Raw genomic sequence first — 56,252 nt, 5'->3', positions numbered from 1 at the left:
GGGTGTAGACCAAAAGTTCATAAAAGCGGCGGATACGATAGTAGAGATACCGATTTGGGGTAAAAAAGAATCGTTTAACGTCGCGAGCGCAGCCGCGATAGCTATTTACGCGCTCTCGGCTCAATAGAGTAGATCAAGAACCGAGTTTTTTGAGTGCCGCGCGAACTCTTTCGCTGGTTTCGGTTATGTCTTTCGGAACTTCGCGCAAGATCTCGCGGGCAGCCTGAGTTGAATATCCGAGGGTTGTCAGCGCCTCTATCGCTTCTGCTTCTTCTTTGTGCGAGCCGTTTGGAGTTGCCTCCGCTTCTCCTATCTTGCCCTTGAGTTCAAGTACTATTTTTTGTGCGTTCTTTTTTCCTATTCCGGAAACTTTTGTTAAGTACGCAGGATCGTTTTCGTGGATCGCCTGTCTGAGCTCATTTAGGGAAGCGATATTCAAAATACCCATAGCTGATTTGGGGCCAATGCCGGAAATATTTAAAAGAAGTTCAAAAAAGTCTAACTCTTCGCTATCGGCAAATCCGTATAGATCCAAAGAATTTTCTCTTACCGCCAAGTGAGTCCACAAACTCACGCTTTCTTTCTCGGCTATTGAGCTGAACGTATGGGAGGAAATAAAAACTCTGTATCCTATTCCTCCGGATTCCACCACAACCTCCTTATCGTTTACAGAGATCACACCTCCTCTAATGCTTCTTATCATACCCATATCATACAGCATCATAATATGCTTGCCAGCGCTTGCGTTCTCTTAAAAAAATTTGTAGTATTACCCGCGTATGCCAATCACCAGAGGAGCAAAAAAAGCAATACGCGTTTCGGAAAGAAAGCGTGTTTTCAACGAGCGCCGGAAGCGTGCTATGAAAAACGCGGAAAAAGAAATGCGTAAACTAATTGAAGCGGGCAAGGCAAAGGAGGCTGAAGCCAAGCTTGCCGATACATATAAAGCTATTGATAAAGCGGCGAAGCGAGGTGTTATAAAAGACAACACCGCCGCGCGCAAGAAAAGCCGCATTGTGAGATCTATTCAAAAGACCAAAGCGTAAATAAAACTTCAAATATTTAGACAAAAAACTCCACAGGAATCTGTGGAGTTTTTAGGTATACTGAAGCAAGTATAGCTTTACTCTTTAAATAAAAAAATAAATGCGACACATAACAAATGTAATACTTATAATTCTTTTAGGGTCGCTATCTGCTTTTCTTAGCGCCTTTCCGTCTTTTTGGAATCAGTATATAAGAGAGGATTGATTCGCCGGTTTTCTCCGAACACGCTTCACAGTTTTTTTCTAGCCGCGCCCCCGTTAGAGACTGCAATTGCAGTATCTTGGTCAATGTCTCTCCCGGGGCTAGTATTTGGTATCGCATTAGTTCTATTTATTTTTTTATGCTTCCGCATGCAAAGGCAGGACCTTGCTAAAGATACTCAGTGTGTTACTGGTAGCTCTACAGCTTGGTTACTTCATAGCCGCAATCTGGGTCGTTGCCGTATTGAGCTTTGCAATAGTTCACATTTCCGGCTTCGTTCTTTCTGGCCGGCTGTGGTGGGTGCTGTGCCTTAATATCTATATCTCTACAAAAGCTTATTCCTTATACACGCAAGTACGGTAACAAAACTTATCTTTTTTGGCGGACTACTAGGATTTGCTGGGTCTAGCTCCTATTTGGCCTGTCATCTGAAAGCTGAATATACTGTACTAGGCACAATGCCAGATTTATCCACATTCGTTTTTATCGCATTTTTACCTCTTTCTTATTTGGCAAATTGGCATGCTTCTCCTGATATATTTTTATGCAAACCAAAAAAGCTCCCTCCTTACCAGCAATGAAATTAAAGCAAGAAAAATAAAAAGTACATCGTGACTATGTCCCTCTCTAAAAATAGATTTAAATTGATGCAACACATACGTGCAATACATTGTTCATTGTGCTCGGGGGAAGTATTTCTGCATTCCTGAGCGCGTTTCCTACGTATTGGAATGTATATAAGAGAAGAGAGCCAAGGAAGATTTTTTGATATCGTATCGCGTCACATTTCCGTTCCAGTGCTTGAGCCTCTCGTGCAGTCACTTGGCTTTCCTGGTCTTGTGCTTGTTGGCGTATTCCTGGTGCTAGTGCGTATGTATGCACCTCTCAATATGACGTTCTTCAAGGCGGTGTTGGCAGTTGTGGTATCTACCACAGCTTATATGATCGCGTGGAGCATCGTGCTGATTTTGTCTTTGTCTCTCCTGCCATTTCTGATAACTTCTGTGGCCGGTTCGGTTGGTGCTTTCTTGCTTCTTCTTGCAATCAAACCCTTTATTCCATTGACGTCGCGTGCGGTAACCCACCTCACGTTCTTTGGGGGAGCGCTAGGTTTGTTGGGCAGCATAGCGTATGGGAGCCATGTGGATATGGCGATTTCGGCCCATTGCCGTCATTTGATGGCGGAGTTTCTCTCTTTTTAATATGGCAAATTGGTATGCTTCTCCTGATATATTTATATCGACAGTATCAGATTGGCAAAAACAAAGTGAACAGGTAATACGCCGTATTGTCTGTTCAGACGGGCTTAGTTTTCATGAGCATAAAGAAAAAACTCCACAGGACTCCGTGGGGTTTCTAGGTATACTTTAAGCATGAAAAATTATTTGTATACCAAGCTATTGTTTATCTACCTTCTTATCGCTCTTCCTGCACCGGCTAGTGCCACGATTTTGACACCTTGTTTGCCAGAGTGGCTTAGGTGGTTACCTGGCGATGAATATCCTCCTCGTTTTGTGTATGTCATTGGATGAAGATCGTGGGTTAGATCTTTTTGCATACCTAATTCCCAGCCTTGCTCCTGGTTGTCGCTGTGTACGTAGTCACTAGGCTCGCTCGAGGAAAGACAGCCAGGTCTGTGAGCGTACTAGAGAAAATTCTTGTAATAACTGGAGCCACTACACTGATAGTGTCTACTTTGTTTATTTTAGGAATGGTGTTGCTTTCCGGGCGGCGATTGATAGCGTTATAAAACAGATCTTCGATTGGATAACGCACAGCTTCAGCACACTTCGCTGCGCTTCGTGTCCTCTCGGTAGGAATCTCTCCTTACAGGAGCTGTATAGATTTCGCATCGTACTCGCTTGTCGCTTCGTGCGATATGCTCAATCTTTTCGATTCCTAGCGAAAGCAAAACTGTTTGCTTTCTCCGAGAGTCCACTCCACTCTGTTGCGTGTCCTCTCGGTAGGAATCGGTCACAAATAATTTTCCTGACGGAAAATTTTCGCGACCCCGCCTCGCGGTGCTCGCCTTTCCTTCGCTTCGCTTCGGAAAACTCGCACATCGCTGCGGCTTTCGATTCCTAACGCGAACGCCGAACAGTTTTGCGTCCTCCGAGAGTCCACTTCACTCAGTTACGTCTCCTACTCGGTAGGAATCGAACCTACATTACGGGTTCCGCAAACCCGCGTCCTATCCGTTGAACGACGAGAGGTAATACATCAGCTACTGTAGCAAAATCGCCTTAAAATTTCCAGTTACGAGAGGTGCTAGAAGCCAACTTTATCCATTATCTTCTGATGAAAAGGTACTTCTAAATTTCCTTCTTCTAAAAATTGATTTAGAAAATCACTAAGCTCGTCTAAGTCCACTTCAGGAGATATCGGAAAAGAATAGAGTGGGGAAAATACCTTTTTTGATTGTAGTAAAAGATAGGTCAACCCTTCGCCTTCCGCGATAGAGAAATGAGACAAGTTCGAGAAGGGGAGTAGAATGTCTCCGGCTTTAACACCTTTTCTGGATACGTTGAATGTGACTATCTTTGGTTTTCGCGCGGCGTAAATTGAGATGGTAAAGGCGGAAATAATGATAAGAAGGCCGAAAAGGATGTTGTTAAAAAGTATGGCGACCGCGCCTCCCGCGAGTGCTATGGTCCAGAGCACAAAATACCAATCACTGTTTTTTTCGCGAGAGTTGGTTTCCGGAGCTTGCCACTCAAAAACACGGTTTTTTCTCGCCGCGGCTCCCTGAGGGTTCTCAGGGTTTTGCTTTTTGGCTTTACTTTCTTCTGCTTCTTCTCTAGGTGCTTCTTCCATTGAGAACATTGTACCACGGGAAATATGTATAAAATAAAAGCGCGTGGATCATATCCGCGCGCTTTTATTACTGGCCCTAGATGACCTCTTACTCTGTGCTCGTATCTGTTTCTGCGCCGCCTCCTTCTGTAAGTTTGCCTCAGATCCTTCGTCTGTTGTAGTTTCTTCGCCTTCTGTCTCGCTACTCTCGTTTCTCTTGCGCTGTCAGTTTCTTCTGCGCTTTCCTCTACTGTAACAGTGAATGGTGCCGCTACAGGACTGCCGTCAACTGTAGTTGGAGCATCTACGTCCGTACCGCCACCTAGACTGAACTCGAATTCTCCCGCTACGCCGGTATCGCTGTGCAATACCGCTACCAACATTTCATTGTTGTCTATTTCTTCGTCCAGAGAAACTGCTACGCTTCTTGTTGAGCCAGCAGATACACGAGTACTGCCAATGATGTTGTTAAGTTCTCCTGCTTCATCAGCTCGATAGACCACCACAAAGCTTTCCTCGGTTGCTTCTATAGGGCCGACTACGACCTCGTTTCCAACCAAAGATTGATCAGACACTTTCAGTGAAGGCCCTTCTGTTGTAGTTTGTGTGTCTCCGTTCTCTCCATTCTCGCTCAAGTCAGTCTCTTCACCGGGCCTTGCCGCGATCACTCCTATGACTATAAGCGCGAGAATTATTAAACCAATTACCAAGTAATTTTTATTCATACGTTCAGATCTCAATTATCGTTTCTAATCTAAGTAAATTTTACGCCCTCGTTCGCCATTATAGCACCAATTCAGCGGTTATTTAATATTTAGCGGTAAAATGGCTCAAAATAGCCCAAATAAATGCTTCAATCTATAGATTGAAGCATTTATTTTCTATTATAGACAGTAAAAATACAAAGAGGCGCTCTAACTATATAGACGCGCCCTTAACTGTGCATCAGTTCTCTAGTTGTAAAAAGCTGAGCAGTTCTTCCTCGTTCGTTCCTATGTCAGAAAGGGAGAACCTGCCTTTTTGAGCCTCCTTGTATATCTGATCCACGATTCCCTTGTAGGGAGGAAAGTTATCTAGCCTAGTCTCTCCGTTCTGAGGCCTGGTCTTTTTGTAGCTATGGATCCTCTTGCGGATTAGATCAAGATTCTTCCGCGCTACTAGCATGCAACCTTTGAGCCGTAAGCGCTCGATCTCTCCTTCCTTGACTCCCAGCTCAGAAAGAGACAATTGCCCCTTGTGAGCTTCTTCGTAGAGACGTTCAATAAAGAATTCGTATTGCTCAGTGCCGAGACGTAAGCGCTCAAGAATTTTTTGACACGCACGTTTATGAAACATTTATCTGTCCTCCTATCTCTGTGATCGCCAAGTACTCAAGTGAGTCTAAGGCAATAGTAGAATAAGTATATTTCAGAGTCAAAAATAATAGCAGTACAAAAATATTTACATAAATCTATTTATTTGGTCTAATATTGCGGGGTTGAACCTTTAAGCCGAACCTACGTCGCGTGGATTCCGAAAGGGAGGACAGGATATGAAGTGGACCGAAATGAACGCAGGATCGATCAGGGGTGCCAGCAAGAGATTTTGGGACGCTCACGACAAGTTGGCAAAATTGGTTGCTGAAGCGTTGGTGTTCAACGCGGATTTTCGAAAAAATTTCGCTCGATACGCCAGACAATGCACCGGTGTTGATCTGGTCAGACTCAGTGACAAGGAGTGGGATCTTCTCGCCGATTCGAGCTCACTTGAATGCTTTGACGCAGAAGAGATGTGTACTTGGCATGATATTCCTGCCGGCATGCTCGACAAGGCAGAGAAGTGTTTTTGGGTAGAGCTTGATGATGATGCCGGCTTGGTGGTAAACCAGATCAACGGAAATCCTGACGTCGCTCAAATGATCGCCATTATGGCCCACAAGCTACTCGTTGATAGTCGCGGTGACGAGGTGGCAACCAAAGTTCCTTGAACGCGATATTGCTATAAATTAACCCCATGGAGATTTAGGTCTTCATGGGGCTTTTTGCTAACAATTAAGTTAGTCTGAAGCTCAGTTTCAGAAAAGAAAGTGAGATCTATATATCTCCCGGTTCGGGAAAACTTTCCGGTATTTCGGTTCCTTGTCCTGTGGGATCTATATCAAATATTTCTCTAGGCTGATTAAAGACGCTGAGAAGGAGAGATGCGCCGAGAGTAAACCCAATAGCTACAGCAACTATGCTCCAAATCGAAAGCCCTATAGACCAGCGGCGAAGCCCTGAAGCCGGTTCCGGGTTAGGATTTAAGCGTTTTAGGTGCTTGTAGATAATGTACATATACGCGGGTACGACAAAGGTGTAGAAGATAATAAGCGCTAGGGAAACGAGCAAAGCTAGCAAAACGAATATTAAGACGGCTACAGAGTCCAAGCCTCCTCCGTCTGAAAATAGAAAGGAATTGTTACGGCGCCAAGGATGAAGGCAACAAGGGCGGGCAAAGCAAGAAGAGCGTTCTCCCCAAGACACCGAATGTACGTTCGCGCATATACTCACGGCTTCGGACTAGAGCGGCGAAACCACGCTTGTCTTCTTCAACGGCGATATAGTACGCGAGGGAAAACCAAACTAGAAAGAGAAACGCCGGAATTATAAACGGTATACTTGCTCCTAAAATGACTAGCGCAGAAAACACACCGAGGACAAAAAGAGGCCAAGCCAACCCTGCTCCGCGTTTAATGGCGTCTCCGATAGAGGGGTGTCTGCTTTGTAGTCCAGCGAGGAAAGAGCCGGTGCTCCAATACCGAATAAACACGCTTGCGGCAAGCCCCAGAACAGATACAAGCGCCACAATGGCCATTAACACACCACCTACATTTTCAGAAGAATCACCCGCAAAACCGAACAGAACGGCGAAAGAAATACCATAGAAAAACTGTATGGCTAGTTGCGCGATAAAGCCGATAACGAAGAAAATGAGAAGTATACCTACAAGAGTCCAAAATCTTCCGGCGACATAGCGAAACGATTCCCTGAGGAGCGCGAATGGGCCGGGAAATCCGCTCGAATCGCCAGGGGTGCCTGGTTCCGGCGAAACGCTCTCTCCCGGGACGGAGTCTGGGCCTGAATGCGGTAAAGAGGGACTTGGAGCTTCTTCTTGATGCGCTTTGTCCCGTTCACTTGTCTCTACTGCTCTGAAACCACGGGCGACCTCATCGTCATTCCAGCCATTTTGAAGCAAGTTGCTTTCTATTTCAGACCTGCTCGTGCCGCGGGCGAGCTCATTTTTAATATATTGTTCTACTTCGGGTGTTGCCATAGTAAAAACTTTATTTTTAATGTCTTGTATTATATACGCTTTCGCGTGATAGAACCACGGAACTGTGGAAAATTCAAGAACTACATTGTGTCGTTTTCTTCTTTGAAACCTAAGTTTCATACGCGACATTGCTATAAATTAACCCCATGGAGATTTAGGTCTCCATGGGGTTTTCAATTGTCTATATTTATAAATATTTGTTGACAAAAAATAACCGCGTGCTACTTTCTGGAAGGAATTATTTTGGAGCTATTGGGGCGCCTTATAGACTAATTCCAGTAGCTTTTCATGTCGGCAAAAGTCACTAGTTTGGTTCGAAGTCGAGCGTATCAATTTGGAGCTAATTTAAAGTTATTGGGGCGCCGTGAATCAATTCTAATGGCTTTTTAGGTTCCGAACTCTGTTACATTCGAATTTCGAGCGAATAAAAAGTCCTTTGGTCCCAAGTCTCTCACTTGGCTTGAAGTATCTCCGGCTTCTAGCCTCGCAGCCCGCAATGTGTGCACATTGCGGGCCCTTTTGTTTATTCGACTGTGTTTCAATCTGCGAGGGTGGACTAACCCACAAGCCCGTGAGGGCGACGGTTTTCAAGACCGCTGGAATACCATCTCCGCACCTCCATTAATTGCTAGTTTTTTACTCTAGCACTGTGTGTAATGTTTATCAAATGTTCTTCCGCGTGACAATCGGCAAGTAGCTTAAATCATCTAATTGTATCTCTGTTCTTGTGGTGGACTGCAAAATTTCCACTCTATTGTGTTTACACCGTTCACATACTCCACCTTTGTGTTCAATCAATCGAATTCTTATTGATTTTTGATGTCGTACCTTATCTCTTGGGCGGTTTATTTTATATTTAATGCCAGCTCGGTGTGTGTTTGCGCAACCTCTGCTACAGGTTTTCTTGTGTGCACCAGCTAGAATTTTGGAGCCACACACAACACACGGTTGCTCTTTGCGGCATGCATAGCCAAAACAAGCCGTACTACAAAAAACACGCCCTTTGCTTTTTTGTATTGCACCAGGTCTCCTATAAACAGGATAACCACAGACTATACATTTTATGTTCGGCTTTCTTTTGTATTGCTCAGTCACTCAACCAGTATACCACACCACCGCATCAAGTAATGAGTTGCTTGTTATGAGCATAAACCGAAATATTGTAGAATGCCTTTATGAAGTTACTCGGCATAGACTACGGCACTAAAAACGTGGGCATTGCCATCACGGACGACGGCGGTTCTATGGCATTTCCGAAAGCGGTGTTAGCTAACGACCGACATTTTTTTGGTGCGTTGACCGAACTGATCGAAGGTAGTGGAGCGGAAAAGATCATAATAGGAGAATCGCACGATAGACAAGGCCAAGAGAATTCAATTATGCAGGAAATTCGCCGATTGGCGGACACGATAGGGCGAAAATTGGATCTGCCGGTTGACTTTGAGCCGGAAATGTATACTTCCGAGGAGGCAAAACGGCTTCAAGGCGAAGAGTTGGAAAAAAATAGACTGATCGACGCTTCAGCTGCTGCTATAATACTTAACAGCTATATTTCTAGAGATAAAAATAAAAATATATGAAAGAGAATATAACTTTTGACGATTTCGAGAAGCTTGATATACGAATAGGTGAGATAAAGTCCGCCGAGCGCGTAGAAGGAACCGATAAGCTGATAAATTGCGAAGTTGATTTTGGGGAGGAGAAACGGCAAATCGTCTCCGGTTTGGCGGAGTATCTTGAGCCGGAAGAAATTGTAGGGAAGAAACTTCCGTACGTACTCAATCTAGAGCCCCGCGTTATAAGAGGCGTGGAGAGCCAGGGTATGTTACTTGCTATAGCCGGTGAAAACTTCTCACTTCTTGAGCCGTCAAATGACGGTGTGCCGGCTGGGTCTAAGATAAGTTAGCAGTACACACTCGTTACTTTGTAGAGAGTGCGGTCTCACGATATACTTATAGCAATGTATAGAACCTTTAATCGTCAAATCCTATCAGAGCCAGAAGGAGGTTTCTTTTCGGCGTTCCCCGTACCTGATTTTCTGGCCATGGCGTCGCTTGGGTTTGACATCTCTGATGACTCTATAAAAGCGATAGAGTTACTTGAAGCGGCAGGAGCCTATGAAGTCGGCTTCTATGCCTCAAAGGATATACCTAAAGAAACAATCGAGGGCGGAGAAGTGCTTGATCCTACTCGCCTGCAGCGAGTAGTAGCAGAAATGCAACGCGAACATCGCTTTATTTTTGTAAAGGCTTCTTTGCCGGAACAAAAGGCGTACCTTTTTACGACTACGGTAGAAGTATCAAGGGGTACGCCTATGAGGCAAAAAATAGAAGAGCAGCTCGAAGAAAACGTACCGCTTTCTCAAGATGAAATTGTTTTTGACTATAAAATATATCGTACCTACAAGAAGAAAAACAAAACCTATAAAGACGTTCGTGTTTCAGCTATCAGTAGAACACACTCAGAATCATATATATCACTATTAAAACGTTCCGGATTACGTCCGATATCTCTAACCATAGAAGCAGAAGCGATCACGCGTGCCGTTGTGCCGGAGGGCGATAAAGACACGTATATGATAATGGATCTGGGAAAGGCTCGCACAGGTATATCGATAGTTAGTGAAGGGGTTACTCGTTATACGTATACGTCCGAAGTAGGAGGGAGCCAATTAACAGAACATATCGCGAACAAACTCAACCTATCATTTGAGGAGGCCGAAGAAAGAAAACACGCTAGCGGATTAACCGGGAAAAACGAAGAAGCGCGAATAGTAAGTGAAGCCTCTGAAGAAAAACTTGACGTTTTGGCCAAACAGATCAATGACGTGCTTCGTTATTGGCACTCACAGGTTGATGAAAGAGGAGTTCATGCCAAAAGAGTAAATGCCGTAATACTTTGCGGTGGCGGAGCTCTTATGAAGGGCCTTCCTGCCTATATACAGAATAATTTTTCGATAGAAGCGGCACTCGCTAACGTCTGGTCCAACGTTCCATTTCGCAAGCACTATGTGCCGAGTATAACCTTTGAGGATTCTCTGAGCTACGCCGCGGCTATCGGTCTAGCTCTGGAATAAAACCACTATGACAAACCTCTTAACAGCAAAAGAGAAACGGTCTGTACGTAACGAGTATTACCTGCGGGCTGTCGCTATTGCGTTAACCCTCGTATTTATAACAGTAGTTTTCGGAGTCGCCGAGCTTCTGCCATCGTATTTCTACTCCTCGGTATCTGAGAGGATCGCCCAGAACGAATTCGAGTCTTTGCAAGCTGAGGTAGCAGAAGACACAGAAAGCTTAAATGAGCTTGAGCGTACCGAGGCCTTGCTTAGTTTTATATCCGAGAGAGAAAGCGAAAGGCACCCCACGACCAGCATCATTGACGAAGCGCTTGATGCCAAGCCCGAAAATGTAGAGGTAAACAAACTCTCTTTTGAAAGGTCCAGCGGTGAGACGGTTTTTGTTGTCTCGGGAGTTGCGCCAACCAGGTCTGATTTGATCGCTTTTTCGGACGGTTTGGACCAACAGCCGAATTTTACCTCGACGAACGTACCAGCCGAGCAGTTAGCTCAAACTACAAATATCGAATTCAGCATTAGAATATCCGGAGAATTTTAACCATGCATTATTCCAGGAACATTCTCATAATGGTAATAATAGCCACGATCATAGGCGCGTCAGCGTATACGTTCGTGTTCTTGGGTGTGCGCAATACCTCCGAGAAAACAAGAGAGATAAAGGAGCAAATGTCAGAAGAGCTGGGAAAACAAGAAAGAAGCGCTTCTATTCAAGCGCTATACGAGAGAACGGATGAAGAAAGGGAAGAGTTGATGAGCCGCATTATCTCTGAAGAAAATCTAGTGAGATTCTTTGAAGAACTGGAATCGATCGGAAGTGACGCGGGTGTATCTATGGAAATCGCCAGTATAAATGAGCACGTTTCCCTGGAGCCGGTAGTGTCTACTGACGAAGAAGGGAAAGAATCCAAGCCCGAGGAACATCCGGCTTCCGATGATCTGGAGTGGTTGCAAATGGACATTTCGGCAGAGGGTTCTTGGCAGTCTGTATACAAGTTTCTTTCTTTTGTGGAGCTGATGCCGTATGTGATAGAGCTATCTAACGTACACTTGAAGTTGAGCGAATCAGCGAGGCAAGAGGCTGCCCCTTCTCCGGAAGGCGAGGGCGAGATAGAGCCTCCGCCTTTGGTCGGTCAAACCTGGGAACTAACTTTAACAGCCAAAGTTTTAAGGGTTAAAGAGTAATTATGAAAATGCCTTTCTTTAATTCGACAAAAAAATCATCCGGAGAAAAGCCTGTACAAAAGCTCAAAAGGCAGGGTATTAATCCAGAGCGTGACTGGAAGATAATCTTTGTGCTGTTTATTTTTCTCAATATTTGCCTGCTTGGTTTCCACGGGTTCCTTTTTTACAGGATCAGTGAGGGTGGATTTTTTGAAATTCCGGAGGCCGACTCTGAGATCACGGAATCAATAGATATGGAACTTCTAGAAAGTACTCTAAAAGATTTTTCCGAAAGAGAAGCAGAGTTGCTAGAAAAGGTATCGTCTCCGGATCCGGCTCCAGAGGCACGATAGGGGTTTGAGCGCGAGCTAGCTTGTGGTATTGTTTTTGTGCCTGCTTTTAGGGGTCTTCTAAGCCCTTAATGTAGGCTAAAACAGTCCGGGGGACTGTTTGAGAAGGTTCGTCAGACATTTTGCGAGATCCTGAAGTAAAATGTCGACAACCTGCACTGATCATGTAATGATCGATTCCGTAGAATCGAAAAACAAATAGAGATAATATTGCTTCCGTAGTTCAATGGACAGAACAGGGGTCTTCTAAGCCCTTAATGTAGGTTCGATTCCTACCGGAAGCACAGAATGAGCGAAGCGAAAGATGTGCTTTCGAGCAGGCCGACTGCTCGGCCTGCGTGTAGAAATCGAAAGCCGCAGCGATGTGTGAGTTTTCCGAAGCGAAGCGGAGGAAAGGCGAACACCGCGAGGCGGGGTCGCGAGAAATTTCCGTCAGGAAATTTACTTGTGACCAAATCCTCCCGGGAGCACCACACACAAAAAACCGAGCTTTGTGCTCGGTTTTTTTGGTATTTATTTCTCTGTGGGCGATGCAAGACTTGAACTTGCGACCTTCTCGGTGTAAACGAGCTGCTCTACCAACTGAGCTAATCGCCCCTATTTCTATATATTGTACAATTTTTTTCGGACTTACAAACGCTAATAGTGTTTGTACTAGCTCAGTTGCTAGAGTAAACTCTTCCTCCTACTTCCTGTCTCGCTTCGCTCAACAACGGAAGTTTCTGCTTCGCAGAACCGGATGAAAAGCAAAGCAGTTTGCTTTTCATCCAACTGAGCTAATCGCCCTTATCTCTTTTTATTCTGTTTTGTCCAACTGAGCTAATCGCCCCTTATACTTATCTGGTCGCTACTATACTAAACTATTAGAAAAAATTCTACAAGCTACACGGCTCGGCGCGGAAGCGTTGACAAATTTTTAATAATTTTGCTAATCTATTGCTTAGAAGGGGGTGATATGCTTGCCTCTGGTGCGAGTGGAGTATCTACAAGAATAGATTGGAGGTCTGAGTGGCCTAGATTTGTACTTTGGGTCATTTTCCCTAACCAAAAAATCGATTCGTAAGATCTGGCACAGAACTACGGAAAATGGTCCTGGTTGCCCAAACTCTCGCTAAAGAGAGAAGTTTGGTTGCGTGTGTAGCACAGAGACGGTATCGCGCTCGATACCGTCTCTATTTATATATAACCACAAAATAGCTCAAATAAGCTATTTTTCTGTGTCTTTTTTTGACACTATACAAATTTCTATGTACTCTCTTAACAGAGCTATTCACCACAGAGGTGAAGAGAGGAGAGTTCGGTGAACGATTTGACAACAAAAGTTGATATGGCTTCTCCTAGTGTGTACCAAGAGGTGGTACAAGACCAGTTGAGATTATTGAGCAATTTGGGCGTCAATCCTGACAATCATACGTTTCGGGAACTTATAAACGGCGCCGGAGAAGACAACGAATACGTTTGTGTCGGGTGTTTGCATCCGTTCAGGTTCGCTCAAGTTATCGGAGTTGAAGTCAACGGCCTAGAAGAAAGGAAGCTAAACCTCGCAAAAGAGCTCAAGAGGAGCCAGCAACGCTGGAAGAACAACAACTTCTGGCTCGCGAGACCACAGGCCGTAAGAGAGCATGAGCGTTTCTTTCTACAACACGACAGTTACCGAGGGTCTGGTGTTCCTCCTATGGCGAGGAAAGAAGCTTTGGCTCGACGAAGAGATAGAAGAAACCCATGTCTTTATGGCTTCACAACTGAAGCGAGAGTGGGGAAGACCTCCGAAATTCGTCAGCGTGAAGATCTCTAAGGTAGCCCTTCAACCCGAAGCGCGTCTGTGCCTGCAGACACACTCAGGAAGAATTGAATAGAAAATAGACCCGAGTTCTTTCCACAAGTTAGTTCATTAAGGTAATTTTGTCCGGCGGATGGTTAAAATTAATTTTAACCATCTAAAGGACATTTTTTATTTTTATAAAAGACACTATTTTTTACCGCTCATTTGAGCGCTCTCCTAAAGGACATTTTTAGACATTTGACATAAATTTATTGTTATTCTTTAGCATGTACACTAGTCTTGACGGCGTTCATTTTTGTAATTAATGTGCGAGTTAGAAGGCGCTACCCTTCATTTTTTGTCCCTCTATACAAGTTACATATATTAAATAATCAGGTGTAGAGGGGTAGAAAAAGACGTACCGAAGGATCTAGTTTTGATTCGCAGGCTGACAAATCCATTTTTTGGACGGTAGTGAAATACGGTCGATGTGAACCTTTGTTTTATTAGTATTATTAAGAGTTTATAACAAAAATACAGAAATAGTATGAAAAGAATTATTTTAAGCATAGCAGTAATTGCTATCGCGGGAGTGGCTACATTTGCAGGAACTCAGGCATTCTTCTCGGATACTGAAACCTCGCAGGGTAACGCATTCGTCGCGGGAGCAGTGGATATCGAGATCGCAGGCATCTCAGACGACTATCTCGACGATGATACAGTAAATGATGGCCCAAAGCCGCAGTTCACACCGAGCGATGACGGATTCTCGTTTGAACTCGCAGATCTTAAACCGCTTGATCATGGTGAGGTAAGCTACGAGCTTACGAACGACACCAACGACGCACATGTGTGCGCAATGGTTGAAAATACCGGAAACGCAGAAAACGGTCGTATTGACCCTGAGCGAGAAGCCGGAGATACAACCGGAAGCTTGAACAACACAGACTCAGGCTTGGGTGAACTCCAGAACTTTATGAGCTTTGGTGGCAATTCAGGCATTTCCTACGGTGAATGGTTTGAAGTCGGCGACCTCAGCAGCGGAGGCAGTGAGACGTTTGGAATCAACTACTGCTTCGGTCAGTATGACGGAAGCGACAACTGTGTTCCTAACACCTCAGGAGATGTGAACGTAGCGCAGACCGACAGTGTAGAAGTTGACGTATCATTCTACGCAGAACAGACACGAAACAACCCGGACTTCAGTTGTGAGGACTTAAACGAAGGCGAACAAGATGTAGCAGTAACTCAAGAAGATGATTGGTCTACTGTAGACTTGTCTGGTGGTAGTGATTGGTTCGCGAAAGCTCGTAACAACAACCAGAACTTCGAGCTAGCGGTTGGAACCGATGATTCCTCTGTCTCAGGACAAGATACAGCAGAAGCAAACTGGGACGCAGAAACAGAATACGATTTCACACTTACTTATGACGAAAGTGAAAACGAAGCAACCTGGGAGGTTGATGGAGAAACTACACAGTTCACTGTTGGTCCAGACACATTCAGCAACCTTGGAATCAATGCAAAAGCACCAAATGGTGTGACGACAGAAATATCAAATCTGGCACTTAGTATTTACTCAGGGCTTTCGCCGGACAACTTTACCGCAAACGGTAACGTTTCAAGCTTGAGCGTTATGGGATTGAACCTAAACCAAGACTGGACACTTACCGGAACGTTTGAGTTCAGTGCTGTCGGATCTGGCTTTAGTCAGGAAAATCCAGCTGTACACATCAGCGTTAACTAATATCCAACCAAACAAAAGCCGACTTAGATCGGCTTTTGTCGCTTGGGTATTAGCCTAAGATTCAGAAGACAGAATTGTTAGAGATTAGAAGAGAGATTAGAAGACTAATTGATAAGTAATTAAAAATATGAAGCAACGAATAGTACTCGGTATAGCCGTTCTCGCGCTTGTCGCGGTAGCTGGCTTTGCCGGAACGCAGGCTTTCTTTAGCGACACGGAAGTGTCAGGAGGAAACGTCTTCGCTGCTGGCTCGATAGATCTGACTGTGGACCACAACCGCGCGACGTATAACGGTGAAGAGTGTTCAAATGGTGAGTGTCTCACAAATACAGACACCAACCTTATCGCGAACGGAAGTTTTGAAGAAAACCCAGTGACTGAAGAAGAAGGCTGGGAAATCTTTGAAGACGGAGTAGTAAATGCTTGGAGCGTCGAGTGGGCTGATGCTTCAGCAAACTCTTATGGTGGCCAGTCTCGGCCAGAAGCTTCGCTCGTAGAACACCATGGCGGTGTGAACGGATGGAATGCCTCGGAGGGAGACCAATACGCTGAGCTTGATTCAGACTGGTTTGGTCCCAACGACCCACTAGATGGCGAACCCGCTCTAGTGCGCATCTCACAGGACGTATCGACAACTAACGGTGAAACATACGAATTGCGCTTTATGTTTGCACCTCGTCCAGCCACAGGAGTAAATCAGAATGAGCTCAAAGTATTTGTAGATGGTACAGAAATTGCTCCATCTAGCTATACATCTGACGGGACCGGAGATTCGGATCCTCAGTGGACGCAGTACACGTACCAATTTACTGCTGACGGAGCAAATACAGAAATTGCATTTGAAGGCGCAGGAGATAATGACTCAGAAGGTGTACTTCTTGATGATGTACGAGTACACCCTGTTGAATGTGGCACAGAAGAAGCCCTATGGCACTGTGAACTCTGGGAAGCAAAGGATCTCGAGAACGAACGATTCTTTGACTTCGGCGATATCAAGCCCGGAGACAGAGGAAGTAACTTGATCTCACTACACGTAGACGACAATGATTCGTATATGTGTCTCGCTACTGAGAACAAAGAGAACAATGAAAATGGCCTCACCGAGCCGGAAAGTGAAGTAGACACTGGCAGTGACGGAGAAGGAGAGCTCGGAGATAACCTCATGTTCTTTGCATGGCACGACGAGGACGGAGACGGAGAATATGATTCAGTCGAAACTCCGCTTGTAGGTTCTCCACAGACAGCAAACGAGCTCGACCAGATCGCGTTTGCTGAAAACGGAAACGCACTTGTCGGAGGAACGACTGATTACCTCGGTATCGAATGGTGCGCAGGTGAAATGACAGTGAGCGGGAATACGATCAGCTGTGACGGAAGCAACATGGGCAACGAGTCCCAGACCGACTCATTCCTTGCAGATCTTCAGTTCCACGCAGTACAGGCACGCAACAACGACGGATTCACTTGTGACCAGTACTTCGGAGGCGGAGAAGGAGAAAACGAAACGCTTTGTTCCGACGAGGTTGACGTGATGCTTGTACTAGATCGGTCTGGAAGTATGAGCGGCGATCTTGGAACAATGAAAACTGACGCCAAGAACTTTGTTAACACTCTTATGAACTCCTCTAGCGGAGCTCATGTAGGAGTTGTTGGGTTCGGCGGTTCGGTTAATCTGCGAACTGGACTTACTGATGATCTGAGTGCAGTCGAAACTGCGATTGATAATGTCAACGGTGGTGGTGGTACAGACATGACCGGCGGAATTGACACCGCTCAAGCAGAGCTTGACGGAAGCCGTTCTGCTCCCGACTTCATGATCGTGCTTACCGACGGTTCTCCAGATAGTGACAGCAGTGCAGGAAATGCAGCTGATAACGCGAGGAGCGCTGGTACTACAATCTATGCAATCGGTGTAGGAAGTGGAGCAGATGAAATTTTCTTGGAGAGCAATATTGCTGATAGTCCAAGTGAATACTTCTCTGCATCAAACTTTAGTGAGCTTGAAACGCAGTTCGACGAACTCTTGACCTGTGAACAGCCAGCTGGCGACACACTAGATCAGAACTAGTGTCTAACCGTTTCGAGCATCAGTATATGGTGCTCGACGGGTTGGGCGCTAGCCCGGAAAGAATGAATGAGTAAAAGTGGGATTAAAAATAAACAAGAGAGAATATGAATAAAATAATTACAGGAATAAGCGTGCTCGCACTCGTCGCTGTCGCGACTTTCGGAGCGACTCAGGCGTTCTTTACGAGCGATGCTGAAGCAAACGGCGTTACCATCAATTCCGGAGATCTGGATCTTATGTTGAACCTAGATGAAGCCGGTGGCGGTTGGTCGAATTCGTTCAGCCCGAGCGAGACACCCGGATATGGTGATCTTTCTCCGGGAGGAGACACAGCCAACTTCTCGGCACAGCTACAGAACGACGGATCAACTGACGCGGCGGCGATCGGTTTGGCGGTAGATCACACCACAAACGATAGCAACATCGCAGCGCAGATGCGCATTACAGAGCTCACTTGGAAAGACGAGAATCTTCTCGAAGGTGGAGCGGGTGCTAACATTGGTGAGTACACAGCACCGACAAACTGTGATGTGACTGTTACTTCGAGTGAATCGATTCAAACAGATGGTATCGACAACGTATCATCTTCTGACGACACTGTCTGTGTCGGAGGTGGTACGTACAATGAAGACCTAACGGTTAATGAAGACATTACACTAGCCGCATTAAATGCACCGGACTCAACTAATAGGGCAACGATTGAAGGTCGAATCGATGTGAATAGCAACGACGTAACAATTCAAGGATTTGAGATTACAAATCCAGATGCCGGATACGGCGTTGTATTTGACGGTGTAACAGGCGGAGTTGTTGACCACAATGTCTTTACTGATATTGGTTCAGACTTACTGTCGGGTTACCGCGCAAGCATGTTTATTTAGACGACATCTTCTGCACAGGTTACCAACAATACAATAACGAATGTAGGTAACCTTACGCTTGTTGATTCACCATCAAGTTCAGCCAAAGGAGTCTTTGTTGGTGACTCTACCGGATCCGGAACACTATCTGGAGTTGTAATTGAGAACAACTCTATTACTGACATAAAGGCTTCCACGAACACTTATAGCAATGGTGGTCGTGGAGCATACGGGGTACTTGTAAACTACGGAGTAGGCAGTGGTGGAGTTGTTGACACTCCATCTATTCAGAACAATACTATTAAAGACCTAGAAGCGTTGTGGTCGCACGCTATTGGACTTGAGACCAACACTCCAAATGCTTCTGTGACTCTTAATGACATTGATAATATCGTTGATCACAAAGGAGGCAGTGATGCGATTGCTGTTTTCTTTGAAAGCAATTCAAGCGCCTCATTAGTGGCCGTGAATGAAAACAACCTAGTTGCACCGCTTGGCGTTGCTGTCCATCCGACGAATGACGGTGGATTTAGTACTACCATCGATGCCACTAACAACTGGTGGGGCGACTTTGATCCGTCTGATCAGGTCTATACACCGAACGGAACAATCGACTACACACCAATCGCAGGAGGACCAGTTGTTGGCTTCATCAACGGAACTGACAACAACGGAAACGGATTCGCTGATCTTCGCGATCTTGAGGCAGATCCGATCATGAACGCGACTCCGGGACTTGACGCGGGCGAGACCGGACAGCTTGACTTCTACGTACAGCTCGACGGTCCGACGACCGGCAACTCGTTCCAGAACAAGAGCTTGGAATCAGACTTCACCTACACCCTAGGTCAGGTCGTTAACTAGTTTCCAACCGTTTCGAGCATCAATTATGGTGCTCGACGGGTTGGGCGCTAGAAAAAACGCTCAACAGACTGGACGATACAGTGAAATGTATGGTACGGTCGCAACACACAAGCGAGAATGAGTACTTTTCTAAAAATAACAGGCATGGTGGTAACTGCGGCAGTGGGAGCTGTAGCGATCTTTGTTCTCGGTTCAACTCTTCCTATAGAGAATGGCTATACCTTCCGCGTAGTAGAGAGCGGAAGTATGTCGCCAACGATAAAAGCCGGTTCGGTGGTAACGACCATACCGCGCGATGATTACGAAGTTGACGACATAGTGACGTTCGTCGGAAGGGAAAGGAGCTCTATCCCCACGACGCACAGGATCGTCGATACCATAAATAGGGCTGACCAGGAAATGTTCGTGACTAAAGGAGACGCGAACGAAGACGTAGACCACCGCACTATCACAGAAGAAGAGATACTAGGAGAAGTTTTCCTAAATGTGCCTTACGCCGGATATCTTGTCAGATTTGTACAAACGACCACCGGCTTTATGCTTCTCGTAGTCATACCACTCATCTTGCTTACGATCTCTGAAGTTTTTGTAATGTCAAAGCAGATTAAAAGAACAAAGAACGGAGATATAGACAGTGACGGAGGAGGAGACGATTAAAGACAAATAGCATGAACAAACCCTTATACAACATTTTAATACTCACAGCCGTGGCCTTAGTAGGGCTGACGGGCGTTTCTACTACCAACGCCTTTTACGGCGACACCGAGACGTCTCAGGACAATAGCTTTCGAGCTAGCTCTCTTGAGCTGGGACTCACGCTGAACTCTAGCGGTGCTGATAATAGAGATACCACGGTTTCTTCTGATGGTAGTAGGGATCTGGAGTATCAGCTTTTCAAAGATTCAGCAAATGGCGACTTTTGCTCGGACCTGCAAGTGACTATCTCGCGAGACGGCAGTGAAATATATAACGGCAGTCTTGCTGGTTTCACTCAATCCGGATCCTTTCCTCTAGATTCCGGTGATTTTGATGACTTTAATTTCAACTTCTCTGTACTTGATGATGAGGCACAGTATGACGGCCAGTGTACAATTGCGTTTACATATAATGCCAATCAGCCGGGTATGCCTACGGCGAAGCGTATAATGACAGCAAGACTGATATGTTTACGCTCCTAGGTGAAAACTTCGGCACACCGCCGGATGCGGTAGAACCGATCGTACTTAATGAAGTGCTCCCAAACCCCGAAGGCAGTGATGACCAGGGCGGGGTGCAAGGCGAATGGGTCGAGATTTACAACAACAGCGCCACTCCGGTAGATCTGACCGGATGGTATATAAAAGATGAGGCGAACAATACGCAGACGATCTCAAGCGCTACTACGTGGAATGGTCAGACTACTATCGGCGCGCCCGGAAGCGGTACCGAATGGCTCGTGCTCTTTATGTCCGGAAGCATTCTCAACAACACAGGCGACACCGTAACCCTCTATGACGCGAGCGGCGCTGTTCGTGATTCCTACTCGTATGGAAATCAGTCCAATGACAGCGACTCGGACTCAAACCACACCGGTGGCGGGGATAACGAAAACCCGACAGGGGGTGAGACTACAAGTAACGAAGGCAAGTCCGACGCGCGTATCCCCGACGGGACCGGGGACTGGGTTGACCCGATCCCGACTCCCGGTGCTCCGAACGTAGTCGATTCAGACAACACAACCGATGAGACAGAGTCTGATCCAGCGACGCAGATGATGAATACTCAGGAAGACGATGAAGCGGAACCGGCCAAGGATAACGAAGAAGAGGAAGCAAAACAGGAAGACGATGAAGAAAAGGATGATAAGGGAGACGGTAAGAAAGACGAGGAAGACGGAGATGACGAGGAAAATAAAAATGGAGAACAGGATGACCAGGCCACCGAAGATGGCGAAAAGGAAAAGGTAGAAGAGAAGGAGAATGGTGACAGTGCGGATAAGCAGGACGTGGAGGAAGAAGATAGTCAGGGTGAGCAAGATGAGAGCCCAGAGAGCGAAAAGGAAAACGAGGAAGAATCCGAAAAAACGGAAGCAGATAACGAAAAAGACGGTGACGGCAAAGTTGAAGAGAAAACCACAAAAGAGAACGCTAAAGACTCAGAGGGCGAAGAGAGCGAAACGGACGTAAAAATAAGCGATGAAGAAGAGGAGTCAACCGAGGACCTAAAAGGCGACACTGGAGACAGCGTAGACGATTCAAACGACGATAACACCGACAACTCCGGAGATTCCGGCGGTGAAGATGGATCGGATGATAATAGCGAAGGAACCGAATAATTATGAAAAAACTTATCACATACATCGCAATATTTTTGCTTTTACTTGTGCCGGCAGGCGTGGACGCCGAGAGTGGTAATCCGTTGACGGTGGACTTTGATCCGAACCCTCTTTTTAGTGAGGGCGGAAATTTCTTACCCGGAGATACAGCGTCGGGCGAAATAACGGCTAAAAATAATACCAAAACCGATCAAGACCTATATATCCGCTTTCTGGAAAACTCGCAGTCTAATAATTTGGGCGACGCTATAGTAATTTCTGTATCTGAATCAGGGGGGAGTGACGTAGAAGAACAGAATATAAATGACTGGTTCAGTGACGGGCGCGTTTCATTGGGAAAGCTTTCCGGTGGAGAGAGCGCTTCGTTTGATCTTTTTGCTTTGTTTGAAGAGCAGTCCGGAAATGAATATCAAAACGGACACGTTGATTTTGATGTTTGTGTTGGCTTGACCAGCGGAGATGTTGTTTGTATGGATGATTCCAATGGAGACGACGAAGGGGGCGGTGAGGAAATAGTAACCGACGACCCACCTAGACGCTCTCAGTTCTCTGACGATTTCGACGACGGAGGAGACAACGGAGACGATGAAGAAGACCCCGAACGAGATCCTGACTCTGAAGACGAAACGCCTCCCGGTAGTGAATTCGGCCAAGGGGGAGACAACCCACCACTTCCAGGAGGAGGAAGCCGTAACAATCTGGCTTTGATCGAAACAGGGGACGGTGAAGCTTCCGGAGAAGGCGAAGTTGAGGAAGAGGAAGAAGAAACAAGAGAAGTGCCGGATGAAGAAGGGACGCGACAAGCAGCCGCTGCCTTTCTCGGCCTTCCTGAGGGAGTCGCGGACTTCCTAGAATGCGCCTCTCTCTTTCTTTTGATACTTATCATAATCGCGCTATTGACCATCGGATATGACGCTTGGAGAGACGCTCCTAGCTTGCCTGACAGAGCGCGTGTACAAAACCGCATTATCTTCGTAGATGTGCTTCTCGTTATCGCTCTTATACTGGCTATTATTATCCCGCTGCCTTGTGTCATTATCCCTCTGATAATCACGATCATACTAGGGATCATTTGGTTCGTAGTTGAAGACCGTAGACTGAAACACGGAAGTCGCTTCTAGTTTGAAAGATAAGCTACGGTAACTTCTTCTCGCTCGCGTTTATTTCTAGCTAATATAAACGAGCATATGGAGACAAGGTATATTCGAATAACCGGACAAGTTCAAGGTGTGTTTTTCCGGTCCTTCGCAAAGGAGATAGCGGATGAGCTCAACATCACCGGTACTGCCAAAAATCTCACCGACGGCTCAGTTGAGATCGTGGCCCAAGGGAAGAAAGAAAATCTCGATCGCTTTGTGTCTTTACTCAAAGAGGGCCCTCGGATGGCACAGGTGGAGAATATTGAAGAAAGAGAATACACAGGCGAAGAAAGCTTTGATGAGTTTTTGATCGTCGGATAGCTTGGTGATTACAAGTGACTGTGTACAAAAGGGAAGATATGTTGTGCTAAACTGCGTAGCATATAAGTAATTTTGTTAATTATGGTTACAAACGAGCTACTTTCCTTTATACAGACCAGACTAAACGAGGGCGCCTCAAGGCAGGAAATCGAGTCAGTACTTATGAGCCAGGGCGGCTGGTCCAAAGAAGACGTGGATGAAGCTTTTGATGTTATATCAGAGCAGTCGCAAGAAAGTACTGAAGAAGTGCCCACACGATCGCATTCTTCTGCTGTGGGAAGCGGCGACGGAAAACAACCTAATAATTCTCGTGGTATTCCCACCTCTGTTCTCATAGGAGGTGGTGTTGTTTTGGTAGGCGTGATCTTGTTCTTTGTACTTGGACCGGTCTTGGGTATGAGGTACAACGCCCCAAACGACATTGAGGGCTTTCTTGCTGATTTTATAGAAAACTCGCAAAAGGTAGAAAGTTTTACCTATGACGTATCTCTTTCTATTGCGCAAGAGCCAAGGGGCGAGAACGCGGAGCCGTTTGATATAACCGACCCAATATATGAGTCACGTCTTGAGGACGTTGAAGACGATATCGAGTTGTTTGACGGTGTTAAAAGCATAAGAAGAGATTTGAATAGTCACGAACGGTTAAGCGGATCTTTTCCTGCTTCTCTTGCGGAGATCGGGACTTTTGCAGAAGTTGACACTGACTCCCTTGACTATCAAAGGACAGACGGCGGTAGTGGTTATGAACTCGCGGTGCAATTTGAAACAGAAGAGGTTTTTGATTATCTCAAGGAGGATATAGAAGGCGAACATACCGATGGCACCATTACATTTACCCAAGACACAAGCGATTTCTTCTTTCTTTCTGCCAATAGAGTTTTATACAAAAGCTCATTTGTGGGAGGTCTTGAAGGTCTGAATATGACTGCAATATCTCTACCGGCGCGTTTTAATGGCGATGTCTCGTTTTCCGGCATAGCGGGCTTGGAAGAAGAGGATACGGAATTACCTGATATGAAAAATTCTCTCTCAGCAGATGTTGATTGGGGGGATCTTACGGTTAAGGTTGATGCCGAAAGCTTGATAAAGGATGAAAAAATATACGCGCGTGTGAATCATTTCCCCTCAATATTCTTCTTTGATATAGAGCCAATTAGAGAGCGATGGATCAGTATCCCCGAGGAGGAGATATCGAACAATATGCTTAGCTCTGTCTTACCTTCAGACACTAGCGAAAGCGAAGAAGAATACCTTTCTGAGTCTCCGCGTATGCTATCCAACGCTGTTTCCGAGCACAATCCGTTCGTCTTGAATGGCTCGCCCCAGAAGAAAGAACTTGAGGATGGCAGAAATGCGATCGGGTACAGTTTGGGAATAAATGCGGATAGTTTCCCCGAGTTTTATGAAGTGCTTATGTCGGACATAATTTCGAAACTTACTGATGAAGAACAGATCGCGGCAGAAGAGCGAGCGCTTGAGCACGATCTTGCCTTTTTTGAAACAGAAGAATTCACTGAGTTAGTTGAATACCTTAATGAACACGTTGACTTTACCATCTGGATGGATGAGCGTACGGGCTATCCGATCCAGTATTCAACGGAAGTAGTATTTGTGCCAAATCCGGAAGCGATACCGGAAGACGAGATGTTTTTTGGTCCTCCTCAGGCCTCAAGTGATACCCAGCTTCGACTGGTTTCAAAGGTAACTTTGTCTGACATAAATCAACGAATTGACATTCAAGCTCCGGATGACCCTTTGACCTTTGATGAAGCAGCCGAACTTATGTTTGGAAGTAGAGTTATTGAGGATAGAAAGGCAACTATAGCCATTAATATACGAGCAGACATACAACAGGTGCGCTCCGAAGCGGAACTGTATTATTCTGATAATTCACTTTCCTATGAGGGATTCTGTGATTCAGATCGGTGGCAGGAGAAGTCTGAAGAGATATCAGAGCTGAGCTCGGATGTGAGTGCTTCTTGCTACGACAGCGCTGATGCGTGGGCGGCTGAAGCCACTCTCTCGGGTGGGGGTGTCTACTGCGCGGATTCAACCGGCTTTGCAGGAGAAGTCGAAGAACCTACTGCCGAGGATTACAGTTGTGACTAGTGTGTAGCTCCTGTACTACTTTTGAGGTATATTGGGGCTGATGGATAAGTCATTGATCCCAAATATTCTATTAGAAAACGAACATTTACTGGCGGTCGATAAGCCGTCAGGGCTTATGGTGCATTCAGACGGCAGGACAAGTGATCCTACGCTCGTGGATTGGATACGAGACAAGTACCCAAAACTAGAGGAGGTGGGGGAGCTCCAGAAGGTCTCCAGTGGTGAAACTATTAAAAGGCCGGGTATTGTTCACAGATTAGACAAAGATACCTCAGGAGTGATCCTAATAGCGAAGACTCAGGAAGAGTTTCTCCACCTTAAAAAGCAATTCCAGGAGCACTCAATTGAGAAAGAATATAGAGCAATAGTTGCCGGTATAGTCAGAGAAGATATCCAAACCATAAGTAGACCGATTGGACGCAGTTCCGGTGACTTTCGGAAATGGTCAGCTCAGCGCGGCGCCAAAGGGAAATTGCGCGATGCGGAAACCGAGATAGAAGTTATAGATCGCTTCGCGGACCTTACATATATATCAGTATTTCCAAAAACCGGGCGCACACATCAGATACGAGTACACCTCAAAAGTATCCATAGGCCGGTTCTCTGCGACCCGCTCTATAGCTTTAAAGATACGCCATGTCCGGAGGAGTTGGGTCGTATGGCCTTGCATGCGCGAAAAATATCTTTCCGTAACTTAAATGGAGACACAGAAACGGTAGTAGCCGATATGCCCGAAAGCTTTGAAAGATTCTTAAACACTCTACGCGCTGAGTAAGTATTGCTAAAAACCTCTGCGCGTGGTAATTTACTCTTTGTATGTCACAAGTACTAACAAATGACTTTTCTCCAGTAAACGTTGAAGAGCGCAAAGAAATCGGAGTTCGCGCCGGAGACACCGTGCGTGTTCACCAGAAAATAGAGGAAAAAGGAAAAACTCGAATTCAGGTATTTGAGGGAATTGTTTTGGCGGTCAAACACGGAAACGAACCGGGAGCTACATTTACCGTTCGTCGCGTATCAAGCGGTGTCGGTGTTGAGCGTATATTCCCACTCTATTCACCATTGATCGATAAGATAGAAATTGTAAAACGAGCGAGAGTTCGCCGCTCCAAGCTCTACTATATACGCAAGAAAGTCGCGCGTGAGATCCGCCGACAGATGCGTAACGCTCGGTTTATGGACAGATCTACTATGAGCGAGTCCGAGGCAGAAGCCAAGCGACAAGCCGAAGAAGAGGAAAAGAAAAAGGAAGAAGAAAATACGGCAGAAGAGACAGAAAAAGAAACAGAAGATACACAAGCAAGCTCTGAAGATGAGGGAAATACTACAGAAGAATCTGAAAAAGAGTCGACCACCGAAGAAGAGACTCCAAAAGAAGACGAGACAACCGAAGAAGACAAAAAAGAAGGATAAAACCTTCTTTTTTTCTTGTGTTGATTACTTTTTTTCTTATAAAATGTATACTGTCTCTATATGCAAAGAGTACCCACATTATATGGTTTTTCGATTATCGTTCTAGTGCTTGTATTGATGGTTTTGAACCACTTTATTTACCTAGGGATCCTTGAGAGCTCCATTGACGAGGTTGAGGATAATGCCAACGACCGAAACGAGCAAGAACAAGTAGAGCCTACACCAGCGGATGACGACGATGAGTCCGCCGTAGAATCCGAGATCCTCGAAGAAGATACAACACAAGATCAATAGCTTTCGTTTTCTTGAAAACTTATTTTAAACGGGTATACTCTAGGTGAGTTTTATGTACCCGGAAACGTGAGCGCAAGTGCTGGAACTGGTAGACAGGCTAGCTTGAGGGGCTAGTGTCCATTGCGGGCGTGGAGGTTCGATTCCTCTCTTGCGCACAAGAAAAAAGCTCATTTATGAGCTTTTGTGAGGAATCGAAAAGGTTGAGTATGTTGCGCGTCGCGATAGCGAGCACAACACGAAACCTGTACCGAATCTGTAAGATTCGATTCCTCTCTTGCGCACAAAGGTTGAAAAAATGCTTTAAATGTGTTCTTTTTACAGAAGGAAATCTTGCAAGTACTTTCAAGGGAGGAGCTATAAAATGAGTAGCCATAGGTTTGAGGACGTGGAGAACTCAGGTATCGGAAACGACGATCTCGAGCGCGGACGTAGACGCCTACAGAGGGTTCGTATGAAGAATGTCGAGTACGAACCCGTGCTGGAGCTTATCAGAGGAGACCTAGAGAAAGCCGGTTATTCGCGAAGTGACCTCTGGGTTCTTCCTTCAGACGAAAAGGAGTTCGATGACATTTGCATCAAAGGATGCTGGCTGAGAATAAAGAAGGCTCTCGAGTTGATCAAAAAGCGACAGGACGACGGGAGAGAAGATCTGGTTGATCTCGTGTCTCAGGTTCGTCGAGAGCTAGGCAAACTCGGTAGAGAGAACATTTCTCCTGCAGATAAGCACGATATCGAGGAGAAGCTCAGGGACGCACTTGGTGCTACTAGAGAGGAATCCGTCAGCTGATCTCGCTAAAACCCTCCAATACCCGCTCCGGCGGGTATTTATTTGTTTAATAGACGATTTCTCGCTAATATCAAGAAATGTTAAAGCGTATAAAAGAATGGTCGCAGTTCCGCCAGGTACGGGATTGGTACAAAAAATACGAGCGCTATCTGTTGCCGGGAGCGTTGCTTTTTGGTTTTATCGGAGATACTATAGCGGTTAGGACTCTTAATATAGAAGTTGTACAAATAATACTTTTAGTACACCTGGTTTTGATAGGGATCGGAATAATTGTCGTCAATCTTCCCAAAGACGCTATGCAGGGAAAGATGTTGCGTTATATACGTCTATTTATCCCGCTAGTCATTTTATATTCGTATGGAGCACTTTTTAGCATATTTATTGTTTTATATTCTCATAGTGGGGCTATCACTACGAGCTGGCCGTTTCTCCTTCCGTTGATATTTCTTTTTGTCGGGACTGAACTTTTCAAAAAACAATATATGTGGCTTACGGTACAAGTTAGCGCGTACTTTTTTGCCATAATGTCCTACTTGGTCTTGTTTGTGCCGTATATGTTGCGCGACATAAGTACTTTGGTATTTTTGTTGAGCGGGGTTTTAAGCGTGATAGCTATTCTAGTTTATCTATGGATAGCTTCTCGCTTAGCTCCTCGTATTGGAAATAGGAAAGATCTTCTTTTGGGGAGTGTCACGGTTGTTTTTTTGGCAGTGAATTTTCTTTATTTTGCCAATCTCATTCCTCCTTTTCCGCTCTCCCTGCGAGACGCCGGAGTTTACCATAACGTGGAGAGAAACAACTCAGGAGAATACAAAGCTTTAGCGGAAGTTGATAGGTGGTATGAGTGGTTTCTGCTATATGACACTATTCACATCGCAGAAGAGAATAGCCGGCTATATCTTTTTAGCAGTATTTTTGCTCCCACGAATTTAAACGCTGAAGTGGTCCACAATTGGAAGAGATGGAGCGATGGCGGCTGGGTTTCGGTGAGCAGTGTGTCTTTCCCAGTATACGGCGGTAGAGATCAGGGCTATCGTGGCTATACCTATAAATCTAACGTAAGTGCGGGTTGGTGGCGTGTTACGGTTGAGACTGAATCAGGAAGAGTTATCGGTAGCAAATTATTTCGAGTTGTAGATACGGACAAAGAATTACCGCGAAAGACAGAGACACGCTAAATATATAGTGCATATGGATATACAAAGAGATTATGCTTATGGAGTGATACCTTTTTACCGCGAGCTGTCGGGAGAGTACGTATTTTTTATTGGCAAAACTCAAGGCAAAGATGGAAGGAAAATATTTTGGAAATTTCCAAAAGGTCATAAGGATTCAGACGAAGAAGATGAAGCAGAGGCCGCCGCGCGAGAGCTTAGAGAAGAGACCGGAATGAGCCTGGAGCCGAACGCTGTCATAAATAGCTCGCCTTTTTCTGAGGAATATTTTTATGAAAAACCGGACGGAAGTATAATTCGAAAAATAAATACATATTTCCTGGGCCAAGTTACTACTCCCGGGTCTGAGGTGCCAAACGTAACTATTGAAGAAAATGAGTTTTCTGAATACAAATGGGCTGGTTTTGAAGAAGTGTTAAGGTTGTTGCCGGAAAATTCACGAGAAATGTTCAGAGAAGCCCACGACTTTCTCGTAAGAAATAAGGTGTAGTTTCGTCTTTAAGTTATCACGAACTGGACAAATAAAATGAAAATGCTAGCGTGGTTTGACACGAAAGCGCCGGCGCTTAATCCAAAAAATTATGAACAATACAATTGTTGGTGCGTTTTCCAAAAAAACTGAAGCCGAAGGAGCTATACGAGAATTGCTCGAAGTTGTGGGCTCAAGTAAAAATATCTCTTATATATACCTAGATGGGATAGAAGGGTCACAGCGCCGGGAAAGTTCCAAAAGTACCAAGGAACAAACGAGTGAATCAGTTGCCGGAGTTATGGCAACTAAAGGCGCGATCTCCGGAACAGGAAGGGTGTTTGTCGCCGGAGACCTTGCTGATGTATTGGGAATGAACGATACATCGAGCGTTATGTCTGATGCGGTTACGGCAATTATCCGACGTGGACTAGTTGGCTCTTTGGCAAGGTTCGGGGTCGCGCGCGAGGACGCCGAAACATACGAAGAACGTGTACGTGCTGGAGAGATTCTGGTTGTTGTCCAAATTGATAGTAAATCCAAAGATCCTGAGAGTATTAAAGAGATCTGCAGAGCGTACCGCGGGAACGAAATCCGCTCCTATAAAAGCTAAAAGTTAATAAAATTCTCTAGACATAACCCGTCTCATTATCGAGTGGGCTTTTCTTTTCAATGGTCAAAATTGTGGTACTATAACGCCAATGCTTTACACGAGACGAGGGGACGACGGCACTACAAAAACCTTTAGCGCCGGTCCGGGCGAGCGAATTACGAAAAGCTCTCCACGCGCGGAAGCTCTGGGGTCAATGGATGAGATCAATTCCTTTCTAGGGTCGTGCAAGGTAGAGGCACGGAAATGGAATTACTCTCTTGAGTTAAAGGGCAAAAAAAGGCGAAAAGTTCTGTTGGCTGATGTCGCGCACGAGGTACAAGGGAATCTTTTTATTGTACAAGCAGAGCTCGCCGGAGCAGATAAAAAGATCACGGCAAATAAAGTTACGAAAATAGAGAACTACATAGATAGTATTGAAAAAGAACTTCCTCCGATAAAAACTTTTTTTATTTCCGGAGGTACGGAGCTGGCGTCTCGCTTTGATGTAGCTCGAACTCTCGCCCGTAGAGCAGAAAGGCGTGTGGTGCTTTTGCACGAATCAGGGGAGAAGAAAGTTAGCAAGCAAACACGGAAATATATGAATAGACTTTCTTCTTTGCTTTACGCACTTGCGCGTTACTCCAATTATATCTATGGTATAGACGAAAAAGCGCCAGACTATACCTAGAAAACAAAATATGGTGCCTATGGTATAACGGTTATTACGGTAGCTTGTGGAGCTTCAGACCCCGGTTCGATTCCGGGTAGGCACCCATTAAAAAAGACTCGAGACTTGTCTCGAGTCTTTTAAGTTTAAGCAATGCTTTATATCATACTACCTGGAATCTAACAGGAAAGAGGTCGAGAAAACTCTTTCACCCTCCCTAGGTTTAACCTAGGGAGAGCAGAGGGGTCACAAACCGTCTTGTTGAGTTTTGGTTCGTCTGGTGCGTGAAATGTCTAAGAGTAGTTCTCGAAGGTCTTCGGCATTTTCTTTTGAAAGACCGGGTAGACTTCCTTCGGCGATAACCAAGCCGCTTTGGCCGGCAGTTTGAATCCTAATTTCTGAAAGACCAAAGATGCGTTGTAGCAAGCCGCGGCTTATATCAACGTTTTGAATACGATCGTACGGTATAGATGCGTATTTCTTATTAATAACTCCGTATTCCTTTCGAAATTCATCCTCCCATAGCTCATATCGGTAAAAATGATAGACAAGTCTAGTCCACCCATAGACTCCTAGTATAAGTATCAGAACTAGAATTAACGATAAAATTAGACCCACGACCGGAGAGGTGAGATTAATTGTTAATTCAAGAAAAATACCTCCTATAAGTAAAACTATAATAAAAAGAAGTGTAACGGTGTGTCCTATCATATAGTACCAAATGTAGCGCGGATCCATTTTGTACGGCCCGCCGGGTAATGTATGTTTTTGTGATTTAGCTTGTTCTTCCATAGACAATTTAAAAAAATTATACTCTGATACTATATTATTCCTTACGCTAAGGCAAGCGAACAGTTTCATCATATTTATTTATTGCTCGCGACAGGGAACAACAAGCTTATTTTTTGTTGTCTTCAGATCCGTTATTTTGATTATCTTCTTCACTCTTCTTCTCTTCGCTCTCGTCTTTTTGATTCTCCGTGTTTTGTTCTTTTTTATTTTCGTTCTCCTCTTTAAAATTGCCTAGATGGTTGTTGTTGTGTTCTTCTTTGTCTTGGTCGCTTGTATATTCTTCGTTCTTTTCTTTTTCGCTTTCTTTTTCTTGTTCGCGGCTGTTTAGATCTACGCTTACGGATTTTAATTCATCCAACTTTTTCTTAAGGGAATTAACCTCGTTTGAGATCATATTGAGGTTCTTATCCTTTTCGTCTTTATTACGATAAGCTTCTTTCAGCTTATCTTCTTTTGACCAACGCTCTTCTTCTACTTCGTGTCGTTTGTCTTCAACCTGCCGTCTTTCTTCACCCATTTCGCGGCGCTTCTTAGCATCGTGTGAGCTAGTGATCCTCCCGTCCAGATCACGCTTTTGATCTTCTAGCTTCTTTTCTTCTTCTCTGATCTCATTTAACTCTTCTTTTAGTGAGGAGATTTGTTTCTGCGCTTCATCGCGTTCTGATTCAGCTTTTTTCTTCTCATTCTTCTTGACCAACAAGTCTCGGTGGGTAGTAGTTTCCTCTTTTTCGCTTTCTAAGTTCTGTTTTCTCTCTCTTTCGTCTCTTAGTTTGTTTTCGATCGAGCTCAGTTCGTTTTCAGTTTTTTCGATGATGTGTCGCAATTTTTCATATATTTCTTCTAGACGCCAACGATCGTCTTCCATTTCTCTTCGTTCTCTTTCTTTCTTCCAGCGTTTGCGTTCAGCATCGCGCTTTTCAGCTTTATTACTGGAGTTAGCCTCAGCTCCTTCCAGTTCTTTGATCTCTTTTGTTATTTCTTCTTCTTTGTCTTTGATCGGTTCTAAGTTCTTGTCGATTATTTCTCGGCGCTCTTTGAGGTTATCTAATGTCTCAGAGACGTCCTTCTTGTCGTCTTGTAGAGTCTCAATTCGTGAAGAGCTTGAAGTAATTTGTGTTGAAAGGGTAGAGATAGACGATTCAAGGTCTTCTACTGTAGCCTCTTCATAAAGCTCTTCAGTTTCTTCGTCTTGCTTCTCGTTTTCTTCTGAAACCCCCTTGTTCTTTCCGAGAACTTCGTTTATTTGTTTTGTGATCTCTTCTTCGGAAAGATCTTTAAACTTCTCCTCCTTTTTGTCTTTCTTTTCTTCAGTCTTGTCTTTGTCAGATTCTTCTTTTTTGTGTGTTTTTTGAATAGCTTCAGTCGCGCTCAAGTTTTTCTCAGTTGAAGCCTCTTCTTTTTCATCGTCTTTCTCTTTCGTCTCTTCTTTAGATCCTTTCTCTGCCGATTTGGTCTCGGTTTCTTTCTCAGTGCGTTGTTTGTGCAGTTTTTCGTTAAATTCCTTGTTGCTTTCAAACGATTTTATTGCGTCGTCAGTGCCGTCTTCCTTCTCTTCAGATTTGCCTTCAAGGTCCGGACTCTCTCTTTCTTCGGTGGTTTTGCTTTTAAGATCTTCAGCCCTTCCTTTGTCTTCATCATCTTTAGCTGGCTTTTTACTTGGAATATATAGATCAGCCAGTTTATCCAACTCTTCTTTGTAGTGTGTTTTGCGAGGGTTGTTAGGTCGCTCCGGCACCCCTGTATTTGAGCCGCTTTGATCCTGTTCTTTTCCGACTTTAGCTTTGGGAGCGGTCGGCGGCTCTGCTGGTTTTGCTTCGTTTTGCGTGCCGTGTTGCTCGCTTTGTTCTTTCTTTTGTTTATTCTCTCCTCCGCGCAAGCCGCGTTTTTTGAGAGCTTCCATATCTTGCTCTAGAGTGCGCAAACCCCTGCCTTTAGTAGGACTGCTGCCGGAAGTACCGGCGCTGAAGTTCTGAGGACTGTTTGGGGAATTTCCGTCTTGATTCATTGTTATAAGTATATCAAAAAACTTCTTTTTGCGAGTGTGGATGTAGTATACTGTGGGCAATGCGAAAAATCATCCTCCTGCTTCTGTTGGTCAATCTATCGGTGTTCTCCACCATTTTCTTTCAAGAAACGAAGCGTGAAGAGGTTGCGACTATTTCCTCTCAAAATACAACTGAAAAGAAAACAGAAGATAGCTCTGGAGTAAGTATACCGATAAAAACGATACATTTTGGTGACCTGATGCTTGATCGGGGAGTGGAGGCCTCTATTAAATCCGGCGTTGATCCTTTTGAAAATGTGAAAGATACGATCAGAATGGGGGCTTTTGACGTTGTAGCGGTTAATCTTGAGGGTCCATTTACCGACTCCCAAGAATGCCAAGAAAAACCGTATACATTTCGGTTTGAGCCGGAATATGTCTCTTTACTTAAAAGCGCTGGAATTACTGCCGTAAGTATTTCAAACAACCACACGCTGGATTGCTATGAAGAGGGAGAGAAAGACACTAAAAGAATACTTTCCGAAAACGGAATAGATGATTTTGGAGGTTTTAACCCCAAACCAACTGTTCATTATCAAGAGATAAATGACAGGACTGTCGCATTTTTGGGTTTTGATACCACCATGAACTCTCACTCTGAGGAAATGATGATAAAAGAGGTTGCGGAGGCAAGCTCTGTCGCTGATGTGGTGGTTGTGTATATGCACTGGGGCAATGAATATGAGACAGAGCCAAACCAAAATCAAACAACACTCGCGCGTGCATTGGTGGCTTCCGGAGCCGATCTTATTATTGGTCACCATCCGCACGTGTTGCAGCCCGCGGAGATAATTGAAGATTCGGTTGTATTCTATTCACTCGGGAATTTTATTTTTGATCAAATATTAGAGGAAAATCGTACCGGCGCCGGCGTAGAAGTTGTCTTCAAGGAAGAAGCAACGGATTTTAGAGTTTATCCGTTTTTGATCTCAGGCAATCAGCCGTCTTTCTATGAGGGAGAAAATCGTACCGCGCTTTGCGACAGGGTACTCGGCGATATTAGCGGTACGTGCAAGTTCACATTGCCTTCATCTCAATGAGCAATGTAAAAGGAGCGGATATACTCAACATTTCTTTATTTGATTTATAAATTAGGGCGAGACGTGGTACTGTGTTAAGTAAGAAGCGAAGATGATCGATCGTCTTCAGTAGGGTATAGAAGCGGGTTTAAAAATAAATAAAAGTTATGAAAAAATTAATTCTCTTAATAGTGCCGGTATTCTTGATTGCTCCGAATGTAGCGGATGCTTATCAGGTTAACTATGCCAGTGTGGAAGACATCGTGGGTGATGAGGTAATTTTGAAATACAGAACGACCGACGGATATACTTTCTCTGTCTGTGACTTTAGTGGACAGTGCGGAGAGCTTTTATACGATGAAAACGAGGACAATGATGCCCCGCAAGTTTTTCCGGAAATTCTCGGAAAGACTGACTACGAAAAAAGCGTTGACGGTCATCGCGCGGTAGTTAAGCTTGCCGAAATTGGTGACAACACATACCGCGCTTTGTACGCCGTGGACGGTGACGATTCTTCTTTCATTAGTTTAATACCTTACAATGGACCATCTATTAGGACTTCTATAACCTACGCGAACGACGCGGTGGTTTTTGTTGGTAATGGCGGTGAAATAACAAGGTATCAGGTATCAACCGGAAAGATCTCTGAAATTTCAACAGAAAAAACCTATTACCCATATATAAGCCTCTCGGAGCATGGCAAGTACATAACGGCTTATTACGGAGGAGACGATGAGCATAAAATATGGAATCTAATTAATGGTAAGGAAATGTCAATTTCTACCGAAACCCCGAGCTATGTGGTTTTTGATAATAGAGAAGAACGGGTGGCCTATCTGGAAGAGGTAGACGGATTCAAAAAGCTTTTTGTCGCTCCTATCGATGACTTGGAGGACAAAGAAGAGGTTAACGAAGGCGACTATACCGTGGTTGAGTATGAGTTTATCGGCGACACTCTTTATTACATAGCAAACTCTGAGGAGGGTCCCTCCGGTCCGTACATTTGGAATCTTTATTCCTATGATCCCGAGTCAGGAGAAACCGAGGTAGTTGATAGTGATGTGGGTTATGACGACTGGTACGGCAACCTCAAAAAGACACACAGCGCCCTAATGTACGAAAAAGTAGACGGTACAAACAAAAATGTGATCATCTATGAGCCAGACGCGCGGGAAGGAGAGAAGCGCACGGTGCTGTCTGCGGTAGAACCGCGAGAAGCTTCCGATAAGATAACGCGAACCGCGGTAGATCTTGATGGCGTACCCGGAGTTCTTTTAACTCCTGAAGGAGAAACCGGAGAACTTCCTTTGATCGTTTGGCTTCACGGCGGTCCAATGAGGCAGACCTCTATCGGTTACCATACCTTCTATGGGTACGCGGTTTACGATGAATTTCTCGAGCGTTTCGCCGAAGAGGCTAATGTACTAAAGATCGACTATGCCGGTAGTTGGGGACACGGCGAAGAGCTACGCGAAAGACTTGATGACAACTTAGGCGTAGCGGATGTAAGTGATGTTCTTAAGTCTATAGAAGAGATCAAAAAGGAAAGGGACATAAGCAACGTGTACTTGCTTGGTAACAGCTACGGTGGATATCTGGGTGCTCGAACTCTTGTGGAAGACCCGGAAGAAATTGATGCCGTAGTATCTTTGTCAGGTGTACTTGATTGGGAGAGTCTTATTTCAAGGATCCCTTCGTCTCCGTTCAAAACCTACTTTGACGGCACTCCAAACAGAGACAATGAAGACAAGTACGAAGCGGCTTCTATAATGAGTCGTTTGGATAACATTGACGACGAAAAAATACTTCTCGTATACGGTGAAGATGATGCGACAGTGCCAACGTGGCAATCTACGGAGTTTTACTCTTTTGCCGAAGAAGAAGGCAAGAACGTAGAGCTTGTGAATTATGAAGAAGAAGGACACACGATCCTAAAAAGCGAGAATCTACTCGATTTGTGCCAAAGAACAGCCGAAGTCTTCAGTCTTTCTGAATCCCTCTGCGAAATTTAGCTAGGAGTTTAGCTGTCTATTTTCAATTTAAATGCTTCAATCTATAGATTGAAGCATTTAAATTTGGGAAATACCCGACTTTAAGGGCTTGTTTTGACACTAGGAAGACTTTTCCATTGGGTAGTATAAGCCGGAGAAGAAAACTCACTCCGCAAAGACCAGCTTTGTCTTATACCCACAGCCGCGGAGAAAAGCGCGTTTTGGCCGTGCTTTTTCTCGATAGTGTCAAGGGTATCCATAAGCTCTTTTCTGTCTTTTGTTTTTAGATCCTCAAACAGAGTTTTTTCGGGAGCAAGTTCGATTTGAGTAAAATCAGACAAAAGAACGCCGGCTTTACAGTACAATGAATTGTCCTGATAGATCTCCGAGAGTATGTCGTGGGCGTGTTTGATCAACTCCAGAGAATCGTTCGTGTGATATAAAAGATCGCGAAAGCCAGAAAGGCTTTTTTTGTTGCTCCTTTCTTGCACGCTGATCGTGACTGACACATACTTTGCCGCGCTACATTGTTTTCGCATCTTTCGTGCCGCGTTGGTTATGTGATGAGCAACCGACTCTTCCAGGTCTTTCTTTTGGCGGGTCTTTTTTCCGAATGAACGCGAAGATATTATTGCCTTCTTGTCTTTACGAAGGTGGTCGTCAGATAGCGCTTTTACTCCGCGCAACTCGTAAGCCACCCTGAGTCCGGATAATCCGAGTGTGGCGCGAAGCCATTGATCGCTAGATTCCGCCAAGGCGAGAGCCGAGACTATATTAGAGCTTGATAGCCTGGAGCGCAGTTGTCTTCCCACACCCCATATTTCACCGACATCGGTTTCTCTGAGAATTGCCTCGCGTTCATCTTCAGAGATCATAAAGACCCCCGTGCTTTTTGCTTTCTCGCTCGCGAGCTTGGCCAGCGTCTTACTTGAAGATACGCCGATCGAAACAGGGATGCCCGTACCGCGCTCCACTCGTTTCTTTATTTCGCGAGCTTGACGTTCCACCTCTAACTTGTCGCCTCTGAGAGTTACGAAGCTCTCGTCTATGGAATAAACTTCTATCTCTTCTGCACAATCATCGATCACGCTCATAACTCTCTTGGACAAATCGTTGTAAAGGGAAAAGTTACCGGAGAAGACGGTAACTCCTTTTTGTTTCAAAGAATCTTTTACCTGAAAATAGGGTGCTCCCATCGGGATACCCATTCTTTTCACTTCATTAGAGCGGGCTACCACGCAACCGTCGTTATTGGACAATACAACTACCGGCCTTTCTCCTAGCTCGGGACGAAAAAGTCGCTCGCAGGATACGAAGAAATTGTTGCAATCTACCAGAGCAGTGTAAGTTCTTTTATTCATAGGGCTAGCGCTTTAAAATGAGCGCACCGAATTGGTTACAACTCCCCAAACAGTGGACTCCATTTCCTCGGTTAGTTTGATGGGCTCATACTCAGAATTTTCAGCCACAAGGAAATAGTCGCCACCTTTTTTCTCCAGTCTTTTTATGGTCAATTCATCAAATACGGCGGCTATGACGATATTGCCGGGTTTTGGTTCAAGTGATCTGTCGACCACCAGTATGTCTCCGGAAAAAATACCAGCTTCTTTCATCGAGTCTCCTTCGGCACGCACGAAAAAAGTAGTGGCCGGGTTTTTTATTATGTAATTATTGAGATCAAGTGATCTTTCTACGGAGTCATCAGCCGGAGACGGAAAACCGGCTTGTGGCCTGTCTGTAAATAGGGGAGCGCTTACCGAAGAAAGATCTTCCTCGCTCTTTGCTATCATTTTAACTCTCTCTTTCATCACAGTAGTATATCACTAGAAGCAATTATTTCGTGATATGCTTGTAGTATGGAAGGAGATCTTCCCGGACAGATAGCCGAGAATCTAGAAAGTATAAACGTGTCCGAATTCATAACACCGCAGTTGTTATGGTGGGCTCTTTTGGCGGTATTGGTTTTGTTTGCCGTTATAAGCTCTATCCTCGTTTTCCATTGGCGGAAATACGCGCTCGGTAAAGAAGTAGTACGCCGTATGATCATAATATACTTTTCGGTATCCGGGGTCTTTATTCTTTCTTTGGTTTTGCTAATTCTTTCTATAACTCTTTAGTCTATGATCGATCTTCACGAAGGAGAAAAAATAGATATGGTGATACGCAAACACTGGTTTGTACTAGTGAGTCGTATTTTCTCACTATTTTTGTTGCTGTTTTTACCTCTGGTTGTCTATTACCTTATCAACTTCCTTATGGGAGCGTGGGGGACGGAAAACCAACTTTCTATGTTTGACTCGATAGACGGAGCTTATTTATTGCTGGGATTGATCCTTTGGTTCTTTTTCATATGGATATGGGCATTTATAATTTGGACTGACTATTATCTTGATGTCTGGATAATAACTAATGAGCGCATTTTGGATATTGAACAACACGGTTTCTTCCGTCGTGAGATCTCCACTTTTCGCGCGGAGCGTATCCAAGATGTTACGATCGAGGTTCACGGCGTCATCTCTACCTTTCTTAATTTTGGCACTATTCACGTGCAGACCGCGGGAGAAAACCGCTACTTTGAAATGAAGGGAGCTCCGGCGCCGACCCACCTTAAGCAAGTCATCAACTCACTCCAAAGAAACTCTTCGAGAAATAGTTATAGAAATGAAGGAGGAGCTTAAATAATCTGCAATTTTGCTTATGAAATTTGAATTTGAAAATACTTTAGTACCCGCAGAAGAAATTGAGACCATAGGTCGCAAATTGGAATCATATCAAAAACACTTGAATGAAGTGGTTGCCGCAGCTGATTATTCCAGCCCCGAAAGCTCGATAAATCTTCCCGACGACTCGGGAATTCGCGACAGCGTAACCGAGCTTGCCAATGAAAAAACAAAAAATGGCCTTTCTTATTTGGTAGTAGTCGGCATTGGCGGGTCCAACTTGGGCACGGAAGCCGTGTCGGAGGCCTTGGGAGGTTACTACAACAAACTACTGAGCAACTCTCACCCCAGTGTGCTTTTTCTCGAAACGACAGACAGCCGCTATATGGAATCTTTGTTTCAGATCTTGAATAAAGTAAATTCAGCTTCGGAAATACTTATTTGTGTTGTAAGCAAATCGGGAACCACAACCGAAACTGTCGCGAACGCTAGTTTGCTTACGGACAAGCTGTTTGAGAAATTCGGGGAGGTGGCAAAAGAGAGGCTGGTCGCCATAACCGATCCGGATTCTTCATTGGCGAGTGTCGCGAGAGAAGAAGGTTTTAGCTTACTTGAAATTCCTAAGGTAGTTGGTGGCCGGTATTCGGTGATGTCGGCAGTAGGTCTATTCCCGTTGGCTTGTTTAGGTTTTGATATTGAAAAACTTCACGCGGGAGCGCGAGAAATGCGTGATCGGTCTTTGTCACAAACAGATAATCCGGCTATGCATTCCGCTATTATGCTCGCACACCATTACGAAGAAGGTTGCCGCATCCACGATACGTTCATTTTTGACCCCTCTTTTGAGTATTTGGGCAAATGGTATCGTCAGTTGTTGGCGGAAAGTATAGGAAAAAGAATGGATCGTGACGGCAACGAAAGAAGGATCGGCTATACTCCTACGGTGTCGATCGGTTCAACCGATCTTCATTCCGTGGGCCAGCTTACTCTGGGAGGACCGCGCGACAAGATCACGACCTTTGTCAGTAGAGATCTTGGTTCTGAAGAATTTGATATTCCGACCTCCGGAGCGTTCTCTGGATTAACGCAAGGTCGGACTCTTGAGGAAGTTCTTGAAGCGTTGATACGCGGAGCAGAGAGCGCGTATGTCAAATCGGGCTTGCCGTTTCTTAGCTGTACTCTTGAAAGTGTCGATGAATTTGAAATAGGCGCTTTTATGCAATGGAAAATGTTAGAGGTGATGTACTTAGGGGAGCTTTTGAACGTCAACGCCTTTGATCAGCCGGAGGTGGAATCCTATAAGAAGGCCACTCGATCTATATTGGAAAATGGACAAGAAACACAAGGACAATAAAACAACCCTAGTATTGTTTGGAGCGACCGGTGACTTGGTATTTCGTAAGGTTTTGCCGAGTCTATTTGAGCTTGAAATGGACGAGGAGATGATCGCGGAAGATATAATTTTATTCACTCGGCGCGATCTAAAAACCGAGGAATTTCTAAGAGATTTCGTGCGGCCTTCTCTAGAACGTGTGTTCGATTCAGTGGATGAGAAGGTCTACGAGCGTTTTGCTGATCGATTTAGATATGTACGCGGGGACTATGATAATAATGAAGACTTCAAGCATCTAAAAGAGTCTCTTGGGGAAAAAGGGAAAAGCAATTTGCTTTTCTATATGCCTGTATACCCCGACCACTTAGGAGTTATAATTGATAATATGAAGGAGGCGGGTGTAGTTCCTTTAGATCATGCCGCTAACGCTTGGAAGAGAGTGGTTGTAGAAAAGCCGTTTGGAAAAGATCTGGCCTCAGCCCGATCGATATTTGACAGTCTGGGTAAGGTCTTTTCAACAGAGGAAATTTACAACATTGATCACTATTTAGCCAAACCCCTACTGCGCGACATGTCGTCGCTTCGTCAGAAAGACGAAAAGATAGACAATATGTTCGGGTCCGGCGAGGTTGCAAGAATAAATATACGACTCTTTGAAGCTGCGGGGGTCGAGAGTAGAGGATCCTTCTATGATGCCGTGGGCGCTTTTATAGACGTTGGGCAAAATCACGTTTTGCAAATGCTAACTGCGGCGTTAGTGCTTGCCGAGGATTTGGATAAAGATAAAGAGATCGGTGAAGCTCGAGAGCAGGCACTATCAAGCATAGGTATCTTAACGCCGGAAGAAATTAAAACCAGAACTCGTCGCGGTCAGTATGAAGGATACCGACAGATAAAAGAAGTGTCCGACAATTCAGATACGGAAACTTATTTCTGCGTTGAAACTGATATCCGCAAAGGTGCCCTAAAGGGTGCTCAAATTAACCTTGAGGGAGGTAAGCGCATAGGCAAAGAAAACCTCAAAGAAATAGAAGTGATCTTTACTAAAGATCCCGAGGCCGGCCGGGAGGACAAGAATGAACGAATAATTTTCCGCCTGGAACCAACGGAAGAAATTGAGATCTTCAAACGTCCCGGGGAAGACGAAGAAGATGTAAAAAGTATTACTATACAGCTTCGTGAGCGAACGGAAAGGAAACAATATACCGAGGAATACAAAACTCTTTTTCAAGCGGCCGCAGAAGGAAACCGCTCGCTATTTCTCGCTCCGCGCGAAACTCTTCTTCTTTGGGAATTTGCCGAGGCAGTTATCAAGGGCTGGAGAGAGAACTTGAGACCGCTTGAGAGTTACCCGCAAAATGAACATCCGGCGTTTCGGGGTAAATAATACGAACCTTTATGTTTTCAAAAAGTTTTCAAAAAATACAAACAAGAACCTTTTTTATAACTTTACTCGGTGTCTTTGCTTTGACCGTTTATATGATCGCGCCTTTTTTGACTCCTTTGCTCTGGGCGGCGATTTTGGCGAGTGTTTTCTATCCCCTTAACCAAAAAATACAGTCCATCATAAAAAATGAGAACGCGAGCTCCCTCATTACAACTACTTTTATTGTACTCATAGTTCTGGTACCTGTTTCCGTGGTAGCCGTTATGCTTGTGCGGGAAATGGTGGGAGTGTATGAGTATCTCAGCGATCCGGAAACAGTAAACACCATAACCTCTTTCGTAGAAGCACAACGTGAGAGCGGCGCGTTCAAGGGATATATGGAAGGGCTTGAGGTAGAAGAGAGGATAAGAGATATCTTTAGCACCGTAGCTTCTTCATTACTTGCGTTTGTTCGGCAGGGCTCGGCTACTACGCTTTCTTTTATCGCCAAGTTATTTGTAATGCTTTACACGCTATTTTACCTTTTGCGTGATGGAAAGAAATTATTACTTAAAGTAGAGAGACTGCTTCCTTTTGGAGATGACAACGAAAGGAGGTTGTTTGAAAAGTTCACTTCCACTTCGCGCGCGACTTTAAAGGGAACTGTATTTATCGCGATCATACAAGCCATAATAGCCGGAAGTAGTTTTTTGGCGGTTGGATTGCCGGCAGTTGTCTTTCTCACTATCGTTGCCGGTTTCTTGGCTCTTATTCCCGCCTTAGGCGCGACCTTGATCGTGGTTCCGGCGGCAGTTTATTTATTTTTTACCGCTCCGCTTTGGCAGGGCGTACTCCTCTTGGTGGCAGCCGTTGTTATAAACGTCTCTGACAATATTTTGCGACCGGTTTTGGCGGGGAGCGATATAGCTATGCATCCGGCTGTATTTCTTTTCGCTACCTTAGGAGGGTTGGCTTTGTTTGGTGTCTCAGGCGTTGTTTTCGGGCCGGTAGTAATGGCTTTTCTTCTGGCAATGCTTGAAATATACGAAACACGCTACAAACGCGACATCGATAAAGAGGCTGGTGCGAAGTCCTAATTTCTCCTAGGTTTAACCTCGGGGGAGGACGGAACGCTACAAAAAGGATATAGATAAAGATAATAGGCGAGAATATACTTAATTCCACATACTTATCAGTTCGTGATAAAGTAAGAGCGATGTCAAAGACAAAAGTAGTTATAGTAGGAGGCGGATTTGGGGGAGTTTACGCGGCAAGATCGCTTTTGCGCTCAGGGTATGACGTTACGCTGATCTCGCGTACTAATTTCTTTATTTTTACTCCACTCCTGCACGAGGTGGCTACTGGCGCTCTGAACGCAAGCGACATTACATTTGAATATTCGGACTTTTTTCATAACACCGACTTCACGTTCTATCGCGAGAACGTAAGAGAGACGGATTTCGAATCTCACAAAGTTGTTACCTCTGACGGAGAAGAGATCTTTTACGATTATCTTATTGTTTCGACGGGGGCGAAAACAAACTTTTTTGGTACTAAAGGGGAAGAGAACGCTCTCGAGTTAAAGACCATAGAAGATGCTAACGAAATAAAACGGCGTATTATAAAGAAAGCTCAAGGTATTGAACGCAACGTTTCGGTGAATGTTATCGGGGGAGGGCCAACCGGATCTGAGTTGGTCTTTGAAATAAAGGAATTTTTGGAAACCATCAAAAAATATTCATCCTCGCTTGAATATTCGGTTCGTCTTATTCACGCTGATAAAAATCTTTGTCCCAATTTTCCGATGTCGGTTCAGGATTATACTTTAGCGACAATGAAACGCGTTGGTATAGATATACGGCTTGAGACGTTTGTTACAGAAATTACACCCGAGGGTGTAATAACTAAAGAGGGTGAGAAAATTGATGGTGATCTGAATATTTGGACTGCGGGCGTTTCCCCCAATACCGAAATCGTGGGTGAGTCATTTAAAGATGAAAAAGGTAACGTAATAGTGGACGATAATCTTCGTGTAGCGGGACGCGAAAGAGAGTTTGCTATCGGCGATGTTATGACCCGAGAAGGTGAAGTTATTCCCAAGCTTGCTCAAACAGCCATTCGCCAGGGAAAGGGCGTGGCTAAAAACATAAAACTTCATAATCAAGGAAAAGAAATGACCCGATACGAGGTTAAGCTCAAAGGCATCTTGCTTTCCTTAGGAAAGGGTAGAGGTGCGGGGAAATTGTTCGGCTTTGATGTTAAAGGATTCTTCGGTTGGATGGTCTGGAAAGGCGCGTATCTGACCAAAGTGCCGGGCTTCAGAAATAAGGTTGAAGTATTTTCCACTTGGACCATCAATCTTTTTTCTTCACGAGATCTCTACGAAAAATAATTTTTTCTCCTTTAGATGTTACAATATTTGAGGGAGTTTTATAGGTTTAATAAAAATCATTTCTTATGAACGAAAGAGAAAATAATTACGACGAAAACGGACAAGGACATGATCACGAAGGAGGACATGACTCCGGAGATCAAACTCCGGGACAGGATCAATTCCAGACCGGACCAAGCCAAGAACCTCAATCTAACGTTGAAGGAGAAGGAGGCGGATCTACTAACGTAGTAGCTGTTATTGCGGTAGTCGTTCTGCTCGCACTCTTGGCCTACGCCGCGTACGTGTTCATGAATCGTAACGCTACACCAGAGCGACCTGGTCAAGGTAGTGATACGGAAAACGGTGTGAACACTGAATTAGAAGGAGAGGCAGAATTGCCGCCAACCGGAGCAGAAGAGTAAGTCTTTAAAGTTAGTCGAGAAAAGCAAGGTCGACTCCTTCGACCTTGCTTTTCTTTTGCGCTTTCAATAAATACGCTACAATAGACACGTTATGAGATTCTTTGTCGTCATACTATTTTTGTCTTCCGCTTTCTTCTTTACTCCGTTTTTAAGCGCGGAAGCCCAGACGCGCGAGGAGCTCGAAGCCAGAATAGAGGTTTTGAGAGAAACTCTGCGCGAGCTTAAGGCAGAACTGCAGGAGAAGTTGTTCGAAGAGAACAAGGATTTTCGGTTTGAACGGGATCTTAATATTGGCTCACGAGGTAGAGATGTGGAAAAGTTACAGAACTTCCTTGCGTACAACACTCAATTTTATCCGGAAAAAATGGTTACCGGATATTACGGCGAATTGACAAGTGCAGCCGTAACCAGATTAAAGATAGAATACAATATATCTGAGCCGGGCTTTGGTGAAGAATCTCGCGAAGCACTCAACGACCTATTTCAAAAGCGCTCATCTTTTGTAGTATCAACTTCCGGGTTCACCTTGGAGCCCGAAGGAACCAGTGACGACGAGGACAATAATGACGAAGATCCTGTAGAAGGGGACGCCAACATAAACACTTCTTCTTTAGCTAGGCAAATTCATATAGAGGTTAACAAAACCAGAGTCAGAAATGGACTTAATGCCCTGGTTTGGGATGAAGAATTAGCACGTGTAGCTCGCGAACACAGCCAAGAGCAATCAAGGGATAACGAAGAGATCACAGAGTCCGAATATCTTTGCCAGTATCCTATTATCCGGCACGAAGGTTTTGAGAACGGATTTTCAATAAGAGACCGAGTTATGAATTCTGATATTTCGTTCAGATCCGTGGGAGAGAACATTGCGATGATCCCCGCTATCAAGTCCAGAACCTATTCTTACGGGGTTGATGAAGAAATGCCAAAATGCCCAGAAAGAGAAGAGTTTTCTATCGAAGACGTCAGTGACGAAGAAGAATATTTAGATTATATCGACGGACTCCTGGATAAATCACAGTCTGTTGGTTCAGTGGACTTTATTCGAGCAAAAAGATATACAGAAGATGAGATAGTTGACCTGACGATAGAAGGATGGATGGATTCTCCCGGACATAGAGAAAACATACTTTATCCCGACTATACTCACAGTGGAATTGGAGTCGTCAGGGTCAATGAGTATCTAATAATTACACATAATTTCATTGGTAGATAGAATTAACACGGTAAGAATTTATTAATCGAGCCGTCTCAAAATATGAAGCATGACGGGGGAGATATAGAGAAAAAATTTATAGAAACACACGAAGCCTATTCAGACGCTATCTTCCGTTTCTGTTTCTTTAAAATATCTGATAGAGATAAAGCTTATGACCTTGCACAGGAAACTTTTGTGCGCTTGTGGAATTATATTCGCGATGGAGAAAAAACCATCGATAACGAGCGCGCTTTTTTGTACAAGATAGCGAGAAATCTGATCATAGACGAATACCGCAAAAAAGACTCTATGTCTTTGGATACTCTACAGGAGGGAGGCTTCGATGTATCCTCCGGCGGGGAAAAGGATATTGAGATGGATGTAAGTACTCGCGAAGTAGTTGAAGCTATTCATAAGCTGGATGATCTCTACTGCGAAGTAGCGCTCTTGCGCTTTGTTGAGGGGTATCCTCCGAGAGAGATCGCTGAGATGCTCTCGGTCTCCGAAAACGTTGTTTCTGTCCGCTTGAACAGGGCGGTAAAGAAATTGCGCGTAATGCTAAAAGTTGAAAATGAGTAAGGAAAACAAAACAGAAAAGGAATTAGAAAACAAGCTTCAAGCCGCGAAGAATGTTTCGTTGTCTGAGGGTGAGCGCGAACGTATGCGGAATTTTCTTTATTCTTATATGGAACACACTCCAGTGCGCGGTGAGAGAGCGGCGCACACCAGTTCTCGTTCGTGGTTTGCTCTAGTGTCTTTGCGTTTGGTTCCGGCTTTGGTCGTAGTGCTTTTCTTTGTAAGCGGTGGTTTTGTGATGGCGCAAAATGCTCTACCGGGGGATCCTCTCTATGTTCTGAAGACCGCACAAGAAGAGATGCGAAACCAGCTTTCCTTCTCAACTGAATCTAAGGCGCGTTTGGATGCCGCCAGGGTGGAAAGGCGTTTATCAGAGGCTAGCGAATTGGCTTTTTCGGACTCGCTTACGCCAAAGACTTCAGAGCAACTAAAGACAAAGATCGATACTCGTATTCGGTCTATAGAAAAGAAAATCGCCGCGCTGGAAGAACAAAATGACGCCATAACGGCTCTCGAAATAGGTAGTGAATATGAATCTATCCTCCGAGTTTACAGAGATCTCTTGGCTCGTCTTTCCGAGGGCAACAGCGAAATGGCCGGCCTTGTTGCCTCTTTAACAGATATGGATTATGAAAAAGAGACTACGGAATCTCTGAGTGTTTCTGAGCCTCCGGAAACCGAAGGGGCTCTTTCGCTTGAAAGTGAAGAGCCTCCGAAAGAATTAGCTGACGATGGATCTGAAGGCGGATCATCTTCAGCTGAAGCAGGGGGAGAGGTGGGTATTATGGCTGAAGAAGAGGTAAGCGTTTCAGTTGATGTCAACGAAGAGGACAGTGAGGAAGACCAATTGCAGGAGAATAACAAGGACGAAGCAAAAGAACTTCGGATCGAAACAGAGAACATAGAAGAAAAAGACAATCTAACAATAAACACTCTTGAGTTATTCGTAAGTACGCGTCTGGAAAAAACAGAAGTGCTTCTCGAGAAAAAAGAGGTTGGTAATAGTGAGCTAAAAGAACGGTTGTCAGAGCACTTGGAGCAGGCGAAGCGAGATTACGAAAATGGCAAAAAAGCTTCTGAAAACGATTCTGAAGAAGAAGCTCGAGAGTACTTTAAAACATCTCTAGGTCGTATTGAGGACGTTCGAACAACCCTTAGGATTTCTGAATCGATCCCGGCTCAGAGTATTCTGGAGTCTTTAAAGAAAGAAACCTCCGCTAATGCTTTTGATGCCCTTGAGGGCATAATAAAAGGCTTTAGAAGCGAGAAGGGAGACGAGGAAGACGGTGAGGGCGAAGAAGAAACAGAAGAAGCCAAAAATAACGACGAAGGAAGTAAAGAGGCGGAAGAAGAGGAAGGTAATAAATCGGAGAAAGAAGAACAGAATGACAAAGAGAGTAGTGAAGAGGGAGATCTTGAAAAAGAAATAGAGGGAGCGGTGGAGGTAGAAGTCGCGGATTAACCTAGAGTAATAAAAGTAATTAACAAAATAAATATGGAATTTTTAAATAGTAAATTAGGACGATTAGTGAATTTAGGAGGAATACTATTGATAGTATTAACTCTGTTTGTTGGTGTAAAAACGATCAACGAAATAAAACAATTCAGTTACATAGGCGATGACTCGGTTTCGGAGACGCGTTCTATAACAGTGTCCGGAGAAGGGGAGGTATTTGCTACCGCTGATATCGCAACCTTTAATTATTCAGTGAGGGAGCGAGGAGAAACCGTGGCAGAGGCAGAGAATTTGGCCACCGAAAAATGGAACCAAATTCTCGATTACTTGGATGATGCCGGAGTAAAGGAAGAGGATATAAAAACAACCGGATATTCCATTTCGCCTGTATATGAGAATGTATCGTCTTCTGGCTTCAGATTTGACAATGATCGAGAAATAGTTGCCTATACGGTAACGCAGACAGCTCAAGTGAAGGTACGTGATACTGATAAAACTGGAGAAATACTTAGCTCTGTAGGGGACTTTGAGGTTAATAACCTTTCCGGAATTTCTTTCACAATTGACGATGAGTCAGAACTTATGGCGGAAGCGCGGGAAAAAGCTATAGAGAACGCGAGAGAAAAAGCCAAGACGCTCGCGCGTAATTTGGGTGTCGGTCTTGATGATGTAATTAGCTACAACGAAAACCAGGGCGGTTACCCGAGGCCATATCATGGAGATATGGCAAGACTTGAAGTGGAGGAAGATGGTGGCAGTTCCGCCCCAAGTATACCGGCCGGAGAAAACAGGATATCTGTAAATGTGGAAGTTACCTATAGGATCAGATAATCGGATCGGTTGAGTTTATGTCGATTCTAATATGTAATATTGACCAAATCAGAAAGATGAAGTAATATAGGGTCTCAATAACCCCGCGGGGGTTTTTTGTTAGAATGGCCTAAGTATTTATTATGATCGAAAGAGGATTAAATTATCTAAGAAATGTGCGAGGGGAGGTAAAACACGTTAGCTGGCCGACACAACGTGAAATAGTTTCTTTTACTATTGTTGTTATTGCTCTATCCCTCTTGGTAGCGGGAATGCTTGGGCTTTTTGATGTAGTTCTAACTGAAGTTATCCAATCTATATAGAAATATGCCTAAGCAGCAAACAACAGGAGAACGTAATTGGTATGCTATACATACATATGCCGGTTACGAAAAAGCAGTTGAGCGTAACCTAAGACAACGGATAGAGTCTTTGGGTATGGACGACAGGATCTTCGATGTTGTGGTCCCAACTGAAAAGAAAGTAAAAATAAAACGAGGAAAAAGAGTAGAAGAAGAAGAAAGAATATATCCCGGATATATTTTGGTGGATATGATAGTAACTGATGATTCGTGGTATGTGGTTCGCAACACTCCTAGAGTAACCGGGTTCGTTGGTTCCGGAGTTCAGCCGGTACCGCTTTCGCAAAAAGAGGTTGATGATCTTTTTGCTAGAATGAATCGCGATACCGCCAAACACACGATCGATCTTATTAAGGGCGATACGGTAAGGATCGTTGACGGTCCTTTCAAAGAATTAGAGGGCAAAGTAGACGAGGTAGACGAAGAAGCAGGCAAAATAAGGGTGTTGGTTTCTATGTTCGGACGAGAAACACCGGTTGAGTTGGATTTCCTTCAAGTCGCGAAATTATAGCTTGCAGAAAAAGAGCTACTGGTGTAGCATTTATCCCGTCAAAAGACTAATTATATGGCAAAGAAAGTAGAAAAAAAATTAAAACTCCAAATACAAGGCGGTGCCGCCAATCCGGCTCCACCGGTAGGACCTGCTTTAGGTCAGGCAGGGATCAATATTGGACAGTTTGTTACGCAATTCAACGAAGCAACAGCTGAGATGCGCGGAGACGTTGTTCCCGTGGAGATATCGGTTTATGAAGATCGAAGCTTTGATTTTGTACTCAAAACACCACCGGCTTCCCGTCTTATTTTGAAAGCTATTGGCCAAGATAAAGGTTCCGGTAAAAATGTTACTCGTAAGGTGGGAACTTTAAGCAAGGCACAAGTAAGAGAGATCGCCGAGAAAAAAGCCCCAGATCTTAATGCGGCCACAGAAGAAGCAGCTGATCGGATCATAGAAGGAACCGCGCGATCGATGGGGGTAGAAGTAAAATAAGATAATTAAAAAAGCGGCTTCAGGCCGCTTTTTTTCTTTCTAATTCCGTAAAAGTAATAGTGTTTCTTCCCAGCTTTTTCTCTTCTTCGGAAACTATTTCGAAATTATTACATTCCGGGAACGTTATATCTCCCGCTAGGTCTTGGTCTATTACGGTGAGATATAGAGTTGTTGTCTGAGGTAAAAAGGTAGCAAAAGATAATCCGCCTCCAACCACGACAACTTCTTTACTCCCCAGTTCTTGCGCCTTCTGTAGAGCGTCTTCCGGAGAATAAGCGGTAATAACTCCCTCGTAAAAAAGATTTATATTTTGAGTGAGGACAATTTTATGCCGTGCGTTCTTCAGGTCTCGCACATTTGCCTCAAAGGCTTTGCGCCCAATGATCACTGTTTGATTTTTTATTGTAGAAGAGAAATGCTTTTCATCTTCGGGAATACGCCACGGTAAAGCACCGTCTTTGGAGATCACGCGATCCTCTCCGGCTATGGTAGCTAACATTAAAATTTTCGGCTCTGAAGACATTTTCTTATTTGTAGTATACTACACTTCAGTATTTTGATCGTACTAGGGAAACAATATTGCCAAGTTTAAAAAACATAATATGCCAGGACAAGTTGGAAAATTTATTGTCATAGATGGAGTGGAAGGAGCCGGAAAATCCACCCAAATAAAAAAATTAAAAGAGAACTTAGGCGAAAAAGCGGTAGTTACGAGAGAGCCGGGCGGCTCGCCCTATGCCGAGGAAATTCGCGAGCTAATATTAAACTCCGAGTACGCGGGACAGGCCAACGCTAAAGTTATGTTCGCTCTTTTTTGGGCGGCTCGCGCTGATCACTTGGCGCGCACGATCATACCCGCCCTTGAATCCGGTTCATTGGTCATCTCTGACAGGTTTGATTCCACCACGTTCACACATCAGATCTATGGGCAAGAAGAAAAAGAGCTTACTGAACTCTTTTGGACAATGCGCGACTACTATCTCGAAGACAGGGCACCGGAGACGTATATTTTCTTAGACGTTGATCCGGGCTTAGCTCTTGAAAGAAAGGTGGTTAACAAAAGTGAAAGCAATCATTTTGATGAGCGAGAAATAGCTTTTCATGAACGCGTTCGCGAGGGTACAAGAGCGTTTGCCGAACAGGTGCCGTCTCGTTTTGTAGACGCTTCACAGCCGATTGATAAAGTAACCGAGAGTATCACTGAGATGATCAATGAATATTTATAAATATATAAAAACATCACTCTTTTACAGTTTTGTTTGTTACTATGAAGGAATATGGATATTAAAGTAAAAAAATTAGAAAAAGAGGCAAAGCTGCCGGTTTACGCAAACCTGAGCGATGCTGGTGCTGATCTTTTTGCGCTTGAAGGATTGGAACTTTCTCCGGGAGAAAGAACTCAAGTGCGCACAGGTATTGCTATGGAAATTCCGGATGGTTATGTTGGATTGATATGGGACAAAAGCGGACTTTCTCATAAACAAGGATTAAAGGTGCTCGGTGGAGTTATCGATGCTAGTTATAGAGGAGAAATTATGGTAGGAATTATTAATCTTGGTAATGAAAAAGCGGCAATGGAAAGTGGGCATAAAGTTGCGCAAATCCTTTTTCAGCGCGTGGAGCAAGCCGGAATAGTAGAAGTAAATGAATTGAACGAAACTTCTCGCGGTGAAGGCGGATTTGGAAGTACGGGAAGATAAATGATGATAAAATTATCTAAATGATAGAAGGTCGCATAAAACAGGCAATCATAGAGTCGCTTCATAGTCTTTCTATTGAGGTGGATGACGTACACCTGGAGTTCCCCACGGATATCTCTTTCGGTGATGTCTCAACAAATATAGCTATGGTTCTTTCCCAAAAAACAGGAAAGAACCCGCGTGATCTGGCCGAAGAATTAGAGAGTGAGATAAATAATATAAAACCCGAAGAGGTAGAGAAAATAGAAGTAGCCGGTCCCGGTTTTATAAATTTCTTTTACACAAGAAAATTTTTCACGGATCTTCTGAAAGATATCAATGCTGATAGTAAGAATTTTGGCAGGAGCGATCATCGCGAGGGCGAAAAAGTGATAATAGAATATACAGACCCCAATCCTTTCAAGGAATTTCATATTGGACATCTAATGCCCAACGTTATTGGTGAATCCCTCTCGCGCCTCACTGAATTTTCTGGAGCTCGAGTCAAAAGAGCAAGTTATCAAGGAGACGTGGGTATGCACGTAGCGAAAGCTGTCTGGGGGATGACACAAGACGATGGAAATTTTCCCGCGGAAAGCGACTCCCTGAAATCGAAGATCGAATTTCTCGGAAACGCTTATGCGTTTGGATCTCGCGCCTATGAAGAATCCGAGGAAGCCCGCGCGGCTATAGTGCGGATCAACAAAGAGATCTACGAAAAGAGTAACGAAGAAATAAACAATCTTTACGAGACGGGTAGGCGTTGGAGCTTAGAGGACTTCGAGCGCATTTACGATCTATTGGGAACAAAATTTGATCTATACTTTTTCGAAAGCGAGGTAGCCGAAAAAGGGAAAGAGGTTGTTCTCTCTGGACTTGACCAGGGCGTATTCTCGGAAAGCGACGGCGCTATCGTTTTCAAAGGGGAAGACCACGGTTTGCATACCAGAGTTTTTGTTAACTCCGAAGGACTGCCAACTTATGAGGCAAAAGAGCTGGCCTTGGCAAAAGAGAAACACGAACGCTATCCTTACGACTCATCCGTTGTAGTAACTGGGAACGAGATAAATGAATATTTCAAAGTTCTTCTGGTAGCTATGGAAAAGATCTTTCCTGAATTAGCCAAGAAAACGAGACATATCAGTCACAATATACTTCGACTGCCGGAAGGAAAAATGTCTTCAAGAAAAGGGAACATAATCTCCGGCGAGGACTTGGTTATGAAGGCAGTAAACCGTTCCATCGAGAAGATGAAAGAAGAATATTCCGAAGAGACGCGCGAGGAAATTGCGCGAGATGTGGGGGTAGCGGCGATAAAATACACCATACTCAAACAGGCAATAGGCAAAGAAGTTACTTTTGATATGGAGCAGTCACTTTCTTTTGAAGGTGACTCAGGTCCATATTTGCAATATTCTACTGTGCGTGCTCGTTCAGTGATAGAAAAAGCTTGCTCTGAAGGAATTGAACCTTCATTTGAAAATGCCCCTGAGAGCATTTATCCATTAGAGCGATTGCTCAAACGCTTTCCTGATGTTGTGCTACGCGCGGAAAAAGAGAATGCACCGCACTACGTAGTCACTTACTTGATCGAAATAGCCGGTGAGTTCAACGCCTTTTACGCGCAAGAAAAAATAGCAGATCCCAACGATGAATATAGTCCGTACAAGCTTGCGTTAACAAAAGGCTTTATTGCCGCGATGGAGAATGGTTTGTATATTCTAGGTATTCGAGTGCCGGAGAAAATGTAGATAATTTATTATCGGTGTGATCACAACGGCCATTTGATCTAGGGCCTTTTGATTTTGATTTAAAGCTGGGGTAGAGTAGAAAGTATGAGCAATGACCTAAACTCGCAAGAGATGAATTCCAAAAAAACGAAAGAAAACGTGAAAAAAAAGGAAAAAGAGAACTCTAAAGAAAACGTGGAAATAAAAGCTGAAAGTGAAGTATCTAAAAGAGAGGAAGACATCCTCGAATTTTGGAACGAAAGCGATATATTTCTTAAGTCTCTTTCCAAACCTTCGCCGGAAGGGGAATTTGTCTTTTATGATGGTCCTCCGTTCGCCACCGGTCTGCCGCACTATGGCCATCTCTTGGCCGGGACTATTAAGGATATAATCCCGCGTTTTCAAACAATGCGAGGAAAACACGTGAGAAGAGTTTGGGGGTGGGATGTACACGGTCTGCCTATAGAGAACTTGATCGAGAAAAAATTCGGCGTTAATACAAAACGTGAGATCGAGGATCTCGGAATAGATAAGTTCAATGAGGAAGCCAGAGGTTCGGTTTTGAAGTACAGAGATGAATGGAGAAAGATCGTTCCCCGCACGGGACGTTTCGTGGATATGGAAAATGACTACAAAACTATGGATCCGGAATACTCGGAAACCACCTGGTGGATATTCAAGACTCTTTTTGAGAAAGATCTAGTGTACGAGGGCTTTAAGTCTATGCACCTATGTCCGCGTTGTGGCACTACGCTTTCCAACTTTGAAGTTAATTTAGGATATCAAGACATCAAGGATCTTTCCGTAACGACAAAGTTCGAACTAAAAGAAGAGCCGGGAACTTTTCTTTTGACTTGGACAACTACGCCGTGGACGCTTCCGGGTAATGTGGCGGTCGGCGTGCACAAAGATATTGACTATATTGCCGTTACCGTTCCGGAAAATATTGAGGAATTGGGCTTTGACTTAAAGAGCGACATTGATCCGGGTACTTATATTTTCGCCAAAGAAGCCGGACAAAAGGATTCATCAAACGAAGGCAAACTGCACCAGCTATTTTGGTTGGCTGGGAAAAGCGAAATCCAAACCAAAGAAATGAAGGGTAGTGATCTGGTCGGGCTTTCGTACAAGCCACCATTTCCGTACTTTTTAGATAAAGATCTTCCTAACAAAGAAAACGCCTGGAAAATATATGACGCTGATTATGTAACGACGGACGACGGAACCGGTATTGTGCACTTAGCACCCGCCTTCGGTGAGGAAGATCTCTTGCTCGCGCAAGAGAAGAATATACCTATAGTTCACCATGTCAATTTTGAGGGAGCGTTTACCGAAGACGTAGTTGATTTTGCCGGAGAAAAGGTAAAGCCAAAAGACGAAGATGGGGAAGATCATATGGCTACTGATATCAAGATAATAAAGTGGCTTGCCGAGAACAACCTTCTCTTCGCCAAAGAGAAAATAACCCACTCGTATCCTTTGTGCTGGCGCTGTGACACACCGCTTTTAAATTACGCTACTACTTCCTGGTTTATTGCGGTAACTGACATAAAAGATGAGATCATCAAAGCAAATGAAGGAGTAAGTTGGACCCCTGATCACATAGGTACGGGAAGATTTGGCAAATGGCTGGAAAACGCTCGCGATTGGGCTGTTTCTCGTTCGCGCTACTGGGGTTCCCCTCTGCCAGTTTGGAGAAATGAGGAGACAAAGGAGATGGAAGTTATTGGTTCAGTTGAAGAATTACGCAAGAAATCACGTGGGGCGTTAACAAGAATAATCACAATGCGCCACGCCGAAAGCGAGAAGAATGTATTGAATGTATTGGATTCTTCTCTCGATAAGTACGGACTAACTGAGACTGGTGTCAAAGAGGCGAAAGAGGCTGCCAAGAAGCTATCCGGTTCTGTTGATGTTATTTATTCTTCTCCTGTACTTCGGGCTAGAAAGACAGCCGAGATAGTAGCCGAGGAATTGGGTCTTGAAGTGAAGATCGCAGAGGAAGTTAGCGAGGTGGATAGCGGAGATTGGGAAAAAGAAACACTGGATAGCGAGAGGGTAAAAGAAGAAAGAAAAGAATATTTCAGTCTTCCACCCCAAGAGCAATTTGAGGCGGTTCGAGGCACCAACGGTGAAAGTTGGAAAGAAGTGAGTGATAGAGTCAATCGGTTTCTAGAAAACGCGACTCATAAGCACGCCGGTGAATCGGTTCTTGTAGTTGCGCACCAAGGTATTGTCGCTGAGATAGAACGGAGTATAGAAAACAAAGAGATCAACGAAGAGCTTCTTCATCGACAGAGTGTTGGCAGGTTTGCTTTTCCGATAAGATTTGACGTTCGTACGGACACCGGAAGACAGTTTGATTTTCACCGTCCTTATATTGACCAAATAAAAGTTTATTCCGAGTCAGGAACTGAGCTTACCAGAGTAGCTGAAGTTTTTGACACCTGGTATGAATCCGGCTCTATGCCGTATGCCCAGCATCATTATCCTTTTGAGAATAGAGATATATTTGAACCGGAAGGGAACAAAGGTTTCCCGGCGGACTTTATCGCTGAAGGTCTGGATCAAACCAGAGGGTGGTTCTATTCTTTGCTTGTCTTAGGAGTTGGACTATTTAACAAGTCGCCCTACAAAAACGTAATAGTCAACGGCATAATTCTTTCTGAAGACGGGCAAAAAATGTCCAAACGACTTTTGAACTATCCCGACCCATTGGAGGTAATAAGCAAATATGGAGCTGACTCTCTCAGATTGTATATGTCATCTTCCTCGGTAGTACGCGCCGAATCGCTCAATTTCTCCGAGAAAGGTGTTGCCGAGATCTCACGAAAAGTGATCGGCCGGCTTGATAACGTATATAAATTCTACGAAATATATCGGGATAGATCCTTAGAAGAAGAGAAAGAGCTCGAAGAAAGCGAAAATGTTCTGGATATATGGATCGAA

Annotated in this window: 62 protein-coding genes and 4 tRNA genes (2 of these 66 cut by a window edge); 53 read left to right on the top strand and 13 right to left on the bottom strand. The window is 44.4% G+C overall.

The window, feature by feature from the left end:
* On the top strand, positions 1-127 hold the 3' portion of the coding sequence (locus U5L75_02980) for a TrmH family RNA methyltransferase (GenBank protein ID MDZ7726518.1). Its footprint begins 377 nt before the window's first position; the window shows 127 of its 504 coding nt (coding positions 378-504); the start codon falls outside the window, past its left edge; the stop codon is at positions 125-127.
* Positions 128-133: 6 nt separating this feature from the next.
* On the opposite strand, the gene ruvA is transcribed toward U5L75_02980, so the two are convergent.
* Entirely contained in the window at positions 134-703 is a 570-nt protein-coding gene (ruvA, locus tag U5L75_02975; protein MDZ7726517.1) for a Holliday junction branch migration protein RuvA, read from the bottom strand.
* A 76-nt stretch (positions 704-779) separates the two neighbouring features.
* On the opposite strand from ruvA, the gene rpsT reads away from it, so the two are divergent.
* The 3 genes from rpsT (at position 780) to U5L75_02960 (ending at position 2,619) form a co-directional block, all read left to right on the top strand.
* Positions 780-1,046, top strand: a complete 267-nt coding sequence (gene rpsT / locus U5L75_02970) for a 30S ribosomal protein S20 (GenBank protein ID MDZ7726516.1) — start codon at positions 780-782, stop codon at positions 1,044-1,046.
* A gap of 933 nt (positions 1,047-1,979) precedes the next feature.
* On the top strand, positions 1,980-2,450 hold the full coding sequence (locus U5L75_02965) for a hypothetical protein (protein ID MDZ7726515.1): 471 nt from the start codon (positions 1,980-1,982) through the stop codon (positions 2,448-2,450).
* 1 nt (position 2,451) lies between these two features.
* Positions 2,452-2,619: a hypothetical protein gene (locus U5L75_02960; protein ID MDZ7726514.1), complete on the top strand. Its 168-nt coding sequence runs from the start codon at positions 2,452-2,454 to the stop codon at positions 2,617-2,619.
* An 897-nt stretch (positions 2,620-3,516) separates the two neighbouring features.
* Here the strand turns inward: U5L75_02960 and U5L75_02955 are convergent.
* The 3 genes from U5L75_02955 to U5L75_02945 all read right to left on the bottom strand — a co-directional run bounded on the left by U5L75_02955 (position 3,517) and on the right by U5L75_02945 (position 5,376).
* Entirely contained in the window at positions 3,517-3,909 is a 393-nt protein-coding gene (locus U5L75_02955; GenBank protein ID MDZ7726513.1) for a hypothetical protein, read from the bottom strand.
* On the bottom strand, positions 3,894-4,766 hold the full coding sequence (locus U5L75_02950; GenBank protein ID MDZ7726512.1) for a hypothetical protein: 873 nt from the start codon (positions 4,764-4,766) through the stop codon (positions 3,894-3,896). The genes U5L75_02955 and U5L75_02950 overlap by 16 nt, the downstream gene beginning before the upstream one ends.
* A gap of 220 nt (positions 4,767-4,986) precedes the next feature.
* Complete coding sequence (locus U5L75_02945; protein ID MDZ7726511.1) at positions 4,987-5,376, bottom strand: hypothetical protein; 390 nt, start codon at positions 5,374-5,376, stop codon at positions 4,987-4,989.
* Between the two features lie 196 nt (positions 5,377-5,572).
* Here U5L75_02945 and U5L75_02940 point away from each other — a divergent pair, with 196 nt between their 5' ends.
* Positions 5,573-6,007: a hypothetical protein gene (locus U5L75_02940; GenBank protein ID MDZ7726510.1), complete on the top strand. Its 435-nt coding sequence runs from the start codon at positions 5,573-5,575 to the stop codon at positions 6,005-6,007.
* A gap of 106 nt (positions 6,008-6,113) precedes the next feature.
* Here the strand turns inward: U5L75_02940 and U5L75_02935 are convergent, their stop codons facing one another.
* Both U5L75_02935 and U5L75_02930 read right to left on the bottom strand, forming a co-directional pair.
* Positions 6,114-6,407, bottom strand: a complete 294-nt coding sequence (locus U5L75_02935; protein MDZ7726509.1) for a hypothetical protein — start codon at positions 6,405-6,407, stop codon at positions 6,114-6,116.
* Between the two features lie 70 nt (positions 6,408-6,477).
* Positions 6,478-7,452, bottom strand: a complete 975-nt coding sequence (locus U5L75_02930) for a hypothetical protein (GenBank protein MDZ7726508.1) — start codon at positions 7,450-7,452, stop codon at positions 6,478-6,480.
* Positions 7,453-8,507: 1,055 nt separating this feature from the next.
* Here U5L75_02930 and ruvX point away from each other — a divergent pair.
* From ruvX to U5L75_02895, 7 genes are all read left to right on the top strand, one after another.
* Positions 8,508-8,912: a Holliday junction resolvase RuvX gene (gene ruvX, locus U5L75_02925; GenBank protein ID MDZ7726507.1), complete on the top strand. Its 405-nt coding sequence runs from the start codon at positions 8,508-8,510 to the stop codon at positions 8,910-8,912.
* On the top strand, positions 8,909-9,238 hold the full coding sequence (gene metG / locus U5L75_02920; GenBank protein MDZ7726506.1) for a methionine--tRNA ligase subunit beta: 330 nt from the start codon (positions 8,909-8,911) through the stop codon (positions 9,236-9,238). Before ruvX ends, metG begins: the two co-directional genes overlap by 4 nt.
* A gap of 54 nt (positions 9,239-9,292) precedes the next feature.
* The gene (gene pilM, locus U5L75_02915; protein ID MDZ7726505.1) at positions 9,293-10,408 is read left to right on the top strand and encodes a pilus assembly protein PilM; all 1,116 of its coding nucleotides are present in this window, start codon (positions 9,293-9,295) and stop codon (positions 10,406-10,408) included.
* Positions 10,409-10,415: 7 nt separating this feature from the next.
* On the top strand, positions 10,416-10,949 hold the full coding sequence (locus U5L75_02910) for a hypothetical protein (protein MDZ7726504.1): 534 nt from the start codon (positions 10,416-10,418) through the stop codon (positions 10,947-10,949).
* A gap of 2 nt (positions 10,950-10,951) precedes the next feature.
* A complete protein-coding gene (locus U5L75_02905) occupies positions 10,952-11,593 on the top strand; it encodes a hypothetical protein (protein ID MDZ7726503.1) in 642 nt (213 codons plus the stop codon).
* Positions 11,594-11,595: 2 nt separating this feature from the next.
* Complete coding sequence (locus U5L75_02900) at positions 11,596-11,925, top strand: hypothetical protein (protein ID MDZ7726502.1); 330 nt, start codon at positions 11,596-11,598, stop codon at positions 11,923-11,925.
* Positions 11,926-12,134: 209 nt separating this feature from the next.
* Positions 12,135-12,206, top strand: a tRNA-Arg gene (locus U5L75_02895).
* A 240-nt stretch (positions 12,207-12,446) separates the two neighbouring features.
* On the opposite strand, the gene U5L75_02890 is transcribed toward U5L75_02895, so the two are convergent.
* Positions 12,447-12,519: transfer RNA gene (locus U5L75_02890), tRNA-Val, on the bottom strand.
* A 712-nt stretch (positions 12,520-13,231) separates the two neighbouring features.
* Here U5L75_02890 and U5L75_02885 point away from each other — a divergent pair.
* From U5L75_02885 to U5L75_02870, 4 genes are all read left to right on the top strand, one after another.
* A complete protein-coding gene (locus U5L75_02885) occupies positions 13,232-13,717 on the top strand; it encodes a hypothetical protein (GenBank protein ID MDZ7726501.1) in 486 nt (161 codons plus the stop codon).
* A gap of 514 nt (positions 13,718-14,231) precedes the next feature.
* Positions 14,232-15,431, top strand: a complete 1,200-nt coding sequence (locus U5L75_02880; GenBank protein ID MDZ7726500.1) for a choice-of-anchor W domain-containing protein — start codon at positions 14,232-14,234, stop codon at positions 15,429-15,431.
* Between the two features lie 127 nt (positions 15,432-15,558).
* Positions 15,559-17,499 carry a TasA family protein gene (locus tag U5L75_02875; GenBank protein MDZ7726499.1) on the top strand — a complete coding sequence of 647 codons (1,941 nt, stop codon included), beginning with the start codon at positions 15,559-15,561 and terminating at the stop codon, positions 17,497-17,499.
* A 104-nt stretch (positions 17,500-17,603) separates the two neighbouring features.
* Positions 17,604-18,380 carry a hypothetical protein gene (locus U5L75_02870; protein MDZ7726498.1) on the top strand — a complete coding sequence of 259 codons (777 nt, stop codon included), beginning with the start codon at positions 17,604-17,606 and terminating at the stop codon, positions 18,378-18,380.
* On the opposite strand, the gene U5L75_02865 is transcribed toward U5L75_02870, so the two are convergent.
* On the bottom strand, positions 18,377-18,562 hold the full coding sequence (locus U5L75_02865; protein ID MDZ7726497.1) for a hypothetical protein: 186 nt from the start codon (positions 18,560-18,562) through the stop codon (positions 18,377-18,379). The genes U5L75_02870 and U5L75_02865 overlap by 4 nt on opposite strands.
* Before the next feature lie 115 nt (positions 18,563-18,677).
* Between U5L75_02865 and U5L75_02860 the strand changes: the two genes are divergently transcribed.
* The 17 genes from U5L75_02860 (at position 18,678) to U5L75_02780 (ending at position 30,609) form a co-directional block, all read left to right on the top strand.
* Positions 18,678-19,223, top strand: coding sequence for a hypothetical protein (locus U5L75_02860; protein ID MDZ7726496.1), 546 nt, complete (start codon positions 18,678-18,680; stop codon positions 19,221-19,223).
* Between the two features lie 117 nt (positions 19,224-19,340).
* Complete coding sequence (locus U5L75_02855; protein ID MDZ7726495.1) at positions 19,341-19,880, top strand: signal peptidase I; 540 nt, start codon at positions 19,341-19,343, stop codon at positions 19,878-19,880.
* 11 nt (positions 19,881-19,891) lie between these two features.
* Positions 19,892-20,401 (top strand): hypothetical protein, encoded by a 510-nt coding sequence (locus tag U5L75_02850; protein ID MDZ7726494.1) that lies wholly within the window; start codon positions 19,892-19,894, stop codon positions 20,399-20,401.
* Entirely contained in the window at positions 20,386-21,537 is a 1,152-nt protein-coding gene (locus U5L75_02845) for a lamin tail domain-containing protein (GenBank protein MDZ7726493.1), read from the top strand. The genes U5L75_02850 and U5L75_02845 overlap by 16 nt, the downstream gene beginning before the upstream one ends.
* A 2-nt stretch (positions 21,538-21,539) precedes the next feature.
* Positions 21,540-22,658, top strand: coding sequence for a hypothetical protein (locus U5L75_02840; GenBank protein MDZ7726492.1), 1,119 nt, complete (start codon positions 21,540-21,542; stop codon positions 22,656-22,658).
* A gap of 66 nt (positions 22,659-22,724) precedes the next feature.
* Complete coding sequence (locus tag U5L75_02835; GenBank protein MDZ7726491.1) at positions 22,725-22,997, top strand: acylphosphatase; 273 nt, start codon at positions 22,725-22,727, stop codon at positions 22,995-22,997.
* A gap of 81 nt (positions 22,998-23,078) precedes the next feature.
* Complete coding sequence (locus U5L75_02830; protein MDZ7726490.1) at positions 23,079-25,106, top strand: hypothetical protein; 2,028 nt, start codon at positions 23,079-23,081, stop codon at positions 25,104-25,106.
* Between the two features lie 40 nt (positions 25,107-25,146).
* Positions 25,147-25,881, top strand: a complete 735-nt coding sequence (locus U5L75_02825; protein MDZ7726489.1) for an RNA pseudouridine synthase — start codon at positions 25,147-25,149, stop codon at positions 25,879-25,881.
* A 41-nt stretch (positions 25,882-25,922) separates the two neighbouring features.
* On the top strand, positions 25,923-26,519 hold the full coding sequence (gene rplS / locus U5L75_02820) for a 50S ribosomal protein L19 (protein ID MDZ7726488.1): 597 nt from the start codon (positions 25,923-25,925) through the stop codon (positions 26,517-26,519).
* 60 nt (positions 26,520-26,579) lie between these two features.
* Positions 26,580-26,813, top strand: a complete 234-nt coding sequence (locus U5L75_02815; protein ID MDZ7726487.1) for a hypothetical protein — start codon at positions 26,580-26,582, stop codon at positions 26,811-26,813.
* Between the two features lie 70 nt (positions 26,814-26,883).
* Positions 26,884-26,968, top strand: a tRNA-Leu gene (locus U5L75_02810).
* A 206-nt stretch (positions 26,969-27,174) separates the two neighbouring features.
* A complete protein-coding gene (locus U5L75_02805) occupies positions 27,175-27,600 on the top strand; it encodes a hypothetical protein (GenBank protein ID MDZ7726486.1) in 426 nt (141 codons plus the stop codon).
* Positions 27,601-27,677: 77 nt separating this feature from the next.
* A complete protein-coding gene (locus U5L75_02800) occupies positions 27,678-28,778 on the top strand; it encodes a DUF2914 domain-containing protein (GenBank protein ID MDZ7726485.1) in 1,101 nt (366 codons plus the stop codon).
* 13 nt (positions 28,779-28,791) lie between these two features.
* Entirely contained in the window at positions 28,792-29,265 is a 474-nt protein-coding gene (locus U5L75_02795) for an NUDIX domain-containing protein (GenBank protein MDZ7726484.1), read from the top strand.
* Between the two features lie 91 nt (positions 29,266-29,356).
* Positions 29,357-29,857 carry a hypothetical protein gene (locus tag U5L75_02790; GenBank protein ID MDZ7726483.1) on the top strand — a complete coding sequence of 167 codons (501 nt, stop codon included), beginning with the start codon at positions 29,357-29,359 and terminating at the stop codon, positions 29,855-29,857.
* A gap of 88 nt (positions 29,858-29,945) precedes the next feature.
* Positions 29,946-30,524, top strand: coding sequence for a cob(I)yrinic acid a,c-diamide adenosyltransferase (locus U5L75_02785; GenBank protein MDZ7726482.1), 579 nt, complete (start codon positions 29,946-29,948; stop codon positions 30,522-30,524).
* A gap of 13 nt (positions 30,525-30,537) precedes the next feature.
* Positions 30,538-30,609: transfer RNA gene (locus tag U5L75_02780), tRNA-His, on the top strand.
* Between the two features lie 140 nt (positions 30,610-30,749).
* On the opposite strand, the gene U5L75_02775 is transcribed toward U5L75_02780, so the two are convergent.
* Both U5L75_02775 and U5L75_02770 read right to left on the bottom strand, forming a co-directional pair.
* Positions 30,750-31,295 carry a PH domain-containing protein gene (locus U5L75_02775; protein ID MDZ7726481.1) on the bottom strand — a complete coding sequence of 182 codons (546 nt, stop codon included), beginning with the start codon at positions 31,293-31,295 and terminating at the stop codon, positions 30,750-30,752.
* Between the two features lie 106 nt (positions 31,296-31,401).
* Positions 31,402-33,300: a hypothetical protein gene (locus U5L75_02770; GenBank protein ID MDZ7726480.1), complete on the bottom strand. Its 1,899-nt coding sequence runs from the start codon at positions 33,298-33,300 to the stop codon at positions 31,402-31,404.
* A gap of 59 nt (positions 33,301-33,359) precedes the next feature.
* On the opposite strand from U5L75_02770, the gene U5L75_02765 reads away from it, so the two are divergent.
* On the top strand, positions 33,360-34,379 hold the full coding sequence (locus U5L75_02765) for a CapA family protein (protein MDZ7726479.1): 1,020 nt from the start codon (positions 33,360-33,362) through the stop codon (positions 34,377-34,379).
* 146 nt (positions 34,380-34,525) lie between these two features.
* Entirely contained in the window at positions 34,526-36,370 is a 1,845-nt protein-coding gene (locus U5L75_02760) for an alpha/beta fold hydrolase (protein MDZ7726478.1), read from the top strand.
* Positions 36,371-36,450: 80 nt separating this feature from the next.
* On the opposite strand, the gene U5L75_02755 is transcribed toward U5L75_02760, so the two are convergent.
* Together U5L75_02755 and umuD are read right to left on the bottom strand one after the other, a co-directional pair.
* On the bottom strand, positions 36,451-37,710 hold the full coding sequence (locus tag U5L75_02755) for a Y-family DNA polymerase (protein MDZ7726477.1): 1,260 nt from the start codon (positions 37,708-37,710) through the stop codon (positions 36,451-36,453).
* 12 nt (positions 37,711-37,722) lie between these two features.
* Positions 37,723-38,157, bottom strand: a complete 435-nt coding sequence (gene umuD / locus U5L75_02750) for a translesion error-prone DNA polymerase V autoproteolytic subunit (GenBank protein ID MDZ7726476.1) — start codon at positions 38,155-38,157, stop codon at positions 37,723-37,725.
* Positions 38,158-38,205: 48 nt separating this feature from the next.
* On the opposite strand from umuD, the gene U5L75_02745 reads away from it, so the two are divergent.
* The 14 genes from U5L75_02745 (at position 38,206) to rplK (ending at position 49,894) form a co-directional block, all read left to right on the top strand.
* On the top strand, positions 38,206-38,466 hold the full coding sequence (locus U5L75_02745) for a hypothetical protein (GenBank protein MDZ7726475.1): 261 nt from the start codon (positions 38,206-38,208) through the stop codon (positions 38,464-38,466).
* Positions 38,467-38,469: 3 nt separating this feature from the next.
* Positions 38,470-39,027, top strand: coding sequence for a PH domain-containing protein (locus U5L75_02740; GenBank protein ID MDZ7726474.1), 558 nt, complete (start codon positions 38,470-38,472; stop codon positions 39,025-39,027).
* 19 nt (positions 39,028-39,046) lie between these two features.
* Entirely contained in the window at positions 39,047-40,363 is a 1,317-nt protein-coding gene (locus U5L75_02735) for a hypothetical protein (GenBank protein MDZ7726473.1), read from the top strand.
* Positions 40,338-41,729 carry a hypothetical protein gene (locus U5L75_02730; protein MDZ7726472.1) on the top strand — a complete coding sequence of 464 codons (1,392 nt, stop codon included), beginning with the start codon at positions 40,338-40,340 and terminating at the stop codon, positions 41,727-41,729. The genes U5L75_02735 and U5L75_02730 overlap by 26 nt, the downstream gene beginning before the upstream one ends.
* A gap of 11 nt (positions 41,730-41,740) precedes the next feature.
* Positions 41,741-42,805: an AI-2E family transporter gene (locus U5L75_02725; protein MDZ7726471.1), complete on the top strand. Its 1,065-nt coding sequence runs from the start codon at positions 41,741-41,743 to the stop codon at positions 42,803-42,805.
* A 119-nt stretch (positions 42,806-42,924) separates the two neighbouring features.
* Positions 42,925-44,100: an NAD(P)/FAD-dependent oxidoreductase gene (locus U5L75_02720; protein ID MDZ7726470.1), complete on the top strand. Its 1,176-nt coding sequence runs from the start codon at positions 42,925-42,927 to the stop codon at positions 44,098-44,100.
* A gap of 65 nt (positions 44,101-44,165) precedes the next feature.
* Positions 44,166-44,504 carry a hypothetical protein gene (locus tag U5L75_02715; protein ID MDZ7726469.1) on the top strand — a complete coding sequence of 113 codons (339 nt, stop codon included), beginning with the start codon at positions 44,166-44,168 and terminating at the stop codon, positions 44,502-44,504.
* A 91-nt stretch (positions 44,505-44,595) separates the two neighbouring features.
* Positions 44,596-45,720, top strand: a complete 1,125-nt coding sequence (locus U5L75_02710; protein ID MDZ7726468.1) for a CAP domain-containing protein — start codon at positions 44,596-44,598, stop codon at positions 45,718-45,720.
* Between the two features lie 42 nt (positions 45,721-45,762).
* Complete coding sequence (locus U5L75_02705) at positions 45,763-46,281, top strand: RNA polymerase sigma factor (protein MDZ7726467.1); 519 nt, start codon at positions 45,763-45,765, stop codon at positions 46,279-46,281.
* Positions 46,274-47,740 carry a DUF5667 domain-containing protein gene (locus U5L75_02700; protein MDZ7726466.1) on the top strand — a complete coding sequence of 489 codons (1,467 nt, stop codon included), beginning with the start codon at positions 46,274-46,276 and terminating at the stop codon, positions 47,738-47,740. The genes U5L75_02705 and U5L75_02700 overlap by 8 nt, the downstream gene beginning before the upstream one ends.
* 33 nt (positions 47,741-47,773) lie before the next feature.
* On the top strand, positions 47,774-48,565 hold the full coding sequence (locus tag U5L75_02695; GenBank protein ID MDZ7726465.1) for an SIMPL domain-containing protein: 792 nt from the start codon (positions 47,774-47,776) through the stop codon (positions 48,563-48,565).
* A gap of 122 nt (positions 48,566-48,687) precedes the next feature.
* Positions 48,688-48,867 carry a preprotein translocase subunit SecE gene (gene secE / locus U5L75_02690; GenBank protein MDZ7726464.1) on the top strand — a complete coding sequence of 60 codons (180 nt, stop codon included), beginning with the start codon at positions 48,688-48,690 and terminating at the stop codon, positions 48,865-48,867.
* Between the two features lie 4 nt (positions 48,868-48,871).
* Positions 48,872-49,417, top strand: coding sequence for a transcription termination/antitermination protein NusG (nusG, locus tag U5L75_02685; GenBank protein ID MDZ7726463.1), 546 nt, complete (start codon positions 48,872-48,874; stop codon positions 49,415-49,417).
* A gap of 54 nt (positions 49,418-49,471) precedes the next feature.
* Positions 49,472-49,894, top strand: a complete 423-nt coding sequence (gene rplK / locus U5L75_02680) for a 50S ribosomal protein L11 (GenBank protein ID MDZ7726462.1) — start codon at positions 49,472-49,474, stop codon at positions 49,892-49,894.
* Positions 49,895-49,913: 19 nt separating this feature from the next.
* Here the strand turns inward: rplK and U5L75_02675 are convergent, their stop codons facing one another.
* A complete protein-coding gene (locus U5L75_02675; protein ID MDZ7726461.1) occupies positions 49,914-50,417 on the bottom strand; it encodes a dihydrofolate reductase in 504 nt (167 codons plus the stop codon).
* Between the two features lie 79 nt (positions 50,418-50,496).
* Here U5L75_02675 and tmk point away from each other — a divergent pair, with 79 nt between their 5' ends.
* From tmk to U5L75_02655, 4 genes are all read left to right on the top strand, one after another.
* On the top strand, positions 50,497-51,120 hold the full coding sequence (tmk, locus tag U5L75_02670; GenBank protein MDZ7726460.1) for a dTMP kinase: 624 nt from the start codon (positions 50,497-50,499) through the stop codon (positions 51,118-51,120).
* 51 nt (positions 51,121-51,171) lie between these two features.
* Positions 51,172-51,594, top strand: a complete 423-nt coding sequence (gene dut, locus U5L75_02665; GenBank protein MDZ7726459.1) for a dUTP diphosphatase — start codon at positions 51,172-51,174, stop codon at positions 51,592-51,594.
* A 20-nt stretch (positions 51,595-51,614) separates the two neighbouring features.
* Positions 51,615-53,324, top strand: coding sequence for an arginine--tRNA ligase (argS, locus tag U5L75_02660; protein ID MDZ7726458.1), 1,710 nt, complete (start codon positions 51,615-51,617; stop codon positions 53,322-53,324).
* A gap of 84 nt (positions 53,325-53,408) precedes the next feature.
* On the top strand, positions 53,409-56,252 hold the 5' portion of the coding sequence (locus tag U5L75_02655; GenBank protein ID MDZ7726457.1) for a class I tRNA ligase family protein. The gene runs 819 nt beyond the window's last position; the window shows 2,844 of its 3,663 coding nt (coding positions 1-2,844); its start codon is at positions 53,409-53,411; its stop codon lies off the right edge, out of view.

This window comes from Candidatus Campbellbacteria bacterium (genome assembly GCA_034521025.1).
GTDB lineage: Bacteria > Patescibacteriota > Minisyncoccia > Phycocordibacterales > JAXHMZ01 > JAXHMZ01.
This window is presented reverse-complemented; position numbering and strand designations above follow the sequence as displayed.

Bases quoted from the DNA above. Each gene is read 5' to 3' on its own strand.
- U5L75_02960 (MDZ7726514.1), top strand. From the start codon at position 2,452: ATGGCAAATTGGTATGCTTCTCCTGATATATTTATATCGACAGTATCA.
- U5L75_02715 (MDZ7726469.1), top strand. From the start codon at position 44,166: ATGAACGAAAGAGAAAATAATTACGACGAAAACGGACAAGGACATGAT.
- U5L75_02795 (MDZ7726484.1), top strand. From the start codon at position 28,792: ATGGATATACAAAGAGATTATGCTTATGGAGTGATACCTTTTTACCGC.
- U5L75_02695 (MDZ7726465.1), top strand. From the start codon at position 47,774: ATGGAATTTTTAAATAGTAAATTAGGACGATTAGTGAATTTAGGAGGA.
- ruvA (MDZ7726517.1), bottom strand. From the start codon at position 703: ATGATAAGAAGCATTAGAGGAGGTGTGATCTCTGTAAACGATAAGGAG.
- U5L75_02675 (MDZ7726461.1), bottom strand. From the start codon at position 50,417: ATGTCTTCAGAGCCGAAAATTTTAATGTTAGCTACCATAGCCGGAGAG.
- U5L75_02855 (MDZ7726495.1), top strand. From the start codon at position 19,341: ATGAGTACTTTTCTAAAAATAACAGGCATGGTGGTAACTGCGGCAGTG.
- U5L75_02775 (MDZ7726481.1), bottom strand. From the start codon at position 31,295: ATGGAAGAACAAGCTAAATCACAAAAACATACATTACCCGGCGGGCCG.
- U5L75_02700 (MDZ7726466.1), top strand. From the start codon at position 46,274: ATGAGTAAGGAAAACAAAACAGAAAAGGAATTAGAAAACAAGCTTCAA.
- argS (MDZ7726458.1), top strand. From the start codon at position 51,615: ATGATAGAAGGTCGCATAAAACAGGCAATCATAGAGTCGCTTCATAGT.
- dut (MDZ7726459.1), top strand. From the start codon at position 51,172: ATGGATATTAAAGTAAAAAAATTAGAAAAAGAGGCAAAGCTGCCGGTT.
- ruvX (MDZ7726507.1), top strand. From the start codon at position 8,508: ATGAAGTTACTCGGCATAGACTACGGCACTAAAAACGTGGGCATTGCC.
- metG (MDZ7726506.1), top strand. From the start codon at position 8,909: ATGAAAGAGAATATAACTTTTGACGATTTCGAGAAGCTTGATATACGA.
- U5L75_02940 (MDZ7726510.1), top strand. From the start codon at position 5,573: ATGAAGTGGACCGAAATGAACGCAGGATCGATCAGGGGTGCCAGCAAG.
- U5L75_02910 (MDZ7726504.1), top strand. From the start codon at position 10,416: ATGACAAACCTCTTAACAGCAAAAGAGAAACGGTCTGTACGTAACGAG.
- U5L75_02825 (MDZ7726489.1), top strand. From the start codon at position 25,147: ATGGATAAGTCATTGATCCCAAATATTCTATTAGAAAACGAACATTTA.
- U5L75_02735 (MDZ7726473.1), top strand. From the start codon at position 39,047: ATGAAATTTGAATTTGAAAATACTTTAGTACCCGCAGAAGAAATTGAG.
- U5L75_02720 (MDZ7726470.1), top strand. From the start codon at position 42,925: ATGTCAAAGACAAAAGTAGTTATAGTAGGAGGCGGATTTGGGGGAGTT.
- U5L75_02945 (MDZ7726511.1), bottom strand. From the start codon at position 5,376: ATGTTTCATAAACGTGCGTGTCAAAAAATTCTTGAGCGCTTACGTCTC.
- U5L75_02815 (MDZ7726487.1), top strand. From the start codon at position 26,580: ATGCAAAGAGTACCCACATTATATGGTTTTTCGATTATCGTTCTAGTG.
- rpsT (MDZ7726516.1), top strand. From the start codon at position 780: ATGCCAATCACCAGAGGAGCAAAAAAAGCAATACGCGTTTCGGAAAGA.
- umuD (MDZ7726476.1), bottom strand. From the start codon at position 38,157: ATGAAAGAGAGAGTTAAAATGATAGCAAAGAGCGAGGAAGATCTTTCT.
- rplK (MDZ7726462.1), top strand. From the start codon at position 49,472: ATGGCAAAGAAAGTAGAAAAAAAATTAAAACTCCAAATACAAGGCGGT.
- U5L75_02965 (MDZ7726515.1), top strand. From the start codon at position 1,980: ATGTATATAAGAGAAGAGAGCCAAGGAAGATTTTTTGATATCGTATCG.
- U5L75_02745 (MDZ7726475.1), top strand. From the start codon at position 38,206: ATGGAAGGAGATCTTCCCGGACAGATAGCCGAGAATCTAGAAAGTATA.
- U5L75_02710 (MDZ7726468.1), top strand. From the start codon at position 44,596: ATGAGATTCTTTGTCGTCATACTATTTTTGTCTTCCGCTTTCTTCTTT.
- pilM (MDZ7726505.1), top strand. From the start codon at position 9,293: ATGTATAGAACCTTTAATCGTCAAATCCTATCAGAGCCAGAAGGAGGT.
- U5L75_02830 (MDZ7726490.1), top strand. From the start codon at position 23,079: ATGGTTACAAACGAGCTACTTTCCTTTATACAGACCAGACTAAACGAG.
- U5L75_02760 (MDZ7726478.1), top strand. From the start codon at position 34,526: ATGAAAAAATTAATTCTCTTAATAGTGCCGGTATTCTTGATTGCTCCG.
- U5L75_02800 (MDZ7726485.1), top strand. From the start codon at position 27,678: ATGTTAAAGCGTATAAAAGAATGGTCGCAGTTCCGCCAGGTACGGGAT.
- U5L75_02705 (MDZ7726467.1), top strand. From the start codon at position 45,763: ATGAAGCATGACGGGGGAGATATAGAGAAAAAATTTATAGAAACACAC.
- U5L75_02725 (MDZ7726471.1), top strand. From the start codon at position 41,741: ATGTTTTCAAAAAGTTTTCAAAAAATACAAACAAGAACCTTTTTTATA.
- U5L75_02840 (MDZ7726492.1), top strand. From the start codon at position 21,540: ATGAAAAAACTTATCACATACATCGCAATATTTTTGCTTTTACTTGTG.
- U5L75_02880 (MDZ7726500.1), top strand. From the start codon at position 14,232: ATGAAAAGAATTATTTTAAGCATAGCAGTAATTGCTATCGCGGGAGTG.
- U5L75_02770 (MDZ7726480.1), bottom strand. From the start codon at position 33,300: ATGAATCAAGACGGAAATTCCCCAAACAGTCCTCAGAACTTCAGCGCC.
- U5L75_02835 (MDZ7726491.1), top strand. From the start codon at position 22,725: ATGGAGACAAGGTATATTCGAATAACCGGACAAGTTCAAGGTGTGTTT.
- U5L75_02875 (MDZ7726499.1), top strand. From the start codon at position 15,559: ATGAAGCAACGAATAGTACTCGGTATAGCCGTTCTCGCGCTTGTCGCG.
- U5L75_02950 (MDZ7726512.1), bottom strand. From the start codon at position 4,766: ATGAATAAAAATTACTTGGTAATTGGTTTAATAATTCTCGCGCTTATA.
- U5L75_02790 (MDZ7726483.1), top strand. From the start codon at position 29,357: ATGAACAATACAATTGTTGGTGCGTTTTCCAAAAAAACTGAAGCCGAA.
- tmk (MDZ7726460.1), top strand. From the start codon at position 50,497: ATGCCAGGACAAGTTGGAAAATTTATTGTCATAGATGGAGTGGAAGGA.
- U5L75_02900 (MDZ7726502.1), top strand. From the start codon at position 11,596: ATGAAAATGCCTTTCTTTAATTCGACAAAAAAATCATCCGGAGAAAAG.
- U5L75_02905 (MDZ7726503.1), top strand. From the start codon at position 10,952: ATGCATTATTCCAGGAACATTCTCATAATGGTAATAATAGCCACGATC.
- U5L75_02845 (MDZ7726493.1), top strand. From the start codon at position 20,386: ATGTTTACGCTCCTAGGTGAAAACTTCGGCACACCGCCGGATGCGGTA.
- U5L75_02930 (MDZ7726508.1), bottom strand. From the start codon at position 7,452: ATGAAACTTAGGTTTCAAAGAAGAAAACGACACAATGTAGTTCTTGAA.
- nusG (MDZ7726463.1), top strand. From the start codon at position 48,872: ATGCCTAAGCAGCAAACAACAGGAGAACGTAATTGGTATGCTATACAT.
- secE (MDZ7726464.1), top strand. From the start codon at position 48,688: ATGATCGAAAGAGGATTAAATTATCTAAGAAATGTGCGAGGGGAGGTA.
- U5L75_02740 (MDZ7726474.1), top strand. From the start codon at position 38,470: ATGATCGATCTTCACGAAGGAGAAAAAATAGATATGGTGATACGCAAA.
- U5L75_02805 (MDZ7726486.1), top strand. From the start codon at position 27,175: ATGAGTAGCCATAGGTTTGAGGACGTGGAGAACTCAGGTATCGGAAAC.
- U5L75_02730 (MDZ7726472.1), top strand. From the start codon at position 40,338: ATGGACAAGAAACACAAGGACAATAAAACAACCCTAGTATTGTTTGGA.
- U5L75_02755 (MDZ7726477.1), bottom strand. From the start codon at position 37,710: ATGAATAAAAGAACTTACACTGCTCTGGTAGATTGCAACAATTTCTTC.
- U5L75_02850 (MDZ7726494.1), top strand. From the start codon at position 19,892: ATGAACAAACCCTTATACAACATTTTAATACTCACAGCCGTGGCCTTA.
- U5L75_02870 (MDZ7726498.1), top strand. From the start codon at position 17,604: ATGAATAAAATAATTACAGGAATAAGCGTGCTCGCACTCGTCGCTGTC.
- U5L75_02785 (MDZ7726482.1), top strand. From the start codon at position 29,946: ATGCTTTACACGAGACGAGGGGACGACGGCACTACAAAAACCTTTAGC.
- U5L75_02765 (MDZ7726479.1), top strand. From the start codon at position 33,360: ATGCGAAAAATCATCCTCCTGCTTCTGTTGGTCAATCTATCGGTGTTC.
- rplS (MDZ7726488.1), top strand. From the start codon at position 25,923: ATGTCACAAGTACTAACAAATGACTTTTCTCCAGTAAACGTTGAAGAG.